Source organism: Pedobacter endophyticus (assembly GCF_015679185.1).
In the GTDB taxonomy this organism is placed as follows: Bacteria; Bacteroidota; Bacteroidia; order Sphingobacteriales; family Sphingobacteriaceae; genus Pedobacter; species Pedobacter endophyticus.
This window is the reverse complement of sequence record NZ_CP064939.1, coordinates 5,190,438-5,247,793: the sequence shown is the minus strand read 5'-3', so window position 1 is coordinate 5,247,793 and position 57,356 is coordinate 5,190,438. Positions and strand designations below refer to the sequence as shown.

The window sequence follows — 57,356 nt, the reverse complement described above, 5'->3', positions numbered from 1 at the left end:
TCGTCCGTTGGGCATATTCTTTGCGATAATTCTCGCCAAACAGAAACCGATGGAACCGGCCTACACTATCGTATTCAGGCTTAATCCTTACAAAAATACTATCAGCCGTAATGGGCTTATCGCGGTTCCTCACTTTCGCCGGGATCACTTCAAACTTTTTGGTATAGCTGTAAACCCTTTTTACACTGGTATCGGAATAAATATAATATTCGTACCGCATATCGTTGTTCGTTAGCTGATCTGCAACCACATAACCCTGTTGCATTTCGTGAAACAGTGAGTTTTTTCCCTGCTTATTGGGCGATACTTTTGAACCCGAACCACTTACAATTTGAAGTTGCTTGCTTTTTATAAGCTGCAAGCCATGTTCGTGGCCGGCAACATAGGTTACATTCGGATAATCGCCAAAAACGCCAGTAACCGATTTGATCATATCTTTATAGGCCGGATGATTTAAATCTTCAGGACTCAATAAAGTCGACCTCAGCAAAGGATAAATCGCCCCAATAACAGGCATCGGGATGTATAGATTTTTATTTAGCGAGGTTAGCGGAAAAAAGTAGTTACGTAAATTGAAGTAGCCCCCGTGCGGCCCATAACTTTGAAAAGGATGGTGCGAGGCCAGCAAAATCATTTTATCTTTATTTTGCTCTAATAATTGCTCCATTCGTACCAGTACTTCGTCCTTTGTGCGGCATTCACATTCGCCCGCAGAGTTTGATTTGTTGTACGGAAAAAGCCACCACTCGCTGTCGTAAGCGATGATGGTAAGCTTGTCGGTAAGTTTTATTGCCACAGGATCTGGACAGCCGTTGTCGGGTATGAGCTTTAATAACGGATCATTTTGAGCCTTCAGGTAATCATCCTGAGCCTTGATTTTGGCTAAGCCCTTTGGCCCCGATTTATCCCAATCGTGATTGCCGGGCAAAAAATAAACCGCCGCTCCCATCGCCCGCATCGGCTCAAATTGCGATCTCAGGATTTTCTTTGTCTCTTCTTCTTCTACACTTCCCGGCAAACCCATTCCGGTGGGATAAATGTTATCGCCGAGGTAAAGCACAGTGGTCTTTTTCGGGATGATCTGTTTGGCAGCATTTTTTAAATCCTGCATTTGTGCAGGATTCATTTCACCAGCATCGCCAAAAAGTATCACCCGATATTTCACATCTTCCTGCGCAGAAGCCACGAAAAAGGTTAAAATTGAGATTATAGCTAGGGTAAATGTTTTAATCATAGTAAGCGTATTCTTGATAATACCGTTTAAATTTAATATTTTAAGATCAGCACCGCAAACCGTTATTAGTGGGCGCTGTCTTTTTATTTTTTGTGGTTTTCAAAAGTCATCCCCCTGCCCCCTTCGAAGGGGGAAATGGGACTGTGGGTAGAGTCAAAGTTCTGTAGCATATAATCGGAGCAATGGTTCTCAGTTCTTTATCTTAAATTTCATCCCCCTGCCCCCTTCGAAGGGGGAAATGGGAATGTGGGTAGAGTCAGAGTTCTGCACCATATAATCGGAGCAATGTTTCTCAGTTCTCGATATTAAATTCATCCCCCTGCCCCCTTCGAAGGGGGAAATGGGACGGTGGGTAGAGTCAAAGTGCTGTAGCATATAATCGGAGTAATGGTTCTCAGTTCTTTATCTTAAATTTCATCCCTCTGCCCCCTTCGAAGGGGGAAATGGGACTGTGGGTAGAGTCAGAGTTCTGCAGCATATAATCGGAGCAATGGTTCTCAGTTCTTGATATTAAATTAAACCCCCGCCCCATGGAAGAGAGAAATAGGCTTGTGCTTAAACTGACCCAAAAAATCGTTAACCAAACCACTGGTTATCAATTCTTTCTACCTTTCATAGATGCTGTCCCCCTTCGAAGGGGGTTGGGGGATGACTCTCTTCTCTTTCCAATATATAATTTTGGATTGTCCGATTCACATTTTCTATATCATCCATTATTTCATTGTCGTTAAATCTTATTATATTAAAACCTAATTCTATTAAGGCTAGTTCGCGTTTTTTATCCTTTTCAAACTGACCCGCCCAGTTATGCGTAAGACCGTCTACCTCAATGATTAACTTTAAATCCTTGGAGAAAAAATCAACGATGTAATCTCCAATTGGTCTCTGTCTTAAAAATGGATACCCTAACATTTGCTTATTTCTCAACAACTCGCACCACAATCTTATTTCTGCCTTGGTGCCATCTTTTCGGTGCGACCTGGCAAAACTTTTTAGTTTTTGGTTGTAATTATTGTTGTTCATATGTTTATAAAATCATCCCCCTGCCCCCTTCGAAGGGGGAAATAGGCCTGTGCTTAAACTATCCCTGCAAATCGTTATCCAGACCATTGGTTCTCAATTGTTTCTACCTTTCATAGACGCCGTCCCCCTTTGAAGGGGCAAATGGGACTGTGCTTAAACTAGCCCTGCAAATCGTTAACCAGAGCATTGGCTATCAGTGCTTTATTTTAAAATCATCCCCTGCCTCCTTCAAAGGGGCAAATGGGACTGTGCTTAAACTAGCCCTGCAAATCGTTAACCAGAGCACTGGTTCTCAATTGTTTCTACCTTTCATAGATGCCGTCCCCCTTTGAAGGGGGTTGGGGGATGATCACCTGCTTTCTGATTTAAATTTACGCTTACCAATCCCTTCTCACTTTCAACATTCATCCCCCTGCCCCCCTTCGAAGGGGGAAATGGGACTGTGGGTAGAGTCAAAGTTTGCAGCATATAATCGGAGCAATGGTTATCAGTTGTTTATCTTAAATTTCATCCCGGTGACTCCTGACTTTCGGACTATTTTACTTTTTCAATTTAAACATCAATATATTACCAGCCGATAGTGTTCCTCCCTCGTTAGAAATGTAAAGGTTGTTGTCTTTATCAAATGCGATTCCTTCGGGCTGGTTAAAAAGATCGCCTTTTAGCGGATATGCGGCTTTAACTTTAAAATTTGCATCGGTAGTTACGAGCATTTTGTTAATCGACGATAAGATGTACCACTCGCCTGTTGATGGGTTTTTTGCTAGCGCCGATGGCCGGAACTTTACCTTCGATTCTCCAGATACCGACTCAATATCTTTATTTGCTAAGGCGTAAGTATCACCCGGTTCGAATTTGCCGCCATTAAACTGAAATGAAAAGATATCCGTTTGGTTCGACTTGCCTTTTTTTACTTCCTTGGTTAAAATATAAATTGTGCCCGCTTTCTCATCAGCCGCCAATCCTTCGTATTCGGCCTTTGGTACCAGGTCTTTTGTTTTAATTACATCAGCAACTTCGGCCTTGTTAATCTCGGCAATCGGGAAATGGTGCAGTTCGCCATTGCTTTTTAAGATGATTACGTGATCATTCACAATAGCCAAATCCTCATAATCGCCCTTCCCTCCAAATTTTGTCGATTGCGCCTGCTTATCGGTCAAACCCAGGTGGAACAAATCGCCGTCTTCATCCTGAATTGCAAAAACCTTGTTGGCGTTGCCATTATGAAATGTAATTCCAGAGATTTCGAACAAGCTTTGAGGCATATTGTATTCAACAGGATTATCGAGATCGTACGGAAGTACGGGCTTTGGGCCCTCGGCAGCCGCAGCTTTATCCGACGACTTTTTATCGTCGTTGTTTGCATTTACACACGATGCGCCCATAAAAACGACTGTTAACAATACTAAAATAGAAGTAGTTGAGATTTTAAAGGTATTCATAGAATGGAAATTATTTTTTGTTTTTCAAATATTGGTAAATGGCATGTTGCGATGAAACAGCGGCGCCAGTTTTTTCAACCGCTACGTTGTCCATGTTTTCGTTAATAGTAACAGCCTGAACGTTGTCGTGTTTCTGAATATCGATGATATCCAAAAGTTCTTGTTTAATTTCGGCATCGTTAATTGGAAAGCAAACCTCTATTCTTCGGTAGATGTTCCTGTTCATCCAATCGGCAGAGCCCAAATAGACATCATTTTTTCCGAGATTATGGAACACAAAAATCCGACCATGTTCAAGATACCGATCTACAATTCTGATGATTTTGATGTTCTCGCTCATTCCCTTTACTCCTGGAATCAATCGGCATATACTTCTGATAATAAGTTCTATTTTAACCCCCACCTGCGATGCCTCGTAAAGCTTTTCAATCAAAACTTTCTCTTCAAGATTGTTCATCTTAATGGTAATTGCCGCGGGCTGACCATTTTTTGCATGCTCAATTTCTCGTGCTATTAAAGCTAAAAAAGCAGTTTGAAGGTTAAATTGCGCCACCAAAAGCTGCTTAAATTCGATAAGATCTGATGAGGTGGGCTTTTTGCGCTTGGCCAAAAAGATGAACAACAGCTCTACTTCCCTCAACATCTCTTTATTCGCCGTCATTAAGATGTGATCGGTATAAAAAGCGGCTGTACTCTCGTTAAAGTTACCCGTTGCAAACAAGCCTACATAATGCATTCTCGAACCCACCTTTCGCTTAACCAGAGCCACCTTGGCGTGCACCTTCAATGCCGTTACGCTGTAAATAATATCGACCCCAACAGCTTTCATTTTTTTTGCCCATTTGATATTGTTTGCCTCATCAAAACGTGCCTTAAGCTCAACCAATACGGTAACTTTCTTACCGTTTTTAGCGGCACTAATCAACGCATTAACAATTTTCGAATCGCTGGCTACCCGGTAAAGCGTTACATAAATCTCTTTAACGGTTTCATCAATGGCAGCTTCGTTAAAAAAGCGCAAAACACTATCGTAACTTTGGTACGGGGTATGAACAATGATATCTTTCTTATAAATCGCGTCGGTAAGCGTTCCGTTGATACTATCGGTACTCGGAATTTTTGGCCACTCCATGTTCGAAAGCTGTGCGTTTTTAATGGGAAAGCCCATCAAATCTTTTAAATTATGGTACTGGCCGCCTGCTATACTATTGGCTTTTTTAAGGTTAAAAACTGTTTTTAGCAAGCTGATGACTTCTTTTGGGATGCCGGGTTGATGAAGAAAACGCGTAGCGAGTCCCAAATCGCGTTTTAATAACTGCTTTTCGAGCTGCTCAGAAAGGTTGCCAGCGTATTCATCCTTGAGGTCGATTTCGGCATCCCTTGTAACCTTAAAACTGTAGCAACCGCTCACTTCATGGTTTGGAAAAACCCGATCAAGATGGAAGCGGATGATGTCATCAAGAAATAGTACAAAAGTCTGGCCCCCATCTTCAACCTTATAAAACCGGGGTAACTCGTTAGAGGGGATGTTTAAGATAACCGATTTATCGGCTTCGTTATTTTTTAAGGTAACAACGAAATAAAGCTCGTTATTGGATGGGAAGAAATCAGTATCCTCATTTAAATAAACAGGCTGTAAAAATGCGAGAACCTGACTTAAAAAGTACTGGGTAACTGGTTTTCGAATATGCTCTGGGTACGCCTCGCCATAGATTAAATTGATATGGTGGATTTTCAATTCAGGAATAATCGATTCCTTCAATATTTTTCCGTACTGCTGTTGTTGAGTTAAAATAAGCGCATTGGCGGAACTTAAAAGGTCATCATCAATTTTTATGTCGTTATCATTGCGGTTACTCAATTTCTCGAGCGCCAAAAGAACGGGCATTCTCACGCGGTAAAATTCGTCGAGATTTGATGAAAAAATCGACAAAAACTTAATGCGCTCCAAAACAGGCACCGAACTGCGCCCGGCCTCCATTAAAATGCGTTCGTTAAATTTGAGCCAGCTTAAATCTCTGTTAAAAAAGGATGTTTTAATCATCTATTAAAGTTTTCCGTATGCTGCATAAGCGATTACAAAGGCAAAAACTGCCGCAATCAGCCCCCACATAAAAATATTATAGGCCAAACGGATCAATTTATATTTACGGCCTAAAACAACGCCTTGCGAATACACATCGGTAATCAGCGTTCCGTAAAGAAAGTCCTTATCATTCATAACCTTAATCATCCCGTCGGTGTAACTCGGCAGGCTCATTTTATAAAAATTGCCAAAAAATAACAGGTTCACCTTTTTGTTGTCGATATCTTCTTTCGAGAACTCTCCCTTGGGAATGGATGGCCTTGTAGATAAAATTGAAACGACCACGCAGGTTAAACTCACTAACAATAAAATGAAGGTTGGGATAATCAAGTTGCCATGATCGTCGAGCCTGCGCAAAAGTAAGCTCACAATTAACGAAAGCATGATCGAATTCACGGTGATTAAGATGTGTGCCTTATTATCGGCCATATCGCTCAGGCGCTGGTTATTTGCCGAGGTAATTCTAAACATCGTTTCAATGCCCTTGTCAGGTCGGTTGTCCTTGTCTCTTTTGCCCTTTCCCTGCACCACAACAGGCGCCAGGTTTTTAGGCTCGGCAACTTCGGTCGAAATTTCTTCCTGAACGGTAAGCTTGCTTTTCAATTTGTTAATGTTGGCCTGTTTTTGATCGTTTAATAAAAGAATGGCGTAATCGGTATGGTACCGATGCGTTTCCATAAACTGAATGTCTCTTTTGCGCCACTCGAGTTTGCTAATGTCTTTTTTATGCAGCAACTCAGCTTCTTTGTGCATCAATTTGCCTTTTTTCCTGAAATCGGGCAGGCCCAAATGATAGAGATCGGCATCACAAATGATTTTTTCAATCTGGTTCTTTGGCGATTGCGGAATTTTTGTGGCCAGAATAGCGCTCTTCACATTTTCGCGTATTTCATCTTTGACTTTGTGTTCTGCTAAAAATTTGTCTGCCAGTTCTGCGCCTTTCGCCTCGTGATTTAACGAATCTTCAAAATAGCCTGTATCGTGAAAATAGGCTGCCACTGTTACCGCAAAAAAATCCTGCTCGTTTAGCTGATAGTGGTTTGCAATTCGTTGCGCAGCGCTTACAACTTCTTTGGTATGCTCAAAATTATGATAAACCAATCGCGGGTCGGTATGTGTGTGAAAGTAATTGCTAATGTGTTTTTCTACATCTTCCTGCAATTGTTTATAGTTCATGGGTGGATTATCTTTTGGTGGTTTAAGGTTTTCCGAAGAAATGCATCTTGTTTAAATGCATTTATCGCAAAATTGTTTTAGCTTTTTTATGCTGATAAAATTAAGCTAATTTTTGCGAAAAGTGAGTGAAAGGATCAAAGTGCAGAAAAATCGCTTCCAAAAAAGCAATGGTACAAAAAAAATAGCCATAGAAACACAGCAATCGCAAAAAGGGAATAAAATTTTTCGGTGTTTTTGCAGCCCTGTAGCAAGCACAATGCTTAAATTTTGGAACTGATATACCTGGAAAAAGAATACATTGGCACGAGAAAGGCTAAAGCGATTTGCCTGGGCCACAGCAATTTTTTAAGTAAGAAAAATTTTATACAGCTGCGCCGCGAAATGCACCAGGCGTGAAATCGCAGCAAATGGAACCGTGTAAATTATAAAGGCCGACTAAACAACATCAAATAAATTGTAAAGATGTGTTGTAGACATCGAAACCAGCATGCTTCTTATCATGCCATTTTTATACAGCCTGGCGTGACATTTCCACAATATCCTTTCGAACTCAAAATCGATTTCACGAGCTACTTTCTTTCGGAGAAATTCTTTATAGGGGTTATTATCAGACAATGCCCGCTCAATGAGATCAATTTTTCGCGAAAATTTATTATGAAATTGATGTACCGCTACGTTTAACCTGATAATTTCCTGCTTCATACTATAAAAATAAACTGCAATAGATAGAAAAACAATATTTTAGATTTTTTTGCTCAGAATTTTACTAGTTTTTATAATTTATGTAAACAATTACCCAACTAATAGGAATACTTTTTCGACTGGAACTCCAAAAGTTCATTTATTTTTTGCTGTCGATACTTGTGAACGATTAACGAATCGCTGGGACTTAACTGCTTAAATACAGCAAGGTATTTCACCATAATCGGATTTACCAGGCTATCTACGGTTCGTTTTTTCAATTCGCCAGAAATGCCCTTTTTAACCAATGTGCTGCTTTGATCTATTAAGCCCTGGGCACTATCAACTAAATTGACTGCAGCAATAGGGTTCATCATGCCAAAGGTGTCTTCCTCCATACTATCTAATGCATTATTTGAAGTAGAGTTGGATTTGCAGGCAAAAACCACACTTAAAAGGATAGGTAATAAATTTTTCATAACTCAGCCTTTCATCAATCAAAAAGCATGCGAACGGAAGGGCTGGACAACAAAATGTAAAAGCCTTCACAAAAAGATTCACATGTTACAGAAAAAGCAATACGTTTAAATGGATTTAATAATGTACTGATTGTGGCTCATTTAGCTTTGAGCAAAAAAGCGCTTAGCCTTAAAGCGCTTCATTTAGGTTGGTTATTTTGTAAAACCGGCTCAACATGATGTGATCGCGTATTCTTTGAAGGATTTGGGCACTTATGCTTCAAAATAGCAAAAAACCAGATTAAACGGTCTAAAATTAACAGCTTTTCGGACGTGATTGGCCAGTTTTTGGGTGGAGATTGCACGATTGTTTACTGCGATTACTTTTCAGGGCAGTTTTCAGTCGCTTTTTTTTGAGAAAATTTAAACCATGTACTTAAATGCTTGGTTATAAAATCATACCTCAGAAAAACAGATAACATGGAAAACGAAAACACAATGACCCGACGTAAAGCCCTGGGTGGCCTGGGTTTAGGACTTGCTGCAATTGCAGTTTCGCCGGTAGTAGGCGCAGCAGAAATGCCACTGGAAATGAACCCTTTAGGAAATGCACTTGAAGATCCGACTACAAAATATCCGAAGCCACCTTTTACGCATCAAAACCAACCTTGGCCGGCGCTTGCCAGTAAAATGAACCCGAGGCCGGACCATGGGGAAGAAAGCTATAAAGGTTCTGGCCGATTAATGGGAAGAAAGGCGCTTATTACCGGCGGAGACTCGGGAATGGGACGTGCAGCAGCCATTGCGTATGCCAGAGAGGGCGCCGATGTAGCGATAAACTACCTTCCGCAAGAAGAACCTGATGCAAAAGAAGTAGTGGCCCTGATAAAAAAAGCGGGCAGAAAGGCTGTGGCTATTCCCGGTGATATCCGTGACGAAGCATTTTGCCAGAAACTGGTTAGTGAAGCGGTGAAGCAACTTGGCGGGTTGGATATTGTGGTCAGCAACGCCGCACGCCAGCAGTCTACCGAATCGCTTTTGGATTTAACTACGGAGCAATTCGACTGGACGATTAAGACGAACATATATGCTCCTTTTTGGATTATCAAAGCTTCGATACCGCATTTAAAACCGGGCTCATCAATTATTGGAACAACCTCAGTTCAGGCTACAGATCCATCGCCAGATTTATTCGATTATGCGCAAACAAAGGCTGCCACCACTAATTTTGTGAAATCGCTGGCAAAGCAACTTGGCCCGAAAGGAATTAGGGTAAACGGAGTAGCACCGGGACCAATATGGACGCCGCTGCAAATGGGTGGAGGCTCGACACCGGAGAAGTTAAAGAATTTTGGCGGAGAAACACCGCTCGGCCGACCCGGACAACCTGCCGAACTGGCCTCGATATATGTACAACTGGCGGCTAATGATGCAAGTTTTTCAACGGGGCAAATTTACGGTGCAGCCGGTGGAAGTGGACAGCCGTAAGCCTGGTTCAGCTCCCGTAGATTTGAGGATCGCGAATTGGGTATGATAATTTATGCGACCCACAATTCGATGATTATCTGCTGTTAACCTGGGATAACGAAAAAATATCGTCATCTTGAGTGGAGTCGAAGGGTAGACAATTCTTTTATCCTTACAGAAAGTCTTCGACTCCGCTCAGACTGACAACTGACAGGCGGAATTAATAGCATTGCCGCCCATTCGGACCCCCGCTAGTCATGGTTACAAGCAACGCCTTTATTTCTCGTAAAAGCCTCACCCCTATTTGTTGCTCATAATCTTCTGCGCACGGTGAAGATTATCTGTAGCCTGTAAAATCTTGCCTTTCAATTTGGGGTTATAATTTGGATGTTTAGTCAAAAAGTCGGTTACTATTTGGTAGGCCTCATTACTTTGGTAGCCGTTAAATGTTGCGCCAAGCCACGATTGTGGGAAGAAAATATCGCCAGTTCGCTGAATTTCGGCCACCAATTCCAAACTTTTCGGCAAATAGGCAATTGAGGTTTGGTGCCTTAGCGGATGGTTAAGGTAAGCCAATGCGTAACTTACCCAAGCCTCTTTTTCTCTGTTTTTTTGGTCGGCAAGGCTTTCAAAGAATCGATTTCTTTCTGCAACATCGGTTGATAGCGCAGGCATTAAAAAACTGATCCTGTTTTTGCGTTCAACATTGGCTATTCTATCTCGCTGCACGGTTAAAAAGTTAGAAACGGTATCGCTTTTCAAAGCAAGGGTAAACGCCAGGCTGATGTAATCATCTTCGGTTAATTTAACGCCTGCGGGCGATTGCTGTGTGTGCCATATCTGGCGAAGGGTTGCACCTGCGGCACTGGTTAGATAAACATCTTGAAAGGTTTTAAAGAGTATTTTTTTGTTGTTCGCCTCAGGTTCCATTTGCATGCGCTGCCACAAAACCTGCTCTAACCTGGGTGCCAGCGATACTCGCTCGGCAGGCCGCATAAACGACCAGTAAATATTGCCGATATAACCTCCAAGCAAACGCAGGTTCATTTCATTTTTTTCTTTTTGAATGCCTGTGATCAAAAGCTCGAGTAACGAAGCTGGCTTTAACGACCTGCCGGATAACAAATTTTCGTAAAGATTGATATAGGCCGAGGCCCTTTCGAGCGGCGTTTTCAAGTTTACCAAATCTTCAATGCTATTAGAATCGATAGGAAATAAACCATAACCCAACGCATCTGTATTAAAGATTAAATATTTCGGTCGCGGTAGGTTTATGGCTTCCTTTATTTCAAGCTTCGCCGCATTCATAGCTACCTTTATATTTTCGCTTCTATCGGCATACACCAACGTAACTGTAAATACCTGTGGCCATACGGCCTGCTCGCCAAACTCCGGATGCTGTTGAATACTCAGTTGATCAATTTTTTCGCCACGATAGCTGATTTTGTAATCAAAAATCGGTCGGCCGGGGCTATTTACCCAAACCTTATTCCACTTGTTCAGGTCTTTTTCGGTATAAGTACTTAAAATACCAATCAAATCGTTCCAGGTGGCGTTGCCGTACGCATATTTCTTTAAGTAGCTACGAATTCCCTGTTGAAAGTTGTCTTTACCCATCAAAAGCTCAAGTTGTCGCATCATAATGGGCGCTTTATGATAAATGATATTACCATACATGGAACCTGCATCCTGCAAGTTATCAAGTTGTTGCCTAATGGCGTTGGCACCGAGTGTTCTATCAACACCGTAAGCGGCGGGGTAATGATCTTGCAGAAACTTGAGATCGAAAGTTTCTTTGCCCATCAGTTTCTCTGTTACTTTATCGGCCATAAAATTGGCAAAAACCTCTTTCATCCACACATCGTTAAACCAGTTCATGGTTACTAAATCTCCGAACCACATATGCGCAGTTTCGTGCGAAATTAAGTTCAGGCGGCCAATTAACTGATCTTTTGTAGCGCCGCCATCTAAAAACAAGCTCGATGCTTTATACTGAACAACCCCGGGATGCTCCATTCCGCCAAATTGAAAATCGGGAATGGCGGCAAAGCCGATTTTTTGAAAGGGAAAAGGAATGTTAGTCCATTGCTCGAGAAAATTAATGGCATCGCCATGCGCCTTAAAAATTGAATCGGTGCTTAGCTTAATTTTAACGCTGTCGGTTTCACGATGCAAAAACTCCTGATTGCGTGCTCCTACTTTTTGATTTACAGACAGGTATTTTCCGGCAGTAAACGAAAACAAATAAGTAGGTAAAAGATCCGAGTTGGCAAACTGGTAGGTTTGGGCGCCTCCATCAGCACTTATGTTTTTTAATTCGCCATTGGCCAAGGCTTTCCAACCTGCCGGAATGGTTAACGACAACAGAAACCTTGCCTTTAGGTTCGGCTGATCGAAGCAGGGAAAAGCACTTCTGGCATGATCGGGAACAAATAAAGCGTAAAGATATTCGGGATTTCTGTTCAATGAGCTGCTGCCCGCAATAAAATCGATCTCCACCGTATTCTCTCCTTTTTTAAGGTACTGTGCGGCCACAATTAAATGCTCATTCTGCAAATCCACGTCAGTTTTTTTACCGTTTACCACAATCTTCGACACCTGATTTGCGGCCTGTTTAAAGTCGATTTGCAGTGCTTCTTTAACGGCTTTTAACTGAAAGGTAAGCTGTTCGCGGCCTGTTATTTCTTCGCTTAAAGCAGCGGGAATATTAAAATGCAATTGGTATTGAACATTGCTGATAATACTGCTGCGCTTATGGGCCAACTGCTCAGAAACACCGTTTTCAACTAAAATTGATTGCTGTGCAATGCCGTTTGAGTGAAAGAAAAATAAAAGATATACAAATAGAACAAACGGTTTGAACATTGCGATTAATAGTTTGCGATTAAATAAGTTGATTGAATGAGGAGATCAAGACTGAAAAACATCACGCTAAAGATAATGATTATCTTCAAAAAAGCCGGCGCTAGGTTATTAAACGTCTTTAATTCGCTCGGACTATCAAGTCTGAACACCTACCGCACGATATACAAAGTAGTCCTTTGGGGCAATGATGATCGCCTTAAAAACGTCATTCATATTGATTTTTCGCTAAAAAAACCACCATCGACATTGCTATCATCTTTTTTGTTTACAGCTACTCACATTTTTTGCTAACCGAATGAATGGAACGCCAACTATGAGCGGCGGCGCTAATTACCTAAGCATCCTATGCATTCCGCTGGTTATGTCTCGCTGGCACATGCTATACGTATTGTAAGCCACCCACACAAAAATTGGTTGATAATTTTAAAATCCCTAGGAAAACCGAATATTTAGTACTTACTTTGCATTACAAAGTACTTTACAAAAAGAAGTTATTGAAAATGAATTTACGCAACGATAAAATTAAAGCACATGAAAACAACAGCGCAAAAGTTAAGGCAGCAGATCAAACTATACATCTGGACAATAATTGTTGGCCTGGCGTTAAGCGGTTTAACTGCTTTCCCGATTGAAACGGAGATGGAAATCCTGGTTCAGCATAACGCAGGCATGCAACCTTCACTTCAAAACTGGCTTAATACAGTGCACGGTGCAATTAAAACGACCAACATAAACTACCCTTTTTTGAGTTACGGCACCGATTGGTTGGCGTTTGCACATTTAATGCTTGCTATTCTTTTTCTAGGGCCATTGCGTAACCCGTTAAAAAACGAATGGATAATTGAGTTTGGCATAATCTGCTGTTTATCAATCATACCGTTGGCCTTAATTGCCGGGTATGTCCGCTCTATTCCGCTGTTTTGGCGATTTATCGATTGCGCTTTCGGCATCGTGGGCATTATTCCGCTTTTGCTTTGTTACCGAAATATACAGCAACTGAAAAGGCTTGAAACGAATTAACGAACATGGAATTTGTAGATAAAGGCTCAATTGTTAGAAAAATTTGGGGAAGCACCGACACTGTCCTTTTTATTTTTGCAGGTGCAGCAGCTGAATTTAGTTTAAATAAGGCGGTCGATTGGCTTTATTATACGGGAAAACTGCCTAAAAACCCATTGGAGCGATTATTTTCTACTGTTGGTTATGCTCAAAAAATAGTTTTCTCGGGCTTCGATGAGGCCAATGCAGCGATAGATCAAATTGCGATGATTCATAAACAGGTGGAAAATGCAAGAGGCACAAAAATACCCGATTGGGCCTACCGCGATGTGCTATTTATGTTGATCGATTACTCGATCAGATCTTTTGAATTATTGGAAAGAAAACTCAATTTAAACGAAAAAGAAGAAATCTTCGATACTTTTTACCGGGTTGGAAATCGGATGTGCATAGCCGGCTTGCCAGAAAATTTTAGCGCCTGGAAAGTTATGCATCAAAAACAGCTGGAAGAAGATTTAATTTGTAGCATTTTCTCAAAAGATCTGTTTATGCAATACAAAATACATCTGGGCGGGCTTCGATTTTATTTAATGCATAAAATACAGGCCAGGCTGGTGCCAAAAAGGGTAAACGAACTCTTAAACCTGGGCAAGAGCAACCTTATTGTCGTTATCCTTGCAGCTTATAAATTTTGCCGCTTTCTGCGCATCAACAAATTTTTGAGGAACATGATTTTACCCGCAAAGTACAAAGCGATGATAGCAAACCTGGAAGTTCATAAAAATCTGATTACAATAAGTTACAGAAGCCAAGTTTTTAAAAAAAAACGAAACCCTAAACGCAGATCCAATAGCTATAGGATTTTGTTTGGCGTCTTAAACCTCTCCCTTTTATTGGCGGTGGTTTCTGCGCTGTCTGTACATCCCTTCCGAAGAAGTCGGAAGGAAAAGCAAAGGCGTTGCTTTTAACCCAAACGTTTATTGGGGGAGGTGATAAACAGCAATGTGAATCCGATAGCTATACGATTTAATTTGGCAGGAAAATTTAAAGAAGTCAAGTTTTAAAAACTTGACTTCTTTGTAAAGCGTCAAAACCAAAAATTGCATTCCGTTATAACATTAAGCTTAAAGTTCGGCCAGCAGGGTTTTTATGGAAGCTCTTTTCTTGTAGTTTGGATCGAAGTGCACATATTTCACCTTTCCCGATTGATCGATAATGTAAGTGGCTGGCACCGGAAGGGTACGGCGGTTATTGCCATTGCTGTTGTTCAAATCGACACCAAAGCTTTTATATTTTGTAAAAGTTGCCTCATCCATCATAAAGTTTACGCCATAGGCTTTCATAATTTCATCGTTTTTATCGGAGATGATCGAGAATCCCGCTCCGGTTTTTTTAACGGTTTTGGCAATGTTTTCGGTAGTTTCTGGTGTTACCCCAACTACAAACGCTCCTTTTGCGGTAAGCAACTGCAACGAATCTTGAAGTGCTTTGACCTGCTTGTTGCAGTAAGGACACCACTGCCCACGATAAAAGAATAACACAACCGCCTTATTCGTTTTTAACAACGCTTTGAGGCTGGTCTTTTTCCCGTTTTGATCGATGCCACTAAATCCGGGAGCAACTGCACCGGCTTGTAAACCTTGTTGCGCCCTGGAATGAAGACCTAAAAAAACAACCAGCGCAATAAATAATACTAATTTCTTCATGATATTTAATTTTCTAGTTAGTCTCACGCCTTGAACATTCCTTACAAAGAGAGATCAGTTTTTATCTATTTTCTTTTCAATCTTTTGTTGTAAATCTTTTTTAAAGTCTTCGTCAAGCTGTAGTTCTTCAGGTTTATATTTGGTGAACAGGTGGTTAATTAGCAGGCTTTGTTGTTCGAAAGTTCTGCACACGGAACAGCCAGCCAGGTGAATTTTAAGCTGCAAAGCCTCGGAAGCGGTAATTTCGGTCAGCGTTTTTTTTTCGATCAAAAAAGTAGCCTGCTTACAATTGTAGATAATCTTTTTTAATGCACCTTTCATAATCAGTTCCAATGTTTTTGAAGGCAGGCCCTCAGGTTAAGTTTTGTTCGGTGCATAATTACCCAGAAGTTGGAATCGCTAAGGTTTAGCGTTGCACAAATTTTTGCCGATGCCAAATCATCGATATGTTTCATTGAAAAAACCGAAAACCACAAGGCGGGCAACTTCTTCAAACAATCATCAAGAATGAGCCCCAGTTCTTTCACAAGCAAGGGGTTTTCTGCATCGAGGCCAAACGCCTGGGGTTCATGGCTGGTATTCCAATGGCCGCTGTCACTTTCGAAAAAATCCCGTTGTTCATTTTCTGCATTTCCAAGCTCCCGTAGCTTCTTCGACGACTGTTTTCTGTAAAAATCTGCAATTTTGTTCTTTATTATTGCGGTTAACCAGGTTTTTTCGTTGCTCCTTCCTTCAAACTTCGATAGTTGTTGCAAGGCAGCCAAAAAAGTATCTTGCACCAAATCCCTTGCAACTTCTTCATCCCTTAATCTCATCATGGCGAAGTGATAGAGGTAATCGGCATATTTTTCTACCCAGGTAATGGGGCTAAGCTTCTGCCCATCAACTATTTCTGCTGTTACAGTTTTGTCTTCATTCATATTTTGATTACATTGTTAAATTCAACAATAACCCAAGTTAACAAACGATTAGTCGTAAACGAATCTATTTCCTTACATAATTTTTGTAAGGAAAGGCAAAGCGGGGCGACGAAGGGTAAATAATTGCGGCGGCAAGTGCTACTGAGACAACAAAAATGTGAATGTGTAACGCCAGTACCAACTAAAAAATTATGAAGGAAATAAAGGAAAAACATTCACTGCTGATGCGATGGACACATTGGGTCAATTTCCCGGTGCTTGCCATTATGATATGGAGTGGCTTGTTTATTTACTGGGCGAATGATGCTTACGGGATTTCGATATTCGGTTTCAGTTTAATTAAGTTTTTTCCGCAGTGGTTTTATCAGTATTTTCATATTCCGCACAGGCTTGCTGAGGGCATGGCATTTCACTTCTTTTTTATGTGGTTTTTTGCAATTAATGGGCTGCTCTACATTATTTATACCCTCTACTCGGGCGCATGGCGAGAACTTGTGCCTAAAAGAAATTCGTTTAGGGAAGCCTGGCAAGTGCTGCTTTACGATTTGCATATCGGCAAAACCACTCCTCCGCAAAACAAGTACAATGCAGCGCAGCGAATCGCCTATACGGCCATTATATTAATGGGCGCCGGCTCGCTAATTACGGGGCTGGCTATTTATAAGCCTGTGCAATTTTTCTGGCTTTGCTGGCTCTGCGGAGGCTATCATCTGGCAAGGATTTTCCATTTTGCGCTAACTATTGGCTATGTGCTTTTCTTTATGGTACACATTATTCAGGTGATTTTGGCCGGATGGAATAATTTCAGATCGGTAATATCGGGCTTCGAAGTTGTAGAAAGCGAAGCGAGTATAAGTAAAAAGGAAACAGAAAAACTACCAGAAAATGGAACCGGAGAACAAAAAGAAGACTAAAGCACCACTTACAATTGAGCAGAAAATAAAACGCCGCAACTTTATTTCGTTCGGCGCATTTTTTGCATTAAGTGGTGGCGCATTTGCGGGTTGGAAGTGGCTGCTCGATGCACCAAACGAAACACCGGGCATTACGGCCGGAACCAGGAAACCTTTAAGAAAAGCCTTAAACAAAACGGAACTTTTCTTCCGTAATCTTTTCAGCAACAAACATCTGGCAAAAACATATCCGAAAGAAAGAGCGGTTAAAAACGTTCGCGTAAATGGCTTAATCGGCATTAGTGATGATAAAAATTTTGACGCATCGACGTGGAAGTTGGAAGTGGAAATCGGTTTGGCAAAACCAATGCACATTGGAATTGAGGAGATTATGGCCCTACCGAGAACAGAAATTATCTTCGATTTTAAATGTGTTGAGGGCTGGGATCAAATTCAGCATTGGGCAGGTGTAAAAATGAAGGATTTCATTGCGCATTATGGTCTCAATGAGCTTGCCGAGAAAGGTTATATGGGCCTGGAAACACCAAATGGCCGTTATTATGTTGGGCTTGAAAAAGACAGCGTTTTGCACCCACAAACCATACTGGCGTATGAAATGAACGGCCAACCGCTAAGCATTAATCACGGTGCTCCGTTAAGGTTGATTATTCCGGTGAAATACGGCATTAAAAACTTAAAGCGAATAGGCAAAATGTATTTCAGTAGCGCCCGCCCGAGAGATTACTGGGCAAAACGGGGCTACGATTACTACTCGGGGTTATAAGGGTGTTGTCATGTTGAACGCCCGCCTGAACGGGCGGTTGCTCATAATACTTTCGCAGCAAAATAGCCGCTTTGGAACACTTCGTACTGCTATATGTAAGCCTAATTGACCACATAGAAACATAGAACACATAGCTTAGCCATTAAACTCTATGTTCCCTATGTGCCTATGTGGTCGAAAATTTATATCGCAAGCGGGTAACGTCAGTTACATTGATTTTTATTCAATAAATTAGAACTGCCATTGACGTTGCTGTTAGACCTGACGCCGCAAAATAGCCGCTTTGGAACATTTCGTATTTGTGTATGTAAGCCTATAATTGACCACATAGAAACATAGAACACATAGCTTAGCCGTAAAGATCTATGTTCCCTATGTGCCTATGTGGTCGGAAATTTGTAAGCAAGCATTAACGTCACCTACATTGATTTTTATCGAATAGATTAGAATTGACGTTGCTGTTAGACCTGATGCAGCAAAATAGCCGCTTTGGAACACTTCGTATTTGTGTATGTAAGCCTATAATTGACCACATAGAAACATAGAATACATAGCTTAGCCATTAAACTCTATGTTTTCTATGTGCCTATGTGGTCGAAAATTTGTAAGCAAGCATTAACGTCACTTACATTAATTTTATCCAATAAATTAGACTGCCATTGACGTTGTTATTAGACTGATGCTGCAAAATAGCCGCTTTGGAACACTTCATATTGCTATATGTAAGCCTATAATTGACCACATAGAAACATAGAACACATAACTTAGCCGTAAAGATCTATGTTCCCTATGTGCCTATGTGGTCGAAAATTTGTAAGCAAGCATTACTGCAACTTTACCCAAATGAAACATAATGTGCATCAGTTTGTTTATTACTTAAAGGAATAAATCATCAAACTAATCATACATTTCACCCTCACATTCTGCCCGTTAATGACCAACATTCAATCGCATTTTCTATCGCCATTAATAGCCTATATCAATAGCTTCGCCCCTGTTTCGCCGGGCTTAATTAAAGAGTACAATGCGTTTTGCCAACCTTTGCTGGCAAAAAAAAATAAGTTTATCCTTTCTCCACTGGATTATAATGCCTCGGTTTACTTTTTAACGAAGGGATTGGTAAGGGGGTTTATTCGCGATGGCGACAAGGACATTACAACCTGGTTCAGTACTGGAAACGAAATTATCGGCGCAATACGCGATCCGGAAGGGCCTGGACATCACTCGCTAGAATATCTTCAGGCTTTGGAAGACTGCGAACTAATCGAAATTCCATACACACTTATCGAATCGACGTTCGAAAAGTTTCCGGAAGGCCCACAAATTGGCAGAAAGTTATTTGCGCTAAAATATTATGCAGCTTCTGAACGGGCTTTTCTGGCCCGAATTCCGAACGCGGCAGATCGGTACCATCACTTTTTAAAGGTGAGCAATCTGGATCTCAACCGAATCCCCATCCGCCACCTGTCGAGTTATTTGGGAATGAGGTTAGAAACTTTAAGTAGAATTAGGGGAAGAAAGGACTAGGTGAACGACTCTTAAGCTTATGTTTTGCAAGGGGTTGACAAAAATAGATGACTATGGGCTTCGTATCATTTTTGATTTGTTGAAACCAAGTATGTTTACTATTGTTTAGCTTCTAACAGTTCGGTATTCAGTTAGTTACGCGCTGTTATCATCATCAAACTAACAACATGAAACAAAACAAAACGCAGCTTACCCCGGAAGAAAAGAAACTTTTTGGCGATTTAATGCCTGAAGATTTGGAAGAAGTTATTCACTCGGGTTTCAACAGAAGACATTTCGTAAAATTAATGGGGCTAGCTACAGCGGGGCTCCTTGCTAGTCACCTTATTGGTGCGGAGCAACTTTTTGCACGTTCGCTTGATTTGGAAGAAATTCCTGATTTGATACCCGAGGCGATTGAAAATGGCGTTACGGTGAACTTTAAGGTGAACTCGAGCTTAAGCAAAGTAACGGTTGATTCGAGAATGACCTTGCTTGATACTTTACGTGAACGGATTGGCTTAACGGGATCGAAAAAGGGTTGCGACCATGGGCAATGTGGTGCATGTACGGTAATTGTAGATGGAAACAGAGTGCTTTCGTGCCTTACACTGGCGGCAAGCTGCGAAGGAAAATCTGTAATCACAATTGAAGGGCTTGCAAAAGAAAACGAGCTCAACCCTATGCAAAGTGCATTTTTGAAACACGATGGTTTTCAATGTGGTTTTTGTACGCCGGGACAAATTTGTTCGGCGGTGGCGCTGATGAAAGAGGCAAAAGAAGGACAGGCAAGCTTCATAACTAAAGATATACGCGAGCACCGACAAGGGATTATGCTATCTGAAGAGGAAATTTCGGAACGGATGTCGGGCAATATTTGCCGATGTGGGGCCTATCCAAACATTGTAGCTGCCATAAAAGAGGCACAAAGCGGCAAAAGTATTGAACAAAGTTGGCTTTTTGCCGGTTAATCTGAACATTGAAGCGATATGACACCATTTAAATTTTCGATAGCAGACAATCCGACTGCCGCAATTGCCGCCCTTACTAAAAATGACCATGCTGCATTTTTGGGCGGCGGAACAAATCTTCTCGATTTGATGAAAGAGCATGTTACAAACCCAACGGAGATTGTTGATTTAGGCAAGTTGGCGTTTAAGGAGATTAAAAATACCAGTTCTGGCATTAGTTTAGGCGCACTGGCAAAAAATACGGATACGGCAAATCATCCCACAATTAGAAAAGATTATCCCTTGCTTAGTAAGGCTATATTGGCTGGTGCATCGGCACAAATCCGAAACATGGCCACCAATGGCGGCAACCTGTTACAGCGAACACGGTGCAGTTACTTTTACGATATTGCCATGCCATGTAATAAACGGCAGCCTGGTAGCGGTTGTGCTGCCATTGATGGATTTAACAGAATGCATGCCGTATTTGGATGGTCGGATAAGTGTGTTGCGGTATATCCCTCAGATATGGCCGTGGCCCTTTCGGCCTTAAATGCATCGGTTAAGGTAATGGCGCAAAACAGTACAGAGCGCACTATTGCCATTCATGATTTCCACCTATTGCCCAACGATCATCCCGAAAAGGATAACAGTTTAAAACATGGTGAGTTGATCACTTCGATCGAAATTCCCAAAAACAACTTCGCAGAACATTCCGCCTATATCAAGGTAAGAGATCGAAATTCTTATGCCTTTGCACTTGTTTCGGTTGCGGTTGGTTTAGAGATGAACGGAAACGTAATTAAAGCTGCTAACATCTCAATGGGTGGGGTTGCGCACAAACCCTGGCGGGCAACAAACGCTGAACAGGCTTTAGTTGGCAAAGCGGCCGTTTTAGCCAATTTTGAGAAAGCTGCCGAAGCGGAAATGCGCTTGGCAAGGCCATTATCGCACAACAAATTTAAAATCGAAATGGGCAAAAACACCTTAATTAATGCACTTGAAGCCGCCTATAAAGGTTAAATCATCAAAAACTATGGAAGATAGCAACAAAGCAATTGGCAAGGGAATCGACCGAATTGATGGGATCTTAAAAATAACTGGCAAGGCCGCTTACGCCACCGATTATCCGGCAACTAAAATGGCTTATGCCGTGCTGTTTAAAAGCACCATTGCCTCAGGAAAAATAGTAAAAATAGATGCCAGCAGTGCAGAAAAGGCACCGGGTGTTTTAAAGGTTATTACGCACGAAAATGCGCCTAAGTTAAACGAAAAAGGGGGTTTAAGGGGCGGCGCATTATTGCAGGGGCCAGAAATTAAATTTTATGGCCAGCATATTGGCATTGTCGTAGCCGAAACATTTGAGCAGGCTACGCTTGCGGCACACCTGATAAAAGTTGATTATCAGCAGAAAGCAAATGAGAAAACCGATTTCGAAAAGAATGCACAAACGCCTGAAATGCCCAAGGGTAAAGAGCTGCAAGATTTGGTGAGGGGTGCCGGGAAATCGGCCATTGAACTGGCCGAAGTAAAAATTGAAGAACAGTACGAAACACCAATCGAACACCATCATCCGATGGAGCCACACGCCACGGTTGCAGTGTGGGAAGGCGAAAATGTTACCCTTTACAATGGTTCGCAAATTATCAATGGTGCGCAAAACTCAGCAGCAGCTACATTAAATCTTAAGCCAGAGCAGGTACGGATTATCTCACCCTATATTGGCGGTGGCTTCGGCTCAAAGGGCGGGCAATGGGCTAATCTTGCGCTCGCCGCGGTGGCTGCTAAAATGGTTAACCGACCTGTAAAACTTGCGTTAACAAGGCAACAGATGTTTAATTCGGTAGGGCTTCGCCAACGAAATATTCAAAAACTGACGCTTGGCGCAACTAAAGAGGGAAAACTGACCACGCTTGCACATGAAATTATTTCGCATACCGCGATAGACGATGAGTACATAGAGCCCTGCGGCGATTGCTCTAAAATTATGTACGAGGTGCCAAACTCGTTAATCAGCTACCGTTCTGTTCCGTTAAATATGATCCTGCCAACCTACACCCGCGGTCCCGGAAAATCGACCGGGAGTTTTGCCCTTGAATCGGCAATGGATGAGCTGGCCTACAAACTCAACATGGACCCGATTGAATTAAGGATAAAAAACGAGCCTAAAAAAGATCCATCTAACGGAAAGCCCTGGAGTTCGAGAACTACGGTACAGTGTTTAAGGGAAGGCGCAAAAGCGTTTGGATGGGATAAAAGAAAATCGGAGCCTGGAACGAATAAAATTGGCGACGACCTTATTGGTTATGGTGTGGCTTGCGGAACTTACCCGGCACGCCAAAGAGATAGTTCTGCTATAATAAAAATGAACCGTAAAAATGGGCAAGTGTTTGCCACTGTTGAGCTTGCGGCATCCGATCTGGGCACTGGTACGCATACCATTTTAGCGCAAACTGCCGCCGATGGACTGGGTGTGCCTGTAGCGCAGATTACCGTTAAGATTGGCGATTCGAGCCTCCCTCCCGCTGCCGGTTCGGTAGGTTCGGTTGGTGCTTCTAGTTTTGCAAATGCAGTAAATGATGCCTGCAACAAAATTACCGATGAACTCATGGCGAAATCGGGCAAACAGTTTTTTGTTCGGCCAACCGCAAGCCAGCTAATGGTTTCGGAACAGATTAGTGCTTTCGAAACCCGATCAGACTCAAAAGCCCCAACTGAGGCCGAAAAATATTCTTGCCATAGTTTCAATGCAAATTTTGCTGAAGTGAGGATAAACAGCCTTACGGGAATGGTAAAAGTAACCCGATTTTTAGCGGTAACAGGTGCAGGGAAAATCCTAAACCCTAAAACAGCCAGATCACAAATCATCGGCGGAAATGTTTGGGGAATCGGCATGGCACTTACTGAAGAATCGGTTGTTGATGCCCGATTTGGAAACTTTGCAACCCGCTCTTTTGCCGATTACCATGTGCCGGCTAACCTGGATGTTGGCAAGTTAGATGCCATGTTTATTAATGAAATTGATTTAATACCAAACACGATGGGTGTAAAGGGAATTGGCGAAGTTGGAATTGTAGGCGTTGCAGCAGCAATTGCAAATGCGGTGTTTAACGCAACAGGAAAAAGAATCCGCTCGCTACCGATTACTCCGGATAAACTGCTTTAATATAGCGATAAACACGCTTCCTCGATTTTTGGGCACAATTTCAAAAAAGTGCCCAAAAACGAGGCTAATAGAAATATTTATTGGCTGGTATCAGACATAGCGATCAATACCGCCCCGACAACCATCACCGTTCCACCTACTACAATTTGCCAGGTCAATTTTTCTTTAAGGAAGATAATTGATAATACAATCGCGATAACGAGCGACATTCTTTCTATTGTTGCTACATAGGAAGCTGGTCCCATTGACAAGGCTTTGTAAGAAAAAAGGGTTGACAGCGAAGTAAATACGCCCGCCATCAAAAGAAAAATCCAGGCATTTTTTTCGATACCTTTCCACGAACTAAAATTTCCCTGAACGAGCACCACGCCCCACGTAATTAACAAAATGATAATGGCCTGAATAGCAAACGCCAAACTCGAATCGACGTTTTTTAGCCCAGCCTTGGTTAATACAATTACAAGTGCTGCCGATACAGCGGCCAAAACAGCCCATAAAATCCACATAAATTTCTTTTTTTTATACCTAACAACAGAACCGCCAAAAGGATTGTAACAAACGAAACATACATTATTGAAGTGGCGGTTTGGTAAAACCTTCGTTATTCATTTTATGTTGATAGGAATATGCAAACCTTAAGGCTTCTGTCACTTTTCATTTCCTTTTGCTGCCTCGTTTCAAGCGTAAATGGCCAGATTCCGTCAAAACAAGCCTGGTTATTTTGGAGTCATAGCCAAAAGTTGAATGAAAAGTTTGATATTCTTGCCGATGTACAGATTCGTTCGGACAATGATATCCGTTATGTTTCTACGCTTTTGGTACGTGGGGCACTGGCCTACAGTTTGAACGATAATAACTCAATTGCGTTGGGCTATGCGCACAAAAGCGATTGGACTGAAACAGGAAAAAGTTTTGAGCATGATATTGAACACCGGATTTATCAGCAATACCAGCTGGAACTGCAGGTAAAAAAAATGGAACTGGAGCTAAGGGGGCGTTTTGAACAGCGCTTTATCAAGGAATCGGATTTTGAGTTCTCTATGAGGGCGAGGGCATTTCTAGGCTTAACCTTTCCTATATGGGCGAATGAAGATTTTTCGTCGGGATGGTTTGGAGGCTTGCAGAACGAGATCTTTTTTAATGTATTTAAGAAAGAAAATGCCAACCACCATTTTTTTGATCAAAACCGCCCTTTTGTTTCTTTAGGATATCGTTTTAATAAAAAAATGGAGACCACCTTTGATTATGGCAAACTTGCAGACCAGCAGGAAATGAAACGGGGATTTACTGACGTTTTTAGGCTTACTTTAAATACCAGCTTTTAATTTTGAAGAAATTATTTACAATAAACACTTTTTTAAAGCGCAAATAGTTGATTTTTAGGCAAACTAAACTTGAGCTACACTAAAAAAATGCCTGGCAAATATCTTTTTGACTGGTAAAATAAAATTCAACACGACTGCAGATTATTGAACAATAACCCCAAAAAATTGTTACTGTGATTAAATATGCAGCTCGAAACAGAAATACTGATTATTGGTGGTGGCCTTGCCGGGCTTACCGCAGCGCTACATTTACAAAAAGCCAACCTCAAGGTAATCCTAATTGAGAAAAAGCCCTACCCCAACCATAAAGTTTGTGGCGAATATGTTTCGAACGAGGTTTTGCCGTACCTGAATTGGCTGGGCATTTCGTTTAGTTCGCTTAAACCAACGGCAATAGCCAATTTACAGCTCACCTCGGTTTCGGGCGGCAGCATGACGTCGAAGTTGCCGTTAGGGGGTTTCGGCTTAAGCAGATACGCCATGGATAACTTCCTTTACGAAGAACTTTTAAAAAGAAATGTGAACATTATTTACGATACCGTTAGCGATGTAAGCTTTACAAATGATGCTTTCAGTGTTGAAACCACCTCCGGAAAACGGTTTCGGGCCAAACAGGTAATTGGCGCTTTCGGAAAGCGATCGTCCGTTGATGCCAAGCTCGGTCGCGGTTTTATGCAGCAGAAGTCGCCTTACTTGGCAGTAAAGGCCCATTATCGTGGTAATTTTACATCGAATCTAGTCAGCTTACATAACTTCAGCGGCGGTTATTGTGGCGTTTCATTTGTTGAGAACCAAGATATTAACATTTGTTATCTTACAGATTACGAAAGCTTTAAACAACACAAAAACTTGATGAGCTTTCAACAGGATGTGCTTTATAAAAACAAGTTTTTGAAGCAGATTCTCGAAAATTCGGAAATGGTTTTTGAAGCGCCGTTAACAATTAGCCAAATTTCTTTTGAACCAAAAGAACCCTTTTCGAACCACATTTTAATGGTGGGCGATACGGCGGGAATGATTCATCCGCTTTGCGGAAACGGAATGGCCATGGCTATTCACAGTGCAAAAATCGCCTCAGAATTGATTGTGAATTTTTTGGGGAGCAAAAGCTGTTCGCGGGAGGAAATGGAGGTTCAATATGCAAAACATTGGAACAACACTTTTAAATCGCGACTGAGAACGGGCAGAATCTTATCGTCGGTACTTAAAAACACCACAATTCAATCAGCTGCAATGAACACGCTAACGACAATGCCGTTTTTGCTAAGCCAAATCATCAAAATGACACACGGAAAACCGATTACAATTCCCTCATAAATGCCGATAGATACGAGACACAGAAGTTCTGCCCCCGAAATAATGGACGATTTTAACATGGAAGGAGAAATCCTTACTGATGCTTTGGATAAAATTGCAGCCATTAATAAGCTCCTCGGCGGCAACAGCGTAACCTTAAATGGAATTAACGTGTTGTTGAGCGGCAGAGCGCCCGGAAAAGTTAGGATTACGGACGTGGGTTGCGGAAACGGGGCCATGTTGCGAATGCTTGCTGATTATGCCAAAAGAAAAAACCTCAATTTTGAGCTGAAAGGGATCGACGCTAATCAATGCACCATCGATCACGCAAAAAGCCTGTCATCAGCCTATCCAAATATCAGCTACCAATGCACGGATATTTTTGCCGAAAATGCAGAAGCATTAACTTGCGATGTGATGCTTTTTACGCTTACACTTCACCATTTTACCGATAGCGAAATTGTAAATCTGTTGAGCAGCCTTAAAAGCTCGGTTCGCATTGGCATTGTTGTAAACGATTTGGAAAGAAGTGCCCTCGCCTACCGTTTATTTACGGCATTGAGTTATGTATTTAAGCTCAACGATATGTCGCGTGAAGATGGATTGGTGTCTATATTACGTGGATTTAAGAGAAAAGATTTGGTTAAATACGAAAAAGAAATGAATATGGGCGCCGCTTACATCAGGTGGAAATGGGCTTTCAGATATTTATGGGTTATAAAAACACAATGAGCGTAAAAATAAAAACAGTAAGTAATGCCCTGCCGGCTTTTTCGAGAACAACGCCCGAGATTTTGCCTTTTTTAGACGTTTGGTTAACCGGGCAGGATGAGCGTTTTGTTAGAAAAGTGAAGAAAATATTTGAAGGTGCAGCGGTAGATCAGCGCTACTCGATAATGTCGCCCGAAGAAGTATTTAGCGATTTAAGTTTTGAAGAGCGCAACAACATTTACATTCGCGAAAGCATTGCACTTGGCAGCGAGTGTGTTACCACTGCACTGGAAAAAGCGGGTTGGAAACCCACCGATCTCGATTTTATTATCACCGTAAGCTGCACCGGAATTATGATTCCTTCTTTGGATGCTTACCTGATTAATAAGCTTGGCCTTCGGCATGATATTGTGCGCCTGCCTGTTACTGAAATGGGCTGCGCTGCAGGGGTATCGGGAATGATTTACGCCAACAACTTTTTAAAGGCGAACCCGGGTAAGCGGGCCGCCGTCGTAGCGGTTGAATCGCCAACGGCTACGTTTCAACTGAACGATTTTTCGATGGCAAACATTGTAAGCGCCGCAATTTTTGGCGATGGAGCGGCCTGTGTTTTGCTAAGTTCTGACGCCGACGATGATGGCCCCGAGATTTTAGCAGCAGAAATGTACCATTTTTACAATGCAGAGGAAATGATGGGGTTTAAGCTCACAAACACCGGCTTACAAATGGTGCTGGATGTGGAAGTACCAGAAACGATTGCTACGCATTTCCCGGAAATTATACATCCCTTTTTGGCAAAAAACGAATTGAAAATTGATGATATCGATCACCTGATCTTCCACCCGGGAGGAAAAAAAATAATTCAGGTTGTTGAAGAACTTTTTGGCGAACTGGGCAAAAATATCGATCAAACGAAAGAAGTATTAAGGCAATATGGCAACATGAGCAGCGCGACCGTGCTTTATGTACTGCAACGGTTTTTAAACAATGCGCCATCGCCGGGAGAAAAAGGTTTGATGCTGAGTTTTGGGCCGGGCTTTTCTGCGCAACGAATTCTTTTAAAGTGGTAACATGGAAAAGGCCGAAATTTTAAATAAACTTCCTTATGGTAAGGGTTTTCTGTTTGTTGATGACTTGTTGAGCATTGATGAAACGGGTGTTACAGGCAGTTACACTTATTCGGAAACATTACCATTTTACGAAAGCCATTTTACCGGCTTTCCGGTTACGCCGGCCGTAATACTTACAGAAACCATGGCTCAGATTGGTTTGGTGTGCTTAGGCATTTATCTGCTGAGGGATAGGGCGATGGACAACAATTTTTCGGTGGTAATGACTTCGAGCGCAATAGATTTTATAAAACCTGTTTTCCCGGGCGAAAAGGTAGTAGTTACCAGCGAGAAAGTTTACTTTAGATTTAATAAGTTAAGCTGTAAGGTAAAAATGGAAAATGCAAATGGCGAAACGGTTTGTAAGGGAAATATTTCGGGCATGTTAATAGTTAAATCGGATGATTGAAAACAGGGTTGTTATCACAGGATTGGGCGTTTGCGCACCAAATGGAACAACGGTTTCTGATTTTACCCATGCCATAAAACATGGCATTTCGGGCGTGCGGCATCAGCCTGAGCTAGAGCGCCTCGGCTTCTCTTGCAAAATTGCCGCAGCGCCGGAAATAGATGAAAACCGGGTGCAGCAATATTTTACGCCACTGGAAATGAAGAGCTTGGATAGCCCGGGGATTGTGTATGGGGTTATTGCTGGCCTCGACGCCTGGAAAGATGCAGGGCTGGAACCTGCGGATAGGAATGAACCGGATTGGGAAAGCGGAACGATATTCGGCACGGGAACCTCTGGAATTGACAAGTTTAGATGGGCTATAAACAGAATAGACGAGCTTCAGATTCGAAAGCTGGGCAGTACGGTAGTAGCGCAAACGATGGCCAGCGGAGTGAGCGCTTTTATTAGCGGCAAACTGGGGATGGGAAATTGGGTAACTACAAACTCATCGGCCTGCGCTACAGGCACCGAAAGCATTTTAATGGCCTTTGAACACATTAAATCGGGAAAGGCGAAACGGATGCTGGCAGGAAGCACAAGCGACAGCGGGCCATACATTTGGGGCGGTTTTGATGCGATGAAAGTATGTACGTTTAAGCATAATGGCCAACCGGAAAAGGGAAGCCGCCCAATGAGCGCCACGGCGAGCGGTTTTGTACCGGGCAGTGGTGCGGGTGCAATGGTTCTCGAATCGCTGGAAAGTGCAATAGCCCGGGGGGCAAAAATATATGCTGAAATTATTGGTGGCCACACCAATTCGGGCGGGCAACGGGGTTCGGGTACCATGACGGCGCCAAACCCGCAAGCGGTTCAACGCTGCATTGTTAAGGCTGTTGAAAGTGCTGGCATTGGGCCTGACGAAATTGAAGTGATTAACGGCCATTTAACTGCGACAGCAAAAGATGCGCTTGAAATTGAAAATTGGAAAGGGGCATTGGGCTGTTCGGCGGATCATTTTCCTTACATCAACTCGTTAAAGGGAATGGTTGGGCATTGCATCAGCGCCGCAGGAAGTATAGAATGCGTAGCTTCGGTTTTGCAGCTTCATGAGGGATTTATTTTCGGGAATGTAAATTGTGAGGATCTAAATCCTGAAATAAATGCGTTGATAGCAAAAAATCGCGTACCCGTAAAGCTGATTAACAAAAGGTTCAATGTATTGGCGAAAGCAAGTTTCGGTTTCGGTGATGTTAACGCATGTATCATTTTAAAACGATTTGAAAATGGATAAAGTAGAAATTATCGGTGCACTGAAAGAAATTATTTCGCCGTATACGGAGGAACATGCTGTTCTGGAAAATATAAACGACAACACCGATTTTATCGCGGATTTGAAGATAAACTCAGCCAACCTCGTCGATATTGTGTTGGATATAGAAGAAAAATTTGGCATTACGATAGACAACGATGCCATGGGGAAGATGTTGACAGTTAGCGCAACGATCGAAATTATAAATGAAAGATTAGCGGGCGATGTTGGGCAATGATGTAGTTGATTTGGCCCTCGCCAGGAACCAAAGCAATTGGAGGCGTCCAAATTATCTAACAAAAATCTTCTCGGCTAATGAACAAAAGCTGGTTTATGAAGCTGAAAACCCGGATGTGGTGGTATGGCTGTTGTGGAGCATGAAGGAGGCGGCGTATAAGGTTGTAAATCGTAAAACGGGCCAGCGGTTGTATAATCCACTGGCTTTTGCGTGTGCTTTTAATTTAGGTAAAAACCATTGCCACGGAACTGTGCGTTTTGGGGATGAATGTTTTGCAACTGAATCTTCAATCACTTCGGAGGCAGTTCATACGCTCTGCGTTCAAAAAGACATTTCGTTTAAAGATGTTCGGATTGTATTTGGTGCAAATCGCCCCGATTACCGGCAGGTTTTCAACGAAAACCATAACCATTTAAGGTTGGCGAAAAACGCCGACAGGTTACCCGAAATCTATGATTTGATCAGCAATGTACGTCACCCTGCTTCGGTAAGTCATCACGGACGTTACCTTTGGCTCGCTTACCCCTCGCAAATGGGAACTAATTTGTAATGAATTGATAAACTGATCCTTTTTCGCCCGCCAGCATTACGCTTTTGCCATTTTTTGCTTTCTGAACGGCGTTAAAGCTGTGATCGGAAATGTGTTTCCAGTGCTGTCCGCCATCGGTTGAAACATCCGTTCCGGAGGTTCCGGTAGCAACGAGCGTATTCGCATTGATGAAGCACACGCCCGAACGGTAGCCGAATACAGGTGTAGCGGGCTTTTGCCAGGTTCTGCCGCCATCGTTAGTTAGTAAGACATTGTTGGCGTTTTCTTTGTCTTTTACATAATTGCCGCCGACAACAATGCCGTTCTTGGCATTTAAAAAATCCATCGAAAAGGGCCCGGTTGTACTTTCGCCTTGCCAAATCGGGCATTTGAAGCGCTGCCAGTGCTTTCCATAATCGGCCGAATAATAAATGTTAGAAACCATTCCGCCGGTAGCGATCCAAACCCGTCCGCCGGGCAAGGTTTTGATAGTTGTTCCGCTTGCGGCAAAACCAGCTTCACCTTTGGCCATTGGCATGGTTAAGTTTGCTGAAATGTTTGCCCACGTTGCCCCTGCATCTTCGGTTTTCAACAACTGCATTTTGTCGTTTATCGGATCGCCAAAAATGATGGCTTTATTTTTATCCCAAAAACCCAATCCATCTAAAAAAATTGCCGAGTCGAGGTTTTTATAGTGTTCCGTCCATGTTTTGCCGCCATCTATTGTTTTCAAAATATAGGCGGGCGAGCCTGCATTAACCGCTACCGCCTGGTTTTCATCAAACGCCTCAATGTCCCTAAAATCGAGCTTTTCGTAGCCTTCGGGTTTCATCCATGTCCAGGTTTTGCCGCCATCAACGGTTTTGCCAACGGTTCCGTTGCTGCCGCTAACCCATGTAACGCGATCGGAAACTACAGATAAGCCCCGCAAGCTTGTTTTAACATTTTCGCTTAATGGCTTAAAGGTGTACGATTGCGCAGCGCAAAAAAAAGGTGCCATTAACAGGCACCAAATTAATTTTTTCATGTAAATTATTTAACTCGTCTAAAGGTTTCCGACCGGCCTAAAAGTGAAATACCAATGTAGCCTCTAATGTTTAGTATATCGTTGCCTTTTAATGTCATGTTGCAGCTATAGGTTTTGCCGCTTTTCGGGTCGTAAATGGTACCATCAGTCCATTTTCCATCTTCATAAACAAAATCCTTTAAGATTTCGAGATTTAACAACGGTCTTTTTTGAAGTCTTTCTTCTGGATTTTTCGCATCTAGTTTTGGTTTTCCATTTAAGTTTGGCTCTTTCATCCAAGCGAGCTTTCCGTAATATTTATCGCCTTTTTTATAAATCTCAATTTGCCCCTCTCCGGATGGATTTAGCCATTTACCTACAATAGCATCTTTGTTTTGTGCAAATACGGAAAATGAAGCCGCTACGAAGAGCAGCATTAAAATTGGAAACTTTCTCATGTTTTTATTTCTAGTTAGTTTTTAAAGGTACAAATTTGACTTTAATAACAAATGTTAAATAAAGCTAAAAAGCACGGAAAGGTATAAGGCATTGAAAATTGCAGGCACTAGGTTATTAAATGCAAGTGCCAGGTTATTAAATGAAAGTGCCAGGTTATTAAATGCAAGTGCCAGGTTATTAAATGCAGGTGCCAGGTTATTAAATGTAAGTGCCAGGTTATTAAATGCAGGTGCCAGGTTATTAAATGTAAGTGCCAGGTTATTAAATGTAGGTGCTAGGTTATTAAATGCAAGTGCCAGGTTATTAAATGTAAGTGCTAGGTTATTAAATGTAAGTGCTAGGTTTTTAAATGCAAGTGCCAGGTTATTAAATGTAAGTGCTAGGTTATTAAATGTAAGTACTAGGTTATTAAATGTAGGTGCTAGGTTATTAAATGAAAGTGCTAGGTTATTAAGTGCAGGTGCTAGGTTATTAAATGAAAGTGCCAGGTTATTAAATGCAGGTGCTAGGTTATTAACTTAAATGCCCTTGCCCGGATGGGCAGGGGCATTTAGGGCCATACAGTTTTAGGTTTTACTTACCAGTCAACCTTTATCTTCTCTATGGTTATTTAGCGCCTTTTAAAGACAGACCGCATTGCACAAAGGTTGACCATATAGGCATATAAGGCCATATAGTTTTAGGTTTTACTTACCAATCAACACTGCATAAGATCTGGTAGCTATCGGATTTATTCTTGCCGTCTTTCCCGCGCAGGCGGGAATCTTGATGCAAGTCTCAAAGTCTTAGCAGTAAGATCCCTCCCGAAGTTTCGGGAAGGATGACGACCGTTCATAGTTAGCGCCTTAGCTTAACTTAATAGCATTGCTGCCCGTCCGGTCAGGCGGGTATATGGTTGCTTCATATAACTCTAAACTGAAAAATTGCGTACCAAAATTGAACCACATAGGCACATAGGGTCACATAGTTTGAGGTTTTGCGAGCGATCGTTTCCAAATAAATTATTTAGGCCTCTTATTTTTACGGAAATGAACGTGCAGCGCATTTTGGCATCGTACGCTCCGTGCCAAAGGCACTCCCTTGGAGCTTTCCCTCCTGCCAATTAGAAAAAATCCGATAGCTATCGGATTGGCATCCGTTCCAATCCCCTGCCTGCCGCAGACAGGGGCAATGCTATTAATTTAAGGATAAAACGAAAAAATATTGTCATCCTGAGCATTTCGACTGGAGTTTATCTTGAGCGTAGACGAAAGGCTCAATACAAGCTGAAGTCGAAAGCCTCAGATCCGATAGCTATCGGATGACAGCTGATGGGTATCTGGTTAATTTTACGCTTGCTATTTCGCAATTATTGGCAAATACTTATGGCGATAAGCATAAAATAAGAACAAGTTGATGAGCAACATTGCACCCACCATGGGCAATTGCTCTGGCCCCAAAAAAGCGTGGTACAAAAATATGTTTAACGTTACCGGAAAAATAAGAATTGCCGCCAACGGCGCTGTTCTTCCAATTAACAATAAAATACCCGAAACCAGTTCTGTGCCCTTAATTAGCGTCATCAAATATTTCGATGCCATAACGCCAGCCATAAACGTGGTTTGATCGGCAGACATTTTGGGCATCTCGCCCACTTTTATGTTAAAAAAATAGGTGATGGCCCCGAAAAGGAACATCACACCCAGTAAAACTCTGGCAATAATTACCGCAATTTTCATATCGTTTGGTTTTAGTTTATTTTAAAAATAGAAAAAAGTACACACTTTCCATTGTTTTCATTCATTCGTTCTTTCTATTTATCTGTTTTATCGTAATCGTGATTCACCATCCACTGGATGCCATATTTGTCGGTAGCCATACCAAACAGCGCACCCCAAAAAGCTTTTTCGAGGGGCATTGTTACTGTTCCGCCAGCAGATAAACCTTCGAATAAGGCTTTGGCCTCTTCCTCGCTCGCAGCATCAACAGATATTGAGATACCCGTACCAAGGGTTGCGGCGGGCATGGGTTGCGTAACGTCGGTACCCATAAGTATGTTTGGCCCCACGGGAAGTGCAATGTGCATAATTTTCTCTTTATCGGTCGACGGCATTCCGTCGCAGCCCGGTGTGTCGCCAAAGCGTTGAACAACTAAAAATTCGCCGCCAAAAACTGATTTGTAAAAGTTGAACGCCTCTTCGGTGTTACCATTGAAGTTTAAATAAGTGTTTAATGTTGCCATTTCTTTAATTTTTAATTTAAAATTGGTTATTATTTATTCGATTAATACAATTAATTATTTAAGCGCTGTTACACTATTGATGATGGGTAATTTATGTGCCTTGCTTTGTAAGTTTGATATTCATCGACGAGCACCAGCTGCCTCGGGTGAACTGTTCCCAAACGCCATCTATACTTCCTTTTTTGAAATGCCCCTGAAACCTTTCCCGCTCGGAAAAAATAAGAATAATATCGTCGATAATTTTTAGGGTCGAAACGGCGATGTTGCCATGATTATCGAAGGATTGCGACCTAAACACATCTTCCAAATCATCATAATAGATAATCTCGAGCAGTTTAATTTCATCTTTACCGATGGTAACATCCACTTTATGTGTCAGAAACGAACCGCCTGGCAACCATTCGTAGGTATCAGTTCCGCTGATGATATGGCCATCTACTGTTTTGCCTTCAGTTGTCCAAACCCCGGTATAGGGCGCTAAAAGCTTCAGTTTCTCACTCTTCATACTAAATTGCTGTAAATGTTTTCCAACTGCCTGGTATGCCTTTGGGTATGGTAAAGTACAAAGTACATGGCTTCCATACGGGTTAAATAGCCCATTCCAGGAAGCTCGAACGAATTGCAGGTTTTGGTTAAATCGAGTGTTTGGATGGCTTTGCCCAGCTCGGCCCTGATGCGCCGGAGTTCGTTAAGTTGCAGCAGCTTATCGTAATCCTTTTTCTCGGGGCAAATAAATTCCGGCGAATCGAACTTGACACCAAAATTTAAAAAGATATCTCTGATTTCCGAAATTTTCATATCGGCGGGCCTGCTCGTTTCGGTTGCCGATCCGTTTACGACTTCTACAAAACCTCCATTCGACAAAATAAGGTGTTGCACAAGCTCACCGGCTGTCCAACTTCCCTCGAAAGGTATTTTATTGATGTCGGTGGGATCAACTTTGGTTAACAAGTTTTCGAGTGCCAGCAACGATTGGCCCATTTCGCGATTTATTTTTTCCATAAACTACATATATTTCATGCCTTGGTACCCTAATAGCCTGCGCCAAAGCGCAATTTGCCCAATGCAATTTGCTTCTCTGTAACTGGTAAAACTGATCATGTCGAAAAGCGTAATTTGCATACCGGGCATTTCAACGTTTTCGTTCAATTTATCATCCGATACCTGCGTTAAAGCAACCTCCAGCGGGGCCGAAATTTTCTCCCAGTCTTTTTTAAAGTTGGCAAGGCTCGGATAAGTGGCATCGGCGATAATGCCTGCGTTGTTTTCAAATAAATCACCGGTTTCGCTTTGCACATCAATTCCCAACAATTTGGCCAGATAAAATCTTCCTGAAACTACGCTTCCGGTAATCCACGCGATGTGGTTGGCCTGGGTATTTAATCGGTTTTGCGCATCTTTTTGATCGATGCCATCCAATGCCCGCAAAAAAAAGTCGGTTTGCATTTGGTACAACACCACTATGCCGTACATTTTGGTACTATTTGGTTGGGTTTTCATAGGCCAATTTTTAGCTTAATAACTTAGTTTAAAGTTAGGCCATAATAATATTGTGTATCGTTGCTGTAAAAGTCAAATGTAGGGGGCGTTTCAGACAAAAATCTATATATTTACGATGCCCTAGCATTTAACCAAATGAAAAACATTGCCATTCTGCTTACCGAGCAATACAAGCTGCTGAGTGTAGCGGCTATTTTAGATGTATTTGAAACTGCAAACAAGTTCCACACCGAAAAAGGGATGGATGCACCGTACAGCCTCAGTGTGCTCAACCTCGGCGATACAAAGGATGTTGTGTTTGGTGCTTACGAAGCGAAATCGATTCGGGCGGAAGAAAGTTATGATCTGATATTGATTCCGGCATTTACTACGGACGATATTAAGAATGCGGTTTCGAAAAATGCGGCATTTATTCCGTGGCTGATTAAACAATATCAACAAAGTGCGGAGATTGCTACGGTTTGTACGGGGGCTTTTTTACTTGGCGCAACCGGTTTATTGGATGGAAAAGTTGCCACAACGCATGTCGACGCTTCTAAAGCCTTTGCACAAGCCTTTCCTTTTGTAAAATTAATGGCTGATAAAACCGTAACGCAAGATGGGAAACTATACACTAGTGGCGGCGCAACTTCGTCATTCCACCTGCTTTTACATTTGCTTCAAAATCATTGCGGAAAGGAGATGGCGATTAAAGCAGCGAAAATTTTCGCTATTGATATGGATCGGCACAACCAATCGTATTTTAGTTCGTTCCAACCGATTCGCCACCATAACGATGAGATTGTGGCCTCGGCTCAGGAGAAGATTGAAACTAAATATCAGGATGTTGCCACGATAGAAGAGATGATTAGAGACATTCCATCGAGCAGGCGAAATATTGTGAGGCGCTTTAAACAGGTGATTGGGATTACGCCGATTGAGTATTTGCAGCAAACGCGGATTGAGGCGGCAAAAAAGCTGTTGGAACAAACTACACAGCAAATGACAGAGGTAATTTACAATTCGGGGTACAACGACCCAAAGGCGTTTAGGAAAGTTTTTCGAAAAACCGTTGGAATGACGCCCACGGAATACCGTGATAAGTTTAAAGCCCGGTAAAGGGCAAGATGCCCTCAGTCAAAGTGTAAGGCGATCGTGCTCATCATGCAACGCTCCTACTTTTCCGATTTAATTTGTATCATTGGCAAGTGATTTCATTGCGCAATTACTTTTTGACCTTTGTCAATAAAAAACTAAAGCCAATTGACAGAAGTCATAATTTATTGAAATAAAGTGCGTTAAACTTTTAGTCGAAGATTAGCCATTTTGTATATATTCTAACCAAATTTTATTTTATGAGCACTTTCCTAACCATAGTTGCGGCATTTTACGTTGTTTCTTTTTTACTGATGCTGTATTGTTATTTATTTGCAGAACGAGTTCCGAGCGATGACGAGAAATTTTAGGGAAAAAGCCTGAGCGTCTAAGCCTCTCCCTATTAAAGAGCCTCTCCCTATTAAAGTCCGTAGCGGTTGTTCTGTAGTGCAAGTCCCTCTCCGGGAGAGAGGGAAACGGCGGTACAGTGGTTTGAACCTTTAACCTTAACCCACCGAACCACTTAAGCCCTCCCCTCTGGGGAGGGCGGGGTAGATACGAGCCAAAGCACCAACTTTTCATTGGGTGGGAAGCCTCTCCCTATAAAAGAGCCTCTCCCTATCAAAGTTCGTAGCGGTTGTTCTGTAGTGCAAGTCCCTCTCCGGGAGAGAGGGAAACGGGGGGAAAGTGGTTTGAACCCGAGGGCATAAACTTTAGGTTAAAAGCACTTTCTTTAAGTGAGACTGTCTCAAAAAGCAAAAAGAAAGCTTAAGCGCAGCATTAAATTTGGCGCCCTAAACCTCTCCCTTTTAATGTCGGTGGTTTTGCTCAGTCTGTACATCCCTCCCGAAAAGTCGGGACAGGTCCTCCTCGAGGAGAGGGAAACAAGGGTAAAGTGGTTTGAACCTTTAACCTCAACCCACCGAACCAGTTAAACCCTCCCTTCTGGGGAGGGCGGGGTAGAAACGAGCCAAAGCACCAACTTTCATTGGGTGGGGAGCCTCTCCCTATCAAAGTTCGTAGCGGTTGTTCTTTAGTGCAAGTCCCTCTCCGGGAGAGAGGGAAACGGCGGTAAAGTGGTTTGAACCTTTAACCTTAACCCACCGAACCACTTAAGCCCTCCCTTCTGGGGAGGGCGGGGTAGAAACGAGCCAAAGCACCAACTTTCATTGGGTGGGGAGCCTCTCCCTATCAAAGTTCGTAGCGGTTGTTCTTTAGTGCAAGTCCCTCTCCGGGAGAGAGGGAAACGGCGGTAAAGTGGTTTGAACCTTTAACCTTAACCCACCGAACCACTTAAGCCCTCCCTTCTGGGGAGGGCGGGGTAGAAACGAGCCAAAGCACCAACTTTCATTGGGTGGGGCTTTTTCATTGGGTGGGGCTCTTTCATTGGGTGGGGCTTGCGCTCCAACCTCCGCCCAGGGCATGATAAACATTTACCACGGCATTTAGCTGCTGCTTTTTGGTTTCGATAAGTTCCAGTTTCGATTGCAAGGCGTCGCGTTGAGTCATTAATACTTCAAAATAATCGGCCCGTGTCGATTTAAATAAATCGTTCGCAATATCGATTGATTGTGTTAGTGCCTGCACTTGTTTCGATTTCAAATCGTAGCTTTTTTGCAGGTTACTGATATTTGATAATTGGTTTGCGACTTCGATATAGCCATTCAAAATCGTCTTTTCGTAATTATAAACTGCCTGCAACTGCTTGGCGCTAGCGGTTAAATACTCGGCCTTGATAGCGTTTTTATTAATGAGGGGCCCTGCCAAATCGGCAGCCAGCGAATAAGCCAGCGATTCTGGCGTGCGCAACAAATAATTCGGGTTAAAAGCCTGATAACCTATGCTTGCAGAAATTCCGAGCGAAGGGTAAAATTGTGCTTTCGCCACGTTTACGTCTAGCTTTGCCGCAGCCAGATCATATTCGGCTTGTTTAATATCGGGACGGTTAGCCAACAATTGCGAGGGAATGCCGGACTGAACGGTTGGAGGAACGAGGTCTGTAAAACCCGACTTGTTTCTTGGAACGGGTTGTGGAAAACGACCTAACAAGAAGTTAATCCTATTTTCAGATTCAGTAATCTGTTGTTGAATATCAAACTCCAAACTCTTAGAGCTTAACACCTCGGCTTCGAATTTGCGCACCGCCAGTTCGGTAACGCGGGTGGCTTGTTTCTGGATCTTCATCAACTCGAGCGCGTTACTTTGCAAGGCAATGTTTTGTTTCACAATTTCGAGCTGGTTATCCTGTGCCAACAATTCGTAATAAGTATTGGCAATTTCGGCAACAAGATTGGTGACCACAAAATTTCTGCCCTCAACTGTAGAAAGATAACGGGTTAGGGCAGCCTTCTTCGCATTGCGCAGCTTGTGCCATATATCGGCCTCCCAGTTTGCGGTTAAGCCGAAAGAATAATCGGGCAGCACTTCCGGAACCTCTTTTCCCGGCGTAATGTCTGTTGATGCATCGCCCGCTCCGCTACTGGTATATCTGCCTACTTTTTCGAGCCCGGCGCCAACGCGGTAGCCAACGGTTGGTAAAAGCTCCCCTTTTCTGCCTTTGATTTCGTTTTTGGCGATCTCAATTTCCTGTAAGGTAATATTTAACTCCTGATTGTTTTTTAAAGCGGTATCAATTAAATTCACCAAATATGGATCTGTAAAAAACTGGCGCCATTGTACTTTGCCGCTGCTTAAGGTATCTGTTTCTGCGGTACCGTTAAACGCAAGGGGTACAGTTTTATTTTCATGGCGTTGGGCAAAATCAGGCACTTTACATGCGCTATAAGCAGCGCAGATAAAGGCCAAACCAACTATATAAATTCGATTTTTAAACATTGTCTTCAATTTCTTCAGTTAATGGATGTTCTTCTTCAATTTTAATGAGCTTATGCTTTTCGGCAATTTTTCCGAAGATGTAATACAGGCCGGGGATAACAATCACGCCGAAAACGGTTCCGAAAAGCATACCGCCTGCGGCTGCAGAGCCAATGGTTCTATTGCCAATTTTACCGGGACCGGAGGCAATCATCAAAGGAATTAAACCTGCAATAAAAGCGAACGAAGTCATTAAAATTGGGCGGAAACGCACGCTTGCACCTTCCATGGCTGCTTTAAATACCGAAAGCCCCTGGCTGTGCCGCTGCGTTGCAAACTCCACAATCAATACTGCATTCTTTCCAAGTAAGCCGATCAGCATTACCATAGCCACCTGCGCATAAATGTTGTTTTCCAACCCCAGTAATTTGAGGAACAAAAAGGCGCCGAAAATACCCGCCGGCAACGAAAGGATTACCGACAATGGCAAAATGAAGCTTTCGTATTGAGCGGCGAGCACCAGATAAACGAAGCCTAAACAGATTAAAAAGATGTAAATGGCTTCGTTTCCACGAGATACCTCATCTTTTGAAATCCCGGCCCAATCGATTCCAAAACCCCTCGGAAGTGTTTTCTTGGCCACCTCCGAAATAGCCTTAATGGCTTCGCCAGAACTGTACCCGGGCGCTGATTGGCCGCTAATCTCTGATGCATTGTACATATTGTGTCGCGTAATTTCAGAAAGTCCGTACACCTTTTGCATCTTCATAAAGGCCGAAAAAGGCACCATTTCATCGCGGCCGTTCTTTACCGATAGCTTTAAGATATCTTCTGGCAAAGCCCTGTATTGCGGTAAGGCCTGAACCATAACTTTGTACTGGCGATCGTATTTAATGAAGCTGGTTTCGTAGTTACTGCCCACGAAGGTAGAAAGGGTATTCATTGCATTATCGATGGTAACGCCCTTTTGCTGGGCTATTTCGTTATCGATGTTTAACATGTATTGTGGGAAACTGGCACTGTAGAACGTAAATACCGACGAAAGCTCCTTGCGTTTATTCAGTTCTTTAACGAAATCGTTAGCAACAGTTTCCATTTTTTTATAGTCGCCGCTACCCGCTTTATCCAAAAGGCGAAGTTCGAAACCGCCTGCAGCACCATAACCGGGAACTGCGGGTGGCTGGAAAAACTCAATGGCAGCACCGGGAATTGACTTTGATTTTTCTTCAAGTTCTTCGATAATTTCCTGTGCCGAGTGCTTACGTTCGCTCCAATCTTTTAAGTTAATTAAACAGGTACCTGAGTTTGAGCCTGTTCCCCCTGTTAGAATTTCGTATCCGGCCAAAGAGGAAACTGATTTTACGCCATCAATTTCTTCGCACATTTTTTGCAGTTTCTCGGCAATTTGGTCGGTACGCTCTAAAGTAGAGCCCGGAGGTGTTTGGATAATGGCATAAACCATCCCCTGATCTTCGTTTGGTATAAAGCCCGACGGAACTGTTGAGCTGATTCCCCAAACGCCAAGGCAGAATGCAATTAAAATTCCGAAAGTTAGCAATCTACGGCTCACCAGCTTACTTAAAACGAACTCGTATTTACCCGAAAGTTTAGCAAAGCCGTTGTTAAATCCATCTAAAAATTTATCGATTACGGTTTTCTTTTTAGGCTTGCCGTGGCTGTTTTTTAGCATAATGGCACATAATGCAGGCGTAAGTGTTAGCGCAACAATACCGGAAAGGATAATGGCGGTTGCCATGGTAATGGAAAACTGACGGTAAAAAATGCCCACGGGGCCACTCATAAAGGTTACGGGAATAAACACCGATGCCATTAAAAATGTGATTGCAATAATTGCCCCGCTAATTTCTTTCATTGCCTGTTGGGTTGCCCTGAGCGCCGATAGTTTGGCATCGTGCTCCATTTTAGCATGTACGGCCTCAATTACCACAATGGCATCATCAACTACAACGCCAATGGCGAGCACGAGTGCGAAAAGCGTAATGAGGTTTAGCGTGATGCCGAAAAACTGCATAAACACAAACGTACCAATTAGGGAAACGGGCACCGCTATGGCGGGAATCAGTGTAGAGCGCCAATCGCCGAGGAATAAAAAAACCACCAGGCCCACCAAAATAAAGGCTTCTACGAGCGTGTGCACTACTTTTTCTATGGAGGCATCTAAGAATTTGGAAACATCATAACTGATCTCGTAATCCAATCCCTTGGGGAAGGAGCTTTCTTTAATCTCAGCCATTTTGGCCTTAACATCTTTGATTACCTGACTGGCGTTGCTTCCGTACGATTGCTTTAACACAATGGCGGCAGATGCTTTTCCGTTTAAGGTGGAATATAAATTGTAAGCTGCAGCACTAAAATCTACATCGGCAACATCTTTCAATCGCAGCAATTCGCCGTTTGCACTGGCCCTGAGGATTATGTTTTCGTACCCTTCTTTGGTGTTAAACCGACCTGAATATTTAAGCACATATTCAAAGGCCTGCGATCGTTTACCTGAACTTTCGCCGGTTTTACCCGGTGATGCCTCTAAGCTTTGCTCGTCGAGGGCTTTCATTACCTCATCAACGGAGATTTTATAGGCTTGCATGCGATCGGGTTTTAACCAAATTCGCATGGCGTAATCCCTGTCGCCCAAAATATCGGCAAAGCCTACTCCATCAACCCTTTTTAGCTCAGAAAGCAAGTTAATATCAGCGAAATTGTACAGAAAATTCTGGTTCATTTTCGGGTCTTTGCTATACAAATTGATATACATCAACATGTTAGATTCTTCTCTCGTAATCTTCACCCCTTCTCGTACTACCAGCGGCGGAAGTTTATTGGTAACTGCGGCAACACGATTTTGAACGTTAAGCGAGGCTTGATTTGGGTCGGTGCCAAGATTAAAAACTACTTGAATGGAAGCTTCGCCATCGTTACCGGCATCAGATGCGATATATTTCATACCCGGCACACCGTTAAGGGCACGCTCTAAAGGTATTACAACCGATTTTATTAATAATTCGTTATTTGCGCCCGGGTATTCGGCTGTGATGTTTACCTTGGGCGGCGAAATGGATGGAAACTGTGTTACTGGCAGATAGCTGATGGCTAATACGCCTAAAAACACAATTATAAGCGATATAACGATAGAAAGGACGGGCCTTTGTATGAATTTGCTAAACATAATTAGGATGTGGGTTCTGGATTATTCGGTTTTCAATCTCAATTGCTTGATCACTTCCTGTGGCTGCTGGAATTTATAAGCGATCTTATCATCATCTTTAACTTTCTGCACGCCCTCTAATAAAATTTTATCGCTGCTTGTGATGCCGTCGCCAACGATGTATAAATCTGGCAGCTCGCCGGCAATGGTAATGGCTTGAGCATGTACCTTATTGTTTTTATCGATTACGAAGACGAAAGTTTTATCCTGAATATCGTAAGTTGCTTTTTGAGGGATGACCAATGCGTTTTTCAACGGAACAACCATTTGAATTTTGCCGGTTTCACCGTTTCTCAACAGGTTATCAGTATTGTTAAAGCGTGCTCTGAAAGCAATGTTTCCGGTTTCGCTGTCGAACTCGCTTTCAATCACCTCTACTTTACCTTTCGATTTTAACAGCGTGTTATTGGCAAGCAGCAAGCCCACCTCTTGTTGTCCTTTTTGTTTTGTAGCGGCCTGATAATTTAAATATTCGGGCTCTGAAACGTTAAAATAAGCGAAAACCTGGCTATTATCAGAAAGACTGGTCAACAACGCTCCCTCATCTACCAGGCTGCCCAACTTAAGTGGAATGCGATCGATCGTTCCGTCAAATGGTGCTTTGATTTCGGTGTTCGTTAAATGAAATTTGGCAAGCGTAGTTTCTGCATTGGCCGATTGCAGTTTGGCTTTTGCCATGGCAAGTTCATTCTTCGAGACTACATTTTTATCGGTAAGTAATTTGGTGTTCTCAAGCTCTATTTCTGCGGCTTTGGTTTCGGCTTGTGCCTTTAACAGCTCAGCCTGCGCCATTTTGGGCATAATTTTAAATAGCACCTGCCCGGCCCGCACATGTTGGCCTTCGTCTACATAAATGTTTTGTAAATAGCCTTTTTCAAGTGCTCTTACTTCGATGTTGCGCACAGATTTGATCTGCGAAACGTACTCTTTGGTAAACGATGTGTCTATGGTTAGCGGCGAAGTAACCGCATACGAAACCACTTCTTCTTTTTCTTCCGGTTTCGGCGTGCAAGCGGTAGTGTAAAGTAAGGCACACATGGCTAGGGAAATGAAAACTCTTTTCATCTTTTTACTGATAGTTATCTGATTTATTTTCTGGTTATTTTTCAACCAAAAGCCGATTTTCGTAAGGTAGCATGCAGTAAACTCGCTTGCATCGCTTCGATTACGGGTTATCGATTGAAATTTTTTGATACGAAATAACTATAGAATTATGAAGTAATAATGAAGTTGCGGTGGAGGAACTCGGAAAGTGGCTTTAATCATGTCAGTCTGAGCGGAGTCGAAGACTTTATAGGATAAAGACTATAAAAATCTGCCCTTCGACTGAGCCTGTATTGAGCCTTTCGGCTACGCTCAAGATGAACTCCGGTCGAAATGCTCAGGGTGACCACGTTTTTTAGTTTATCCTTAACTGAACCACATTAGGCGGGCGTCGCCTATTCGGTCAGCTTTAGAAAATTCTTGGTAAATTGCATGCACTATGGACGAAGTAGGTTTGGGCGGCAGTTGCCATTGGTGCACGGAGGCAATATTTTTATCGGTTAAAGGCGTTATCGATGTAAAACAGGGTTGGATTTCATCGCTGGGCGAAGCAACGGCGTTTTCGGAAGCCATTTTGCTGCGCTATAATCCTGAAATAATATCGTTAAAACAGCTGATAGCAATTCATTTGCATACGCACAGCTGCACGTCAAACCACACGATGCGTGAGAAATACAGATCGGCAGTGTATGTTACGGATGAGGGACAAATTGACGATGTTCGACAGATTATAAGTGAATTGCAGTCTGATTTCGAACAGCCAATTATAACCAGAGCTTTGAAAATAAATGAATTTAAATTGAACAAGCCCGAGTATCTGGATTATTACTATTCCAATCCGAGTCGGGGATTTTGTGAAAACATCATTAATCCGAAACTTAAGGTGCTTCTTGATAAATTTTCAAAACTGGCCGATAGGGATAAAATTGGGGATATTTGAGGGCCTCATTCCCTTGGTTGAAACCAAGGGCAATGAAAACTGCCTTGCGCCGTTGGTTGAAACCAACGGCAAGGGAAAAAATCATTTGATGAATACCGGCTTCAATCGACAAACGGTTAACGCTAGCCATGAACGATCGTCATAATTGGGAATCCTAAAGCGAAAGGAAAGGCCTTTGCTCAACATTAAGATTCCCGCCTGCGCGGGATCCGATAGCTATCGGATGACGACCGCCTTAAAAACGTCACTCACACTGATTTTTATGGAATAAATTACAGCTACCATTGACGTTCTTGAAAACAATAAAAAAATCGTCATTTCGAGCGTGGCCGAGAAATCTTTGAACCTAATTTTGCGCAACAGATTTCTCCTCCTTGGGAGCTCTTATGGAGCACTGAACGTCGCTTACATTGATTTTTTTCCTGAAAAATTATAACTCAGGATGACAGCGTTGAAAAATGTCATCTACAACCCCATTTCGAATCTAAAACCACCAGTTATATCAATTTCCGTGTGTGTTACGAGCAAAACGGTCATTTCCAGTTCTGCAAAAAGGGATTGCAAGTTACCGATTAATCGGCCTTTCAGCTGTTGATCGAGTGCCGAAAATGGCTCATCCATTAAAAGCAAACTTGGCTTGGTAGAAAGCGCCCGTAAAATGGCTAATCGCTGTTGCTGCCCGCCCGAAAGCTGCTTCGGATAGCTGTGCTTAAACGCTTCCATCTCGCCTATTTTCAACAATCGATCAATATAAATTTCGTCATCGCTTCCATAACGCAGGTGCTGTAAAACTGTCATGTTGGGGAAAAGGGCATAATCCTGAAACACGAAGCCTACATTTCTTTCCTGCACCTTTTTTGAATATTTCTGATCAGCATCAAACCAAACATCGTCGCCAACCATAATGCTGCCTTCATCTGGATCGACCAATCCGGCGATTATTTTTAACAAGGTCGTTTTTCCGATGCCCGAGGGGCCTAAAATCTGCGTAACGGCATTGCGCTCAAATTTGGTATTTACGTTGAGTTCAAAAGTGAGCCATTTGGTTTTTGTGCGTTTAACAACCTCAATATTGATCATTCGAATGGATTTTTGACTGCGCTTCTGTTAAAAATAAAAACACCAACGACGATAACGAAAGTGATGGAGAATAAGATGAACGCGTAGTTGTTGGCCGAGGCATAATCCATTGTTTCTACGGAATCGTAAATGGCGATAGAGGCAACTTTGGTTTCGCCGGGAATGTTACCGCCAATCATTAACACCACACCGAATTCGCCCAAGGTATGTGCAAACGTGAGCACGGCGGCGGTAAAAACCGACGATTTAATATTGGGTAGTAATACGGCAAAAAAAGTGCGCAAGCGAGACTTCCCCATGGTATACGAAGCTTCGGCAATAGACCTCGGCAGGTGCGCAAATGCTGTTTTAATAGGGCTGATCATAAAGGGCAGACTGTACAGAATAGAGGCAAAAACCAGTCCTTTAAATGAAAACACGAGTTGAAGATCGAAGGTTTCTCGCAACCAATTGCCAAGTGCATTATTCGGACTAAAGGCCAACAGCAGGTAAAAGCCCAATACGGAAGGCGGAAGCACCAAAGGCATTGTAATTAGCGCTTCGATGATGATCTTAAACAAATTCTGCTTACGCGAAAGCCGATAAGCAATCGGAATGCCAATAAAAAGCAACAAAATAGTAGTCAACAACGCCAACCTTAAACTGAGCCAAATCGGTTCTAAATCCATCGTTTAATTCTGTTTTGGGAGGTGATAACCATTGGCTGTAATTATTTTTCGGGCAGAAGCAGATGATAAGTAATCGTAAAATTTAGTGGCCTGCGCCAACTGGTTTCCTTTTGGGTGCTTAAGCAAGATGACTGATTGTGTTAGGGCTGAGTAAGTTTTTGTATCAACCCTTGTCCATTTTAATTTCGATTTGTCGCTATTTTCATATAAAAACGCTTCTGTTGTAAACCCCACATTCACCACGCCGGTTTGAATGTAGGTATTTACCTGCGAAATGCTCTCGCCATAAACCAGTTTTTTTTCAACCCAATCTTTCAACTTATAAAATTCTAAGCTTTCTTTTGCTGCCTTTCCGTAAGGTGCCGTTTTGGGGTTAGCGATGGCAAGCTTCGTTGTTTGGGGCGAAGTGATCAGCTTCTGCCAATTTTTGATATCGCCTTTCGTGTTTCCACAAATAATCAAGCTGCCGAGGGCGTAAATTTTCGGTTTCTCCGAGCCAAAACCTGCAGCATACAATTTCGCCGGAAATTCTGTATCGGCCGAAAGGAAAACATCATATGGCGCCCCATTCATTATTTGAGCAGTTAATTTGCCCGATGAACCAATAATTACCTCTATCGTTATTCCTGTTTTCTTTTTAAAATCGACTTGCAGCTTTTTGATTACATCTTGCGCATTAGCTGCAACAGCAACTCGCAAAGGCTGCGCAGAATTGTTAAATTGAATCATTAACGCGAAGCAAAAGGTAAGTAAAAGCCGGAAAGGAAAAAAATTCATCATAAAATTTCGAACTGGAATTGCTGTAATTATTTAGGGAAACCCACTTTAATGGCGGTCACTAATTTAATGCAACGGACTGGCTATTTATCGTTTATCCGTTCATTTCAAAGTTATTTAATCTTGAGTTCGGGAATCAGCGGATCGGTATCAATCAGTTTAAGTGCCTGTACCATTTTTGCGGTAGCGGTTTTGTATTTAGTAAAGTGCGGTGTTTTTAGATGGCTTTGGTACGCGGCTTCATCTGCATACATTTCCAGAATTGTTAAATGTGTCGGTTTGTTGCGTTCAAACACCGCATATAAGGTATATACGCCGGGTTCCTTTGCTATTGAGGCTTCAATCTCTTCCTTAAGGATGGCTTTGTAATTCTTGAGCTGGGCAGAGTCGATAATTAATTTGGACAAACGCACTTTTTGAGGTTTAGGGCTACCGTGTTTACTTATGGCGCTGCCAAGAAAAATTAGGAGCGCGATGGTGGCAGTTGCACCAATTAAATACTTGAGGAGTTTCATAGGATCGATATGGCAAGTTTATTATCGACACAAGATACATCATTTGGGGCCATTATAAAAAAGCAAAAGGCCTGATTTTTCTAATCAAGCCTTTTGTAACAATCAGCAGGAAATGATTGGGAGAAAAGGATTCATTAAAAAAGAGTTTAAAATCGGTTTCCAATTTACATGTTACATCCTGCTATAAATATGGTCTTGCAGCTTCATCAGCCGCCGCAAGATTTTCAGCCCTCTTGCTGATGTCGGCCTGTTGTAATGCAGATTTTAATTTTTCCTTGTCCAGATCCTGACAATACGCAGGTTCGCCGGGTTGTTGTCTCCACGATTCAGAAAGCAAACCTCCATCGATGGCATCGAATCCGACTTCGTCAATCAGCTTCATCACTAACTGTTTTTGTTCGGTATCGTCGCCGGCAACCGATAATGCAATTCGGTTTGCATTACCCACAGATGTCCCCTTTGATGCTAAGCTGGGCGCAACAATATTATTAAAGGCCTTAATTATCGGATGACCTATTACTTTTGCCACCCATTCGCTATCTGTTGCTCCATTTGCAATCTCCGCAATCTGCCCATCGCGTGATGGATAATAATTGCCCGCATCTATAACGATGGCTTTAGAAGCAGCTAAAATATCAATGGGTAAATTTACCATTGCCTTTTGTGGAATGGCAAGTATAACTAAGTCTTTTGCACTTGCAGCCTGTTCAGCAGTTGCCGCTTTTGCACCTGTTGTTGCAACGATTTCAGTTAATGTTTCGGGGCCCCGAGAGTTTGCAATTAAAACCTCATGACCTAATTTTGTTAAATATCCGGCAAGCGTACTTCCGATGTTGCCAGATCCAATAATTCCTATTTCCATACCGTTTAATTGATTTTACTCTATTTTCTTTTTAAATTCTGGATCTAATTCGTATTAATCGCCGAAGTATCCATTAATTTTCGCATTCATATTCCTGTTAGAAAAGTCCGCTGCACTACCTTTTGAAAAATCAAGAATCCGAAACTGCCCCTCCTTCAATAAAATCCAAATGCGGTCTACAGCTTCCACTCAATGTCGTCTAGTTAACCGTAAGCAGTGTCATCCGATAGCTGGCGGATCTGAGTGGAGTCGAAGACTTTTTTTTATGATAATCCTACTGAAAGTGAACAAGAAAGGGCTGCTCTTTAACGAGCAACCCTTCAAAGAATTAACCATGAATCTGGTTAGTACCTAAGAGGAGATTCGAACTCCCACACCCGTACGGGCGCCAGCCCCTCAAGCTGGTGCGTCTACCAATTTCGCCACCTAGGTGTTTTTCATATAATGAACAAACTACAACCTGCCGTGAGGACGCCAGCCATCAGCTGCTTCGTCTACCATCCCGATAGCTATCGGGATCGCCACCTGAGTTTGTTTTGCAAATATAATCTAATTTTTGATTTCAAGACACCGATTTACAATTCTATTTTTAATCCATCATAAGCCAGCCTGATATTTGCTGGCAGACCTCTTTCAACTTCCTCGTGCAAGCCCAGGTTGTGACTGATATGCGTAAGATAAGTAACCTCAGCACCAACCTTTTGAGCAAACTGAATGGCTTCACCTAAAGTAAAGTGAGAAACGTGCGGCTCTTTTTGAAGCGCATTAATTACCAGCGTTTTTGTTCCGCTGATTCTGGCGAAACTTTCATCAGAAATCGTTTTAGCATCAGTAATGTAAGTAAAATCGCCAATTCGGTATCCGGTAATAGGCAGCAAATGGTGCATCACTTCAAAGGGGATAATGCTATTTTCTCCTATAGAAAAATTTTGCCCGTTAACCACGGTATGTAAGTTAATTTGCGGAAGCCCGAAGTATTTGGTATCGGCAAAGATGTAATAAAACTCACGTTTCAAGGCCGCTTGCACGCGTTCAGTTGCATATACATCAATCACCTTGTGGAGCAAATAATTAAACGGCCTGATATCGTCTAACCCGGCAATATGATCTTTATGCTCATGCGTAAACAAAACGGCATCCAAATCTTTTACTTGCGCCCTCAAAAGTTGATAACGGAAATCGGGGCCGCTATCAACCACAATGGTTTTACCGTTTGCCTCAAGCAAAATCGAGGTTCTTAAACGGTTGTTCTTCTTATCTGCTGATGTACAAACTTCGCAATTACACGCAATTACAGGGACGCCCTGCGATGTACCAGTGCCTAGAAAAGTAACTCTCATCGCAAAAAACCTTTCTCTATACGCATATAATTTTTGTTAAACATTGGCACTAAAATAACTCGGTTTGTTGTAAGGAGTGAAAAAACTGCCGCTGTTTTTCATCTAACATATTTTCGTCGGCACTGGTTTGCTTCACCAAAGTAACTAAAGCAATGATTTTCCCTTCGAGGTTAGAAAACTTATTTACCACAACGATTTTGTTATGCTCCAATAAGCAAGAGCCCGTTTTGAAATTGCCCTTTTCGTAACGAACCTTATAGCCCATTGCGAAGAGCAGCTGCTCTAATTTTTCTAAAGTGTGATTTGTTAATGGCAAAGACATTGAAGCAAACTTAGAGAAATCTGCACAGTATTCATAAATAGATTAGCGAAAAAATGTTAACACCTGCCCTCCTCGGTATCAGCCAGCGAACGGAACTCGAGGATGTCGCCGGGTTGACAATCCAGTACCCCACAAATCGCCTCCAGGGTTTCTAAGCGAATGGCCTTGGCCTTGCCGGTTTTAAGTATGGATAAATTGGACATCGTAATGCCTACCCGCTCACTCAGTTCGGTGAGCGACATTTTCCGGCGGGCGAGCATTACATCCAGATTTATAATTATTGGCATCGTTTGTTTTGGTAATCAAATTAAATGGTAAGGTCGTTTTCGTGTTTCAGCTTCCGCGAATAATTGAGGAGTTCGTAAATTATGGTGATGATCACTACCAGCGACAACATTTCTATATTGATCTGCCCACGGCCTGCATCGAGCGTACGGTACTCGAAAGCGTTATTCGTTAAACTTGCCACATACCCATCGATTAAATTTAATGACAGGAATCTGAGCGAAAAAAAGAGGATAACGGCGGCACCAACAATTTGCCATATCCGGGTTTCTGTTAAACCCTCAACCAGATGAGGCCTTGTATTGGTCATAAATAAGATGAAAGTTCCGGTTAGCAAACAAAAAACAATAGTGGTTCCGGTTTCATTGAGGCCCTGGCCCGACAAAATCAGCGATTGCGCTAATGTGGGCTTAAATTGGTACGAGCCAAACTGGCTTGGTGTAAACTTAGCGGTGGCTAGCAATTTACTGGGTTGAGTGGGCCCGTTTGCACGCATCGTTACAGAAAGCATTCCATCGCGGTAGTTATCTACAGCATCGAGGGTGTGGATGGTTCCGATAATGACGCTTATTAAAATCAAGCTAATTCCCGCATAGCTAGAAAGTTGTAAAATTCTGTTCATTGGTTAGGCGTTAAAAGGCGTCGAAAAATAGGTTAAATTTCTTTTACGTGAGAATAAAATTACGTTCTGAAAAACCTTCTGATAGTTGAGTGGTTTATATTCAAGTCTGGCGAAGCGAAAATTGCGAAGCGTCATAAGATTTTAATAATTTGTTAAGCAAACATAGAAATTTATTTATCGTAAAACAAAGTTTTTTTATCGAATCACAATAAATAGTTAATGCAGGGCAATATTTTCAAGTTACTACGGATGTTTGGTGACAAACAATTAATTGGAATGATTTTTGTAGGAAGTAAAACTGTAAAAAACTTGTGCAAACAGCAACGTTTTCAGCATTTTATCCTTTCACATTGCTATACAATTTCGTAACTTTGCACACTCAATAATTAAAGAGCACACAAAACGTATAAATGAGACAACTCAAGATAACGCAATCCATTACCAATCGCGAAAGTCAATCTTTGGATAAGTACTTACACGAAATTGGTAAAGTAGACTTAATAACAGCAGAGGAAGAGGTAATTTTAGCAAGGAAGATTCGTGAAGGCGATCAGGCTGCATTAGAGCGATTAACTAAAACTAACTTACGTTTCGTTGTATCTGTTGCAAAACAATATCAAAATCAAGGTTTAACTTTAGGAGATTTAATTAACGAAGGTAACCTGGGATTAATTAAGGCGGCGAAACGTTTCGATGAAACCAAGGGTTTCAAGTTTATTTCTTATGCGGTTTGGTGGATTCGTCAATCGATTTTGCAGGCTATTGCCGAGCAAAGCCGTATTGTGCGTTTACCTTTAAACCAGGTGGGTTCGTTAAGTAAAATCAGCAAGGCTTTCTCTAAATTAGAGCAAGAATATGAGCGTGAACCGTCGCCTGAAGAATTGGCAGATATTTTGGAGACCACGGTAGATAAAATCTCTGACACGCTGAGTAACTCTGGCCGCCACGTATCAATGGATGCTCCATTTGTGCAAGGTGAAGAAAATACGTTGTTGGATGTATTGGAAAATCACGAGCCAAATACCGACAGTTCATTAATCAACGAGTCGCTATCAGAAGAAATCAAACGTTCTCTCTCTACATTAACAGAAAGAGAAAGAGAAATAATAGTATTGTTTTTTGGCTTAGGCTCAAACCATCCCCTATCGTTAGAAGAGATTGGCGAGAAGTTTAACCTGACACGTGAACGTGTAAGACAAATTAAAGACAAGGCGCTTCAACGCTTGCGTCATACTTCGAGGAGCAAGATCTTAAAATCATATTTGGGATAAGAATCTAAACCAAAAGAAAATGAAAAGACCGCTATTAAGCGGTCTTTTTTGTTTGATCGAATACTTTCATTTTTGCTGCCATTCTGAGCTTTGATTCTCGCCTGACCGGACGGGCAGGTTTTGCATATAAATTAATATGAGTAACATTCTTTTTTAGAAAATATGGTCTAAGAAGGGTCGACCTTTCGAGCGTCCGCCCAATGTCGTTTAGTCAAGCCTGCTCGGTGTCAGTCTGAGCGGAGTCGAAGACTTTTTCTGTAGGAAAAAATAATAAACATCACCCTTCGACTTAGCCTGTATTGAGCATTTCACTACGCTCAATACAAGCTCAAGTCGAAATGCTCAAGGCGACAATGTTTTTTTTTCCTTAACTAGATGACATTGAGCGCCTGGCCGGACGGGCAGGCAGCCGAGAACCACGATGTGTTCAGCGCAGCTAAATCTATGTCGATGGTTCAAAGATTTCTGCGCTTCGGTCGAAAGGACGATTCTAGGGTGATGGAAAACATCAAAGGTAGGTAGGGAGAATGCCTAAGCAATGACCACCGGCTTCAAAAATGCACAAGCCAAAATTATGAAAGTATGTAGGTGAGCGAATGGCTGTGCAAGTACGAAACAGGTTCTTCGTGCCTTAGAATGACAAAACCTCGGTGCTGTTATCCCTGAGAGACGAAGGATCCTGAGAAAGCGAAACGGAAGACGGATAATCATTCTTACTCTTAAATGGTCCTAAAACAGCAAGTGCTTCACTGTTAAACCGTTGTTAATCAACTGCTTTAACGAATCAATTCCAATTCTTAAATGTGTTTCGACATATTTTTCCGTTACGCTGCTGTCGCTTTCGGCTGTTTTGACGCCTTCAGGAATCATCGGCTGATCAGATACCAAAAGTAATGCTCCGGCGGGAATTTTGTTGGCAAATGCCGTTGTAAAAATAGTGGCGGTTTCCATATCTACGGCCATTGCACGCAACGTTTTCAGGTATCTTTTAAAATCTTTGTCGTGCTCCCAAACCCTGCGGTTGGTGGTGTAACAGGTGCCTGTCCAATAATCACGGCCATGATCGCGAATGGTAGTTGATATGGCCTTCTGTAACGCGAACGCCGGCAACGCGGGCACTTCTGCGGGGAGGTAATCGTTCGATGTTCCCTCTCCCCTTATGGCGGCTATCGGCAAAATCAAATCTCCCAATTGGTTCTTTTTCTTTAAGCCGCCACATTTGCCCAAAAACAAAACTGCTTTTGGCTTAATGGCAGTTAGCAAATCCATCATGGTGGCTGCCAAAGGGCTTCCCATTCCAAAATTTATAATGGTAATGCCGTTGGCGGTAACGCTTTGCATTGGCTTATCTAAACCCATAATTGGCGCATTGTCGTTCCATTCGGAAAACATACTTACATACTTACTGAAATTGGTAAGCAATATGTAATCGCCAAACTGGTTTAGCGGCCTGCCCGTATAACGCGGAAGCCAATTTTTAACAATTTCTTCTTTGGATTTCAGGCCCGTTTTTACCGGACTTTCTACTTCTTTTACCTTCTTCGGTTTTTCAACAATCGCTTCATTTTTTTTTATATCTTTTTCTTCATTCATACTTATTAGTTTATCGCAAAGCGAAAGTGCTATGCGTATTTAACAAAAAATCCCTCCCGAAACGGGAGGGATTTGATTTTTTTATGCGGCCTGCAACTTCTTGAAATCGGCCTTTTCAAATTTCTCCACGGCATAATCGAGGTTGATCACCAGCTCCTTCACATCTTTCTGCGTCGGCGTGTCGAACATGGCATCGAGCATAATCGCTTCGCAAATTGACCGCAATCCACGTGCGCCTAGCTTATATTCCATTGCTTTATCAACAATAAAATCTAACACTTCTTCTTCAAAAACCAATTTAACGTCTTCGTAAGCAAAAAGCTTAACGTATTGTTTAATAAGCGAGTTTTTTGGTGCCGTTAAAATGTTTCTCAACGATTCTTTATCCAACGGATTTAAGTGAGAGAGCACCGGAATACGACCGATCAGTTCGGGGATTAGACCAAATGATTTTAGATCCTGCGGGGTAATGTACTTGTAAAGATTTTTAAGATCGAGAACGGCCTCATCTTTCTTCACTTTGTAACCTACGGCCTGTGTACGCAAACGGTTTGCAATTTTGCGCTCGATACCGTCAAAAGCTCCTCCACAAATAAACAGAATGTTGTTCGTATTTACCGGAATCATTTTCTGGTCGGGATGCTTACGTCCGCCCTGTGGAGGTACGTTTACAACAGTTCCTTCCAAAATCTTCAATAAAGCTTGCTGAACACCTTCTCCGGAAACATCGCGTGTAATGGATGGATTGTCACTTTTACGTGCAACCTTATCAACTTCATCGATATAAACAATACCGCGTTCGGCGGAGGTAACATCGTAATCTGCAGCTTGCAACAAGCGGGTCAAAATGCTTTCTACATCTTCACCTACGTAGCCAGCCTCGGTTAAAACGGTTGCATCGCAAATACAAAAAGGTACGTGCAAAATTTTTGCTATCGTTTTTGCCAAAAGCGTTTTACCGGTTCCGGTTTCGCCAACCAACATGATGTTTGATTTCTCAATCTCGATCTCGTCTTTATCAACTTTTTGATTCAAACGTTTATAATGGTTGTAAACGGCAACGGATAATACCTTTTTTGCGTCATCCTGACCAATTACATATTGATCAAGATGCTGCTTAATTTCAAGGGGCTTCAATAAGTTTATTGCCTCCTGAATATTTTTTGTCCCTTTGGTTCCTAATTCCTGAGCAAGCAGTTGATTGGCCTGGGTTACACATTTATCGCAGATAAACGCATCCATACCTTCAATTAACATTAATGTTTCATGCTTGCCAGAATGACAGAATGAGCAACGGGAATCTTTATTTTGTTTCGCCATCTTTTTTCGCGTTTCTCGATAACACCTCATCAACCATACCAAATCCTTTTGCCTCATCGGCCGTCATCCAGTAATCGCGATCTGAAGCTTTCTCTACCCAATCGTAAGTTTGGCCAGAGTGTTCAGCAATGATATCGTATAATTCTTTTTTCAGTTTCAACATTTCTCTCAAGTTGATTTCCATATCAGAAGCTACACCTTGTGCACCGCCAGATGGTTGGTGAATCATTACTCTTGAGTGTGGCAACGCTGCACGTTTACCTTTTGCGCCGGCAACCAATAACACAGCACCCATTGACGCGGCCATACCTGTGCAAATTGTTGCTACATCGGGCTGAATATATTGCATGGTATCGTAAATACCCAAACCAGCGTAAACAGATCCGCCCGGCGAGTTGATATAGATCTGAATGTCTCTATCAGCATCTGTTGATTGTAGAAACAACAATTGAGCCTGGATAATGTTGGCGTTTTGATCGTGAATGGCATCACCTAAAAAAATGATTCGATCCATCATCAACCTCGAAAAAACGTCCATTTGGGCCACATTTAACTGACGTTCCTCAATGATGTAAGGTGTCATATTCTGTGGATTTAAGTTGGCCTGGGCAATAAATTTATCTACGTGTAGGCCGCCAATCCCCTGGTGTTTAACGGCAAATTTTCTGAATTCTTGTGAGTCAATGTTCATACTATGAGTTTTTTAGCATAGGGCATGGAGCTTTCGTTCCTGTCCCCAATGGGTCGTGAATAATGAAAAACCAAAATATAAATAATATTTTAATTATCTTGGTTCAATCAAAGAGTATACCATACCAAAATTGCTGCCAATATAGCACACATTATTTTAAGCTCCTTGAAAAACTTGAAATCATTCTTGCCAGAACATCCAATTCTTCCAATAAAACTGACAAATCAATGTCGGAAACCAACGACCTTAAATTTAAAACCAAAACAATATTGGCGTTTTCAAAAACAGATCTATGGGCGTAATTCAAAAATCTTTTGAATTCTGGTACTGAGTTGGAGCCCGAACCCTCCGCAATATTATTAGAAACGCTAAGAGCAGCCCCTCGAAGCTGCTCAGCGAATCTATACTTTTTTAATTCTTCTAATTTCTCAGAAATATCAATTAATTTGTTGCCTACCGCAATAGCTCTTTGCCATATAAGTAAGTCTTGAAATCTAAATTTTGCCATCAAGCAAAATAGGATTTATATATGACTTTGCATCATGGCATTAAAAGCTCCCAGCTCCATGCCCTATGCCAATTACTTCTTCTCTAAAGCCACGAACTTATCGTAATCTATTTCTTTAGGCTCTAAGGTAACGATAGATTTAATGTGATCGAAAGTTTTGATTGCTTTTACCTCTTCGAAAGTACGGTTTGCATTTTCTTTCTCTTGTAAGAATTGAACGGCATACTGTGCCAACTGATCTTCCGGAAGCGGACTTGGGCTGTACATTCTGAACTGTGCATCTAATTTTGCTTTAGCAGCCTGAACTACATCCTCATATTTGATCTCGATCTGATTGTCTTTGATGATCTTGTTTTCAATCAAAGTCCATTTAAGGTTCTTAGCGAAATCGTCATATCCTTCTGCCAACTCTTCGTCGGTTAATTTTTCGTTGGTGGCTTTCAACCAGCGACGTAAAAACTCATCGGGCAATTCTAAAGGGAATTTCTTTAGAAGTTCTTCATAAATATCATTCGATAACTTACGCTCAGCATCTTGCTTGAACATGCTTTCTACTTCTTCCTGAATCTTTGCTCTGAATCCGGCTTCATCCGTAACAGTTCCCTCACCGAACAATTTATCGAAAAACTCTTGGTTTAAATCCGACTCTTCTAAACGGTTAATATTTTTGATATGAAGTTTAAAATCTGATTTCAGCTCAGCAGCATCTTCTTCCGAAATGTTTAAAGCTTTTGCAACTACCGCAGCATCTTCAAATGCTTTTTGAATATCAACGGTTACTTCGTCGTCTTTCTTTAGGCCAACGAGCGATTTAAGAATTTCTTTGTCTTTAACCTGATCCAAGCGAAGCGTTGCAGTGTTTGTGATTCCACCTTCAAAAACAGAACCATCTTGCGCCAGTTGAGTCAATTCAGCGTACAAAACATCACCCTCTTCTGAAACCTCAGGATTGGTCAT

The 57,356-nt window shown here is 42.1% G+C and carries 57 protein-coding genes and 1 tRNA gene (2 of these 58 cut by a window edge); 21 read left to right on the top strand and 37 right to left on the bottom strand.

The features are described 5' to 3' along the window. The 7 genes from IZT61_RS21415 to IZT61_RS21385 form a co-directional block, all read right to left on the bottom strand. Window positions 1-1,234, bottom strand: partial view of a BamA/TamA family outer membrane protein gene (locus IZT61_RS21415; RefSeq protein WP_196099031.1) — the start only. 2,372 nt of this gene lie to the left of the window's left edge; 1,234 of the gene's 3,606 nt are visible here — the first part of the coding sequence; it begins with the start codon at window positions 1,232-1,234; its stop codon lies off the left edge, out of view. Between the two features lie 612 nt (window positions 1,235-1,846). Then, window positions 1,847-2,257 (bottom strand): endonuclease domain-containing protein, encoded by a 411-nt coding sequence (locus IZT61_RS21410; RefSeq protein ID WP_196099030.1) that lies wholly within the window; start codon window positions 2,255-2,257, stop codon window positions 1,847-1,849. Window positions 2,258-2,796: 539 nt separating this feature from the next. Further along, window positions 2,797-3,699 carry an SdiA-regulated domain-containing protein gene (locus IZT61_RS21405; RefSeq protein ID WP_196099029.1) on the bottom strand — a complete coding sequence of 301 codons (903 nt, stop codon included), beginning with the start codon at window positions 3,697-3,699 and terminating at the stop codon, window positions 2,797-2,799. 10 nt (window positions 3,700-3,709) lie between these two features. Further along, window positions 3,710-5,743, bottom strand: a complete 2,034-nt coding sequence (gene ppk1 / locus IZT61_RS21400; protein ID WP_196099028.1) for a polyphosphate kinase 1 — start codon at window positions 5,741-5,743, stop codon at window positions 3,710-3,712. A 3-nt stretch (window positions 5,744-5,746) separates the two neighbouring features. Beyond that, window positions 5,747-6,961: a Pycsar system effector family protein gene (locus IZT61_RS21395; protein ID WP_196099027.1), complete on the bottom strand. Its 1,215-nt coding sequence runs from the start codon at window positions 6,959-6,961 to the stop codon at window positions 5,747-5,749. 435 nt (window positions 6,962-7,396) lie between these two features. Beyond that, window positions 7,397-7,663 (bottom strand): hypothetical protein, encoded by a 267-nt coding sequence (locus tag IZT61_RS21390; RefSeq protein WP_196099026.1) that lies wholly within the window; start codon window positions 7,661-7,663, stop codon window positions 7,397-7,399. A 98-nt stretch (window positions 7,664-7,761) separates the two neighbouring features. Further along, the gene (locus IZT61_RS21385) at window positions 7,762-8,121 is read right to left on the bottom strand and encodes a hypothetical protein (protein WP_196099025.1); all 360 of its coding nucleotides are present in this window, start codon (window positions 8,119-8,121) and stop codon (window positions 7,762-7,764) included. Between the two features lie 459 nt (window positions 8,122-8,580). On the opposite strand from IZT61_RS21385, the gene IZT61_RS21380 reads away from it, so the two are divergent. After that, on the top strand, window positions 8,581-9,588 hold the full coding sequence (locus IZT61_RS21380) for an SDR family oxidoreductase (RefSeq protein WP_196099024.1): 1,008 nt from the start codon (window positions 8,581-8,583) through the stop codon (window positions 9,586-9,588). A gap of 279 nt (window positions 9,589-9,867) precedes the next feature. On the opposite strand, the gene IZT61_RS21375 is transcribed toward IZT61_RS21380, so the two are convergent. Beyond that, window positions 9,868-12,432 (bottom strand): M1 family aminopeptidase, encoded by a 2,565-nt coding sequence (locus IZT61_RS21375; RefSeq protein WP_196099023.1) that lies wholly within the window; start codon window positions 12,430-12,432, stop codon window positions 9,868-9,870. Between the two features lie 531 nt (window positions 12,433-12,963). On the opposite strand from IZT61_RS21375, the gene IZT61_RS21370 reads away from it, so the two are divergent. Next, the gene (locus tag IZT61_RS21370) at window positions 12,964-13,452 is read left to right on the top strand and encodes a hypothetical protein (RefSeq protein ID WP_196099022.1); all 489 of its coding nucleotides are present in this window, start codon (window positions 12,964-12,966) and stop codon (window positions 13,450-13,452) included. 5 nt (window positions 13,453-13,457) lie between these two features. Then, window positions 13,458-14,399: an oxygenase MpaB family protein gene (locus tag IZT61_RS21365; RefSeq protein ID WP_196099021.1), complete on the top strand. Its 942-nt coding sequence runs from the start codon at window positions 13,458-13,460 to the stop codon at window positions 14,397-14,399. Window positions 14,400-14,555: 156 nt separating this feature from the next. Here the strand turns inward: IZT61_RS21365 and IZT61_RS21360 are convergent, their stop codons facing one another. Genes IZT61_RS21360 through IZT61_RS21350 form a run of 3 tightly spaced genes read right to left on the bottom strand, consistent with a single transcriptional unit; the run spans window position 14,556 to window position 16,057 of the window. Beyond that, the gene (locus IZT61_RS21360) at window positions 14,556-15,137 is read right to left on the bottom strand and encodes a peroxiredoxin-like family protein (RefSeq protein ID WP_196099020.1); all 582 of its coding nucleotides are present in this window, start codon (window positions 15,135-15,137) and stop codon (window positions 14,556-14,558) included. 54 nt (window positions 15,138-15,191) lie between these two features. Further along, the gene (locus tag IZT61_RS21355; protein ID WP_196099019.1) at window positions 15,192-15,458 is read right to left on the bottom strand and encodes a hypothetical protein; all 267 of its coding nucleotides are present in this window, start codon (window positions 15,456-15,458) and stop codon (window positions 15,192-15,194) included. Between the two features lie 2 nt (window positions 15,459-15,460). After that, on the bottom strand, window positions 15,461-16,057 hold the full coding sequence (locus IZT61_RS21350) for a sigma-70 family RNA polymerase sigma factor (protein ID WP_196099018.1): 597 nt from the start codon (window positions 16,055-16,057) through the stop codon (window positions 15,461-15,463). Window positions 16,058-16,248: 191 nt separating this feature from the next. Between IZT61_RS21350 and IZT61_RS21345 the strand changes: the two genes are divergently transcribed. From IZT61_RS21345 to IZT61_RS21320, 6 genes are all read left to right on the top strand, one after another. Then, window positions 16,249-16,971: a cytochrome b/b6 domain-containing protein gene (locus IZT61_RS21345; RefSeq protein ID WP_196099017.1), complete on the top strand. Its 723-nt coding sequence runs from the start codon at window positions 16,249-16,251 to the stop codon at window positions 16,969-16,971. Then, on the top strand, window positions 16,943-17,734 hold the full coding sequence (locus IZT61_RS21340; protein ID WP_196099016.1) for a molybdopterin-dependent oxidoreductase: 792 nt from the start codon (window positions 16,943-16,945) through the stop codon (window positions 17,732-17,734). Before IZT61_RS21345 ends, IZT61_RS21340 begins: the two co-directional genes overlap by 29 nt. 933 nt (window positions 17,735-18,667) lie before the next feature. Continuing rightward, a complete protein-coding gene (locus IZT61_RS21335; RefSeq protein ID WP_196099015.1) occupies window positions 18,668-19,261 on the top strand; it encodes a Crp/Fnr family transcriptional regulator in 594 nt (197 codons plus the stop codon). A gap of 167 nt (window positions 19,262-19,428) precedes the next feature. After that, complete coding sequence (locus IZT61_RS21330) at window positions 19,429-20,211, top strand: (2Fe-2S)-binding protein (protein ID WP_196099014.1); 783 nt, start codon at window positions 19,429-19,431, stop codon at window positions 20,209-20,211. Between the two features lie 18 nt (window positions 20,212-20,229). Then, window positions 20,230-21,213 carry an FAD binding domain-containing protein gene (locus tag IZT61_RS21325; protein WP_196099013.1) on the top strand — a complete coding sequence of 328 codons (984 nt, stop codon included), beginning with the start codon at window positions 20,230-20,232 and terminating at the stop codon, window positions 21,211-21,213. Window positions 21,214-21,226: 13 nt separating this feature from the next. Then, window positions 21,227-23,356, top strand: a complete 2,130-nt coding sequence (locus IZT61_RS21320; RefSeq protein ID WP_196099012.1) for a xanthine dehydrogenase family protein molybdopterin-binding subunit — start codon at window positions 21,227-21,229, stop codon at window positions 23,354-23,356. A 77-nt stretch (window positions 23,357-23,433) separates the two neighbouring features. Here IZT61_RS21320 and IZT61_RS21315 read toward each other — a convergent pair whose 3' ends face one another. Continuing rightward, window positions 23,434-23,862: an EamA family transporter gene (locus IZT61_RS21315; RefSeq protein ID WP_196099011.1), complete on the bottom strand. Its 429-nt coding sequence runs from the start codon at window positions 23,860-23,862 to the stop codon at window positions 23,434-23,436. A gap of 234 nt (window positions 23,863-24,096) precedes the next feature. Between IZT61_RS21315 and IZT61_RS21310 the strand changes: the two genes are divergently transcribed. The 8 genes from IZT61_RS21310 (at window position 24,097) to IZT61_RS21275 (ending at window position 30,285) form a co-directional block, all read left to right on the top strand. Then, window positions 24,097-24,681, top strand: coding sequence for a DUF2490 domain-containing protein (locus IZT61_RS21310; RefSeq protein ID WP_196099010.1), 585 nt, complete (start codon window positions 24,097-24,099; stop codon window positions 24,679-24,681). A gap of 183 nt (window positions 24,682-24,864) precedes the next feature. Then, window positions 24,865-25,998: an NAD(P)/FAD-dependent oxidoreductase gene (locus IZT61_RS21305; protein WP_196099009.1), complete on the top strand. Its 1,134-nt coding sequence runs from the start codon at window positions 24,865-24,867 to the stop codon at window positions 25,996-25,998. Further along, window positions 25,999-26,709 carry a methyltransferase domain-containing protein gene (locus IZT61_RS21300; protein ID WP_196099008.1) on the top strand — a complete coding sequence of 237 codons (711 nt, stop codon included), beginning with the start codon at window positions 25,999-26,001 and terminating at the stop codon, window positions 26,707-26,709. Continuing rightward, entirely contained in the window at window positions 26,706-27,758 is a 1,053-nt protein-coding gene (locus IZT61_RS21295) for a type III polyketide synthase (protein ID WP_196099007.1), read from the top strand. The genes IZT61_RS21300 and IZT61_RS21295 overlap by 4 nt, the downstream gene beginning before the upstream one ends. A gap of 1 nt (window position 27,759) precedes the next feature. Beyond that, complete coding sequence (locus IZT61_RS21290) at window positions 27,760-28,206, top strand: 3-hydroxyacyl-ACP dehydratase FabZ family protein (RefSeq protein WP_196099006.1); 447 nt, start codon at window positions 27,760-27,762, stop codon at window positions 28,204-28,206. Further along, window positions 28,199-29,479, top strand: a complete 1,281-nt coding sequence (locus IZT61_RS21285) for a beta-ketoacyl-[acyl-carrier-protein] synthase family protein (RefSeq protein ID WP_230383791.1) — start codon at window positions 28,199-28,201, stop codon at window positions 29,477-29,479. Before IZT61_RS21290 ends, IZT61_RS21285 begins: the two co-directional genes overlap by 8 nt. Continuing rightward, window positions 29,472-29,735, top strand: a complete 264-nt coding sequence (locus IZT61_RS21280; RefSeq protein WP_196099005.1) for an acyl carrier protein — start codon at window positions 29,472-29,474, stop codon at window positions 29,733-29,735. Before IZT61_RS21285 ends, IZT61_RS21280 begins: the two co-directional genes overlap by 8 nt. Beyond that, complete coding sequence (locus IZT61_RS21275) at window positions 29,722-30,285, top strand: 4'-phosphopantetheinyl transferase family protein (protein ID WP_196099004.1); 564 nt, start codon at window positions 29,722-29,724, stop codon at window positions 30,283-30,285. The genes IZT61_RS21280 and IZT61_RS21275 overlap by 14 nt, the downstream gene beginning before the upstream one ends. On the opposite strand, the gene IZT61_RS21270 is transcribed toward IZT61_RS21275, so the two are convergent. Both IZT61_RS21270 and IZT61_RS21265 read right to left on the bottom strand, forming a co-directional pair. After that, window positions 30,275-31,291, bottom strand: coding sequence for a WD40/YVTN/BNR-like repeat-containing protein (locus IZT61_RS21270; RefSeq protein WP_196099003.1), 1,017 nt, complete (start codon window positions 31,289-31,291; stop codon window positions 30,275-30,277). The genes IZT61_RS21275 and IZT61_RS21270 overlap by 11 nt on opposite strands. 5 nt (window positions 31,292-31,296) lie before the next feature. Further along, on the bottom strand, window positions 31,297-31,728 hold the full coding sequence (locus tag IZT61_RS21265; protein ID WP_196099002.1) for a DUF2147 domain-containing protein: 432 nt from the start codon (window positions 31,726-31,728) through the stop codon (window positions 31,297-31,299). A gap of 91 nt (window positions 31,729-31,819) precedes the next feature. On the opposite strand from IZT61_RS21265, the gene IZT61_RS21260 reads away from it, so the two are divergent. Continuing rightward, a complete protein-coding gene (locus tag IZT61_RS21260; protein ID WP_196099001.1) occupies window positions 31,820-32,251 on the top strand; it encodes a hypothetical protein in 432 nt (143 codons plus the stop codon). Between the two features lie 815 nt (window positions 32,252-33,066). Here IZT61_RS21260 and IZT61_RS21255 read toward each other — a convergent pair. The 5 genes from IZT61_RS21255 to IZT61_RS21235 form a co-directional block, all read right to left on the bottom strand. Next, entirely contained in the window at window positions 33,067-33,447 is a 381-nt protein-coding gene (locus IZT61_RS21255; protein ID WP_196099000.1) for a DoxX family membrane protein, read from the bottom strand. Window positions 33,448-33,521: 74 nt separating this feature from the next. Continuing rightward, entirely contained in the window at window positions 33,522-33,950 is a 429-nt protein-coding gene (locus IZT61_RS21250; RefSeq protein WP_196098999.1) for a VOC family protein, read from the bottom strand. Between the two features lie 91 nt (window positions 33,951-34,041). Then, window positions 34,042-34,455 carry a hypothetical protein gene (locus IZT61_RS21245; RefSeq protein ID WP_196098998.1) on the bottom strand — a complete coding sequence of 138 codons (414 nt, stop codon included), beginning with the start codon at window positions 34,453-34,455 and terminating at the stop codon, window positions 34,042-34,044. Further along, a complete protein-coding gene (locus IZT61_RS21240; protein WP_196098997.1) occupies window positions 34,452-34,952 on the bottom strand; it encodes a DinB family protein in 501 nt (166 codons plus the stop codon). Before IZT61_RS21240 ends, IZT61_RS21245 begins: the two co-directional genes overlap by 4 nt. Window positions 34,953-34,955: 3 nt before the next feature. Next, a complete protein-coding gene (locus tag IZT61_RS21235) occupies window positions 34,956-35,450 on the bottom strand; it encodes a DinB family protein (RefSeq protein ID WP_196098996.1) in 495 nt (164 codons plus the stop codon). 135 nt (window positions 35,451-35,585) lie between these two features. On the opposite strand from IZT61_RS21235, the gene IZT61_RS21230 reads away from it, so the two are divergent. Next, window positions 35,586-36,548 (top strand): GlxA family transcriptional regulator, encoded by a 963-nt coding sequence (locus IZT61_RS21230; protein WP_196098995.1) that lies wholly within the window; start codon window positions 35,586-35,588, stop codon window positions 36,546-36,548. A 1,359-nt stretch (window positions 36,549-37,907) separates the two neighbouring features. Here the strand turns inward: IZT61_RS21230 and IZT61_RS21225 are convergent. From IZT61_RS21225 to IZT61_RS21215, 3 genes are read right to left on the bottom strand one after another with little or no spacing between them, the layout of a single operon-like run. Continuing rightward, entirely contained in the window at window positions 37,908-39,359 is a 1,452-nt protein-coding gene (locus IZT61_RS21225; RefSeq protein ID WP_196098994.1) for a TolC family protein, read from the bottom strand. Beyond that, window positions 39,352-42,522, bottom strand: a complete 3,171-nt coding sequence (locus tag IZT61_RS21220; RefSeq protein WP_196098993.1) for an efflux RND transporter permease subunit — start codon at window positions 42,520-42,522, stop codon at window positions 39,352-39,354. Before IZT61_RS21220 ends, IZT61_RS21225 begins: the two co-directional genes overlap by 8 nt. Window positions 42,523-42,543: 21 nt before the next feature. After that, window positions 42,544-43,626, bottom strand: coding sequence for an efflux RND transporter periplasmic adaptor subunit (locus tag IZT61_RS21215; RefSeq protein WP_196098992.1), 1,083 nt, complete (start codon window positions 43,624-43,626; stop codon window positions 42,544-42,546). A gap of 418 nt (window positions 43,627-44,044) precedes the next feature. Between IZT61_RS21215 and IZT61_RS21210 the strand changes: the two genes are divergently transcribed. Beyond that, window positions 44,045-44,545: a peptide-methionine (S)-S-oxide reductase gene (locus tag IZT61_RS21210; protein ID WP_196098991.1), complete on the top strand. Its 501-nt coding sequence runs from the start codon at window positions 44,045-44,047 to the stop codon at window positions 44,543-44,545. Between the two features lie 465 nt (window positions 44,546-45,010). Here the strand turns inward: IZT61_RS21210 and IZT61_RS21205 are convergent, their stop codons facing one another. From IZT61_RS21205 to IZT61_RS21160, 10 genes are all read right to left on the bottom strand, one after another. Further along, on the bottom strand, window positions 45,011-45,625 hold the full coding sequence (locus IZT61_RS21205; protein WP_196098990.1) for a sulfate/molybdate ABC transporter ATP-binding protein: 615 nt from the start codon (window positions 45,623-45,625) through the stop codon (window positions 45,011-45,013). Further along, on the bottom strand, window positions 45,622-46,293 hold the full coding sequence (gene modB, locus IZT61_RS21200) for a molybdate ABC transporter permease subunit (RefSeq protein WP_196098989.1): 672 nt from the start codon (window positions 46,291-46,293) through the stop codon (window positions 45,622-45,624). Before modB ends, IZT61_RS21205 begins: the two co-directional genes overlap by 4 nt. 3 nt (window positions 46,294-46,296) lie before the next feature. Continuing rightward, on the bottom strand, window positions 46,297-47,022 hold the full coding sequence (gene modA / locus IZT61_RS21195; protein ID WP_230383790.1) for a molybdate ABC transporter substrate-binding protein: 726 nt from the start codon (window positions 47,020-47,022) through the stop codon (window positions 46,297-46,299). 161 nt (window positions 47,023-47,183) lie between these two features. After that, the gene (locus IZT61_RS21190) at window positions 47,184-47,585 is read right to left on the bottom strand and encodes a putative quinol monooxygenase (protein WP_196098987.1); all 402 of its coding nucleotides are present in this window, start codon (window positions 47,583-47,585) and stop codon (window positions 47,184-47,186) included. 181 nt (window positions 47,586-47,766) lie between these two features. Then, window positions 47,767-48,447: an NADPH-dependent F420 reductase gene (locus IZT61_RS21185; RefSeq protein ID WP_196098986.1), complete on the bottom strand. Its 681-nt coding sequence runs from the start codon at window positions 48,445-48,447 to the stop codon at window positions 47,767-47,769. Between the two features lie 348 nt (window positions 48,448-48,795). Beyond that, window positions 48,796-48,879, bottom strand: a tRNA-Leu gene (locus tag IZT61_RS21180). Between the two features lie 143 nt (window positions 48,880-49,022). Then, on the bottom strand, window positions 49,023-49,787 hold the full coding sequence (locus IZT61_RS21175) for an MBL fold metallo-hydrolase (protein WP_196098985.1): 765 nt from the start codon (window positions 49,785-49,787) through the stop codon (window positions 49,023-49,025). A gap of 49 nt (window positions 49,788-49,836) precedes the next feature. Then, window positions 49,837-50,109 (bottom strand): hypothetical protein, encoded by a 273-nt coding sequence (locus IZT61_RS21170; RefSeq protein WP_196098984.1) that lies wholly within the window; start codon window positions 50,107-50,109, stop codon window positions 49,837-49,839. Window positions 50,110-50,165: 56 nt separating this feature from the next. Continuing rightward, on the bottom strand, window positions 50,166-50,396 hold the full coding sequence (locus IZT61_RS21165; protein WP_196098983.1) for a helix-turn-helix domain-containing protein: 231 nt from the start codon (window positions 50,394-50,396) through the stop codon (window positions 50,166-50,168). 20 nt (window positions 50,397-50,416) lie between these two features. Further along, window positions 50,417-51,016, bottom strand: coding sequence for a hypothetical protein (locus IZT61_RS21160; RefSeq protein WP_196098982.1), 600 nt, complete (start codon window positions 51,014-51,016; stop codon window positions 50,417-50,419). 410 nt (window positions 51,017-51,426) lie between these two features. Here IZT61_RS21160 and IZT61_RS21155 point away from each other — a divergent pair, with 410 nt between their 5' ends. Next, entirely contained in the window at window positions 51,427-52,287 is an 861-nt protein-coding gene (locus IZT61_RS21155) for a sigma-70 family RNA polymerase sigma factor (RefSeq protein WP_010601359.1), read from the top strand. Between the two features lie 729 nt (window positions 52,288-53,016). Here IZT61_RS21155 and IZT61_RS21150 read toward each other — a convergent pair. The 5 genes from IZT61_RS21150 to tig form a co-directional block, all read right to left on the bottom strand. Next, window positions 53,017-53,880 (bottom strand): AMP nucleosidase, encoded by an 864-nt coding sequence (locus tag IZT61_RS21150; RefSeq protein WP_196098981.1) that lies wholly within the window; start codon window positions 53,878-53,880, stop codon window positions 53,017-53,019. Window positions 53,881-53,961: 81 nt separating this feature from the next. After that, window positions 53,962-55,200: an ATP-dependent Clp protease ATP-binding subunit ClpX gene (gene clpX / locus IZT61_RS21145; RefSeq protein ID WP_196098980.1), complete on the bottom strand. Its 1,239-nt coding sequence runs from the start codon at window positions 55,198-55,200 to the stop codon at window positions 53,962-53,964. Next, window positions 55,184-55,891, bottom strand: a complete 708-nt coding sequence (gene clpP / locus IZT61_RS21140) for an ATP-dependent Clp endopeptidase proteolytic subunit ClpP (protein WP_196098979.1) — start codon at window positions 55,889-55,891, stop codon at window positions 55,184-55,186. Before clpP ends, clpX begins: the two co-directional genes overlap by 17 nt. A 151-nt stretch (window positions 55,892-56,042) precedes the next feature. Further along, the gene (locus tag IZT61_RS21135) at window positions 56,043-56,399 is read right to left on the bottom strand and encodes a four helix bundle protein (protein ID WP_196098978.1); all 357 of its coding nucleotides are present in this window, start codon (window positions 56,397-56,399) and stop codon (window positions 56,043-56,045) included. A gap of 72 nt (window positions 56,400-56,471) precedes the next feature. Continuing rightward, window positions 56,472-57,356: the 3' portion of a trigger factor gene (gene tig, locus IZT61_RS21130; protein ID WP_196098977.1), read on the bottom strand. The gene runs 465 nt beyond the window's last position; the window shows 885 of its 1,350 coding nt (coding positions 466-1,350); the start codon falls outside the window, past its right edge — the gene reads right to left on this strand; its stop codon occupies window positions 56,472-56,474.

Bases quoted from the DNA above. Each gene is read 5' to 3' on its own strand.
- IZT61_RS21410 (WP_196099030.1), bottom strand. From the start codon at position 2,257: ATGAACAACAATAATTACAACCAAAAACTAAAAAGTTTTGCCAGGTCG.
- IZT61_RS21405 (WP_196099029.1), bottom strand. From the start codon at position 3,699: ATGAATACCTTTAAAATCTCAACTACTTCTATTTTAGTATTGTTAACA.
- ppk1 (WP_196099028.1), bottom strand. From the start codon at position 5,743: ATGATTAAAACATCCTTTTTTAACAGAGATTTAAGCTGGCTCAAATTT.
- IZT61_RS21395 (WP_196099027.1), bottom strand. From the start codon at position 6,961: ATGAACTATAAACAATTGCAGGAAGATGTAGAAAAACACATTAGCAAT.
- IZT61_RS21390 (WP_196099026.1), bottom strand. From the start codon at position 7,663: ATGAAGCAGGAAATTATCAGGTTAAACGTAGCGGTACATCAATTTCAT.
- IZT61_RS21385 (WP_196099025.1), bottom strand. From the start codon at position 8,121: ATGAAAAATTTATTACCTATCCTTTTAAGTGTGGTTTTTGCCTGCAAA.
- IZT61_RS21380 (WP_196099024.1), top strand. From the start codon at position 8,581: ATGGAAAACGAAAACACAATGACCCGACGTAAAGCCCTGGGTGGCCTG.
- IZT61_RS21375 (WP_196099023.1), bottom strand. From the start codon at position 12,432: ATGTTCAAACCGTTTGTTCTATTTGTATATCTTTTATTTTTCTTTCAC.
- IZT61_RS21370 (WP_196099022.1), top strand. From the start codon at position 12,964: ATGAAAACAACAGCGCAAAAGTTAAGGCAGCAGATCAAACTATACATC.
- IZT61_RS21365 (WP_196099021.1), top strand. From the start codon at position 13,458: ATGGAATTTGTAGATAAAGGCTCAATTGTTAGAAAAATTTGGGGAAGC.
- IZT61_RS21360 (WP_196099020.1), bottom strand. From the start codon at position 15,137: ATGAAGAAATTAGTATTATTTATTGCGCTGGTTGTTTTTTTAGGTCTT.
- IZT61_RS21355 (WP_196099019.1), bottom strand. From the start codon at position 15,458: ATGAAAGGTGCATTAAAAAAGATTATCTACAATTGTAAGCAGGCTACT.
- IZT61_RS21350 (WP_196099018.1), bottom strand. From the start codon at position 16,057: ATGAATGAAGACAAAACTGTAACAGCAGAAATAGTTGATGGGCAGAAG.
- IZT61_RS21345 (WP_196099017.1), top strand. From the start codon at position 16,249: ATGAAGGAAATAAAGGAAAAACATTCACTGCTGATGCGATGGACACAT.
- IZT61_RS21340 (WP_196099016.1), top strand. From the start codon at position 16,943: ATGGAACCGGAGAACAAAAAGAAGACTAAAGCACCACTTACAATTGAG.
- IZT61_RS21335 (WP_196099015.1), top strand. From the start codon at position 18,668: ATGACCAACATTCAATCGCATTTTCTATCGCCATTAATAGCCTATATC.
- IZT61_RS21330 (WP_196099014.1), top strand. From the start codon at position 19,429: ATGAAACAAAACAAAACGCAGCTTACCCCGGAAGAAAAGAAACTTTTT.
- IZT61_RS21325 (WP_196099013.1), top strand. From the start codon at position 20,230: ATGACACCATTTAAATTTTCGATAGCAGACAATCCGACTGCCGCAATT.
- IZT61_RS21320 (WP_196099012.1), top strand. From the start codon at position 21,227: ATGGAAGATAGCAACAAAGCAATTGGCAAGGGAATCGACCGAATTGAT.
- IZT61_RS21315 (WP_196099011.1), bottom strand. From the start codon at position 23,862: ATGTGGATTTTATGGGCTGTTTTGGCCGCTGTATCGGCAGCACTTGTA.
- IZT61_RS21305 (WP_196099009.1), top strand. From the start codon at position 24,865: ATGCAGCTCGAAACAGAAATACTGATTATTGGTGGTGGCCTTGCCGGG.
- IZT61_RS21300 (WP_196099008.1), top strand. From the start codon at position 25,999: ATGCCGATAGATACGAGACACAGAAGTTCTGCCCCCGAAATAATGGAC.
- IZT61_RS21295 (WP_196099007.1), top strand. From the start codon at position 26,706: ATGAGCGTAAAAATAAAAACAGTAAGTAATGCCCTGCCGGCTTTTTCG.
- IZT61_RS21290 (WP_196099006.1), top strand. From the start codon at position 27,760: ATGGAAAAGGCCGAAATTTTAAATAAACTTCCTTATGGTAAGGGTTTT.
- IZT61_RS21285 (WP_230383791.1), top strand. From the start codon at position 28,199: ATGATTGAAAACAGGGTTGTTATCACAGGATTGGGCGTTTGCGCACCA.
- IZT61_RS21280 (WP_196099005.1), top strand. From the start codon at position 29,472: ATGGATAAAGTAGAAATTATCGGTGCACTGAAAGAAATTATTTCGCCG.
- IZT61_RS21275 (WP_196099004.1), top strand. From the start codon at position 29,722: ATGTTGGGCAATGATGTAGTTGATTTGGCCCTCGCCAGGAACCAAAGC.
- IZT61_RS21270 (WP_196099003.1), bottom strand. From the start codon at position 31,291: ATGAAAAAATTAATTTGGTGCCTGTTAATGGCACCTTTTTTTTGCGCT.
- IZT61_RS21265 (WP_196099002.1), bottom strand. From the start codon at position 31,728: ATGAGAAAGTTTCCAATTTTAATGCTGCTCTTCGTAGCGGCTTCATTT.
- IZT61_RS21255 (WP_196099000.1), bottom strand. From the start codon at position 33,447: ATGAAAATTGCGGTAATTATTGCCAGAGTTTTACTGGGTGTGATGTTC.
- IZT61_RS21250 (WP_196098999.1), bottom strand. From the start codon at position 33,950: ATGGCAACATTAAACACTTATTTAAACTTCAATGGTAACACCGAAGAG.
- IZT61_RS21245 (WP_196098998.1), bottom strand. From the start codon at position 34,455: ATGAAGAGTGAGAAACTGAAGCTTTTAGCGCCCTATACCGGGGTTTGG.
- IZT61_RS21240 (WP_196098997.1), bottom strand. From the start codon at position 34,952: ATGGAAAAAATAAATCGCGAAATGGGCCAATCGTTGCTGGCACTCGAA.
- IZT61_RS21235 (WP_196098996.1), bottom strand. From the start codon at position 35,450: ATGAAAACCCAACCAAATAGTACCAAAATGTACGGCATAGTGGTGTTG.
- IZT61_RS21230 (WP_196098995.1), top strand. From the start codon at position 35,586: ATGAAAAACATTGCCATTCTGCTTACCGAGCAATACAAGCTGCTGAGT.
- IZT61_RS21225 (WP_196098994.1), bottom strand. From the start codon at position 39,359: ATGTTTAAAAATCGAATTTATATAGTTGGTTTGGCCTTTATCTGCGCT.
- IZT61_RS21220 (WP_196098993.1), bottom strand. From the start codon at position 42,522: ATGTTTAGCAAATTCATACAAAGGCCCGTCCTTTCTATCGTTATATCG.
- IZT61_RS21215 (WP_196098992.1), bottom strand. From the start codon at position 43,626: ATGAAAAGAGTTTTCATTTCCCTAGCCATGTGTGCCTTACTTTACACT.
- IZT61_RS21210 (WP_196098991.1), top strand. From the start codon at position 44,045: ATGGACGAAGTAGGTTTGGGCGGCAGTTGCCATTGGTGCACGGAGGCA.
- IZT61_RS21205 (WP_196098990.1), bottom strand. From the start codon at position 45,625: ATGATCAATATTGAGGTTGTTAAACGCACAAAAACCAAATGGCTCACT.
- modB (WP_196098989.1), bottom strand. From the start codon at position 46,293: ATGGATTTAGAACCGATTTGGCTCAGTTTAAGGTTGGCGTTGTTGACT.
- modA (WP_230383790.1), bottom strand. From the start codon at position 47,022: ATGATTCAATTTAACAATTCTGCGCAGCCTTTGCGAGTTGCTGTTGCA.
- IZT61_RS21190 (WP_196098987.1), bottom strand. From the start codon at position 47,585: ATGAAACTCCTCAAGTATTTAATTGGTGCAACTGCCACCATCGCGCTC.
- IZT61_RS21185 (WP_196098986.1), bottom strand. From the start codon at position 48,447: ATGGAAATAGGAATTATTGGATCTGGCAACATCGGAAGTACGCTTGCC.
- IZT61_RS21175 (WP_196098985.1), bottom strand. From the start codon at position 49,787: ATGAGAGTTACTTTTCTAGGCACTGGTACATCGCAGGGCGTCCCTGTA.
- IZT61_RS21170 (WP_196098984.1), bottom strand. From the start codon at position 50,109: ATGTCTTTGCCATTAACAAATCACACTTTAGAAAAATTAGAGCAGCTG.
- IZT61_RS21165 (WP_196098983.1), bottom strand. From the start codon at position 50,396: ATGCCAATAATTATAAATCTGGATGTAATGCTCGCCCGCCGGAAAATG.
- IZT61_RS21160 (WP_196098982.1), bottom strand. From the start codon at position 51,016: ATGAACAGAATTTTACAACTTTCTAGCTATGCGGGAATTAGCTTGATT.
- IZT61_RS21155 (WP_010601359.1), top strand. From the start codon at position 51,427: ATGAGACAACTCAAGATAACGCAATCCATTACCAATCGCGAAAGTCAA.
- IZT61_RS21150 (WP_196098981.1), bottom strand. From the start codon at position 53,880: ATGAATGAAGAAAAAGATATAAAAAAAAATGAAGCGATTGTTGAAAAA.
- clpX (WP_196098980.1), bottom strand. From the start codon at position 55,200: ATGGCGAAACAAAATAAAGATTCCCGTTGCTCATTCTGTCATTCTGGC.
- clpP (WP_196098979.1), bottom strand. From the start codon at position 55,891: ATGAACATTGACTCACAAGAATTCAGAAAATTTGCCGTTAAACACCAG.
- IZT61_RS21135 (WP_196098978.1), bottom strand. From the start codon at position 56,399: ATGGCAAAATTTAGATTTCAAGACTTACTTATATGGCAAAGAGCTATT.